General features: G+C 67.6%; 56 protein-coding genes, 2 tRNA genes and 1 other RNA gene (2 of these 59 running past the window's edge). 38 read left to right on the top strand and 21 right to left on the bottom strand.

Annotation, left to right across the window (positions count from 1 at the left end):
* Nucleotides 1–717, top strand: the 3' portion of a protein-coding gene (mtnA, locus tag C8E87_RS17195) for an S-methyl-5-thioribose-1-phosphate isomerase (RefSeq protein ID WP_133874042.1). 246 nt of this gene lie to the left of the window's left edge; only the last 717 of its 963 coding nucleotides appear in the window; its start codon lies off the left edge, out of view; the stop codon is at nt 715–717.
* 308 nt (nt 718–1025) lie between these two features.
* On the opposite strand, the gene C8E87_RS17200 is transcribed toward mtnA, so the two are convergent.
* The 3 genes from C8E87_RS17200 to C8E87_RS17215 all read right to left on the bottom strand — a co-directional run bounded on the left by C8E87_RS17200 (nt 1026) and on the right by C8E87_RS17215 (nt 3807).
* The gene (locus C8E87_RS17200) at nt 1026–1598 is read right to left on the bottom strand and encodes a DinB family protein (RefSeq protein ID WP_133874043.1); all 573 of its coding nucleotides are present in this window, start codon (nt 1596–1598) and stop codon (nt 1026–1028) included.
* Between the two features lie 47 nt (nt 1599–1645).
* On the bottom strand, nt 1646–2599 hold the full coding sequence (locus C8E87_RS17205; protein ID WP_133874044.1) for a prephenate dehydrogenase/arogenate dehydrogenase family protein: 954 nt from the start codon (nt 2597–2599) through the stop codon (nt 1646–1648).
* A gap of 488 nt (nt 2600–3087) precedes the next feature.
* The gene (locus C8E87_RS17215; protein WP_133874045.1) at nt 3088–3807 is read right to left on the bottom strand and encodes a M23 family metallopeptidase; all 720 of its coding nucleotides are present in this window, start codon (nt 3805–3807) and stop codon (nt 3088–3090) included.
* Between the two features lie 140 nt (nt 3808–3947).
* Between C8E87_RS17215 and C8E87_RS17220 the strand changes: the two genes are divergently transcribed.
* From C8E87_RS17220 to C8E87_RS17230, 4 genes are all read left to right on the top strand, one after another.
* Nucleotides 3948–4301 (top strand): hypothetical protein, encoded by a 354-nt coding sequence (locus C8E87_RS17220; RefSeq protein ID WP_133876884.1) that lies wholly within the window; start codon nt 3948–3950, stop codon nt 4299–4301.
* 102 nt (nt 4302–4403) lie between these two features.
* The gene (locus C8E87_RS43730; RefSeq protein WP_166661183.1) at nt 4404–4571 is read left to right on the top strand and encodes a hypothetical protein; all 168 of its coding nucleotides are present in this window, start codon (nt 4404–4406) and stop codon (nt 4569–4571) included.
* An 88-nt stretch (nt 4572–4659) separates the two neighbouring features.
* Nucleotides 4660–5172: a tRNA adenosine deaminase-associated protein gene (locus C8E87_RS17225; protein ID WP_133874046.1), complete on the top strand. Its 513-nt coding sequence runs from the start codon at nt 4660–4662 to the stop codon at nt 5170–5172.
* Between the two features lie 2 nt (nt 5173–5174).
* Complete coding sequence (locus tag C8E87_RS17230) at nt 5175–5621, top strand: nucleoside deaminase (RefSeq protein WP_341771757.1); 447 nt, start codon at nt 5175–5177, stop codon at nt 5619–5621.
* Between the two features lie 103 nt (nt 5622–5724).
* On the opposite strand, the gene deoD is transcribed toward C8E87_RS17230, so the two are convergent.
* A complete protein-coding gene (deoD, locus tag C8E87_RS17235) occupies nt 5725–6441 on the bottom strand; it encodes a purine-nucleoside phosphorylase (protein ID WP_133874047.1) in 717 nt (238 codons plus the stop codon).
* A 126-nt stretch (nt 6442–6567) separates the two neighbouring features.
* Here deoD and C8E87_RS17240 point away from each other — a divergent pair.
* From C8E87_RS17240 to C8E87_RS17250, 3 genes are all read left to right on the top strand, one after another.
* A tRNA-Ser gene (locus C8E87_RS17240) sits at nt 6568–6657 on the top strand.
* Between the two features lie 353 nt (nt 6658–7010).
* A complete protein-coding gene (locus tag C8E87_RS17245; protein ID WP_133874048.1) occupies nt 7011–7220 on the top strand; it encodes a hypothetical protein in 210 nt (69 codons plus the stop codon).
* A 191-nt stretch (nt 7221–7411) separates the two neighbouring features.
* Complete coding sequence (locus C8E87_RS17250; protein ID WP_133874049.1) at nt 7412–7753, top strand: STAS domain-containing protein; 342 nt, start codon at nt 7412–7414, stop codon at nt 7751–7753.
* Here the strand turns inward: C8E87_RS17250 and C8E87_RS45570 are convergent.
* Nucleotides 7699–8649 (bottom strand): transposase, encoded by a 951-nt coding sequence (locus C8E87_RS45570; protein ID WP_239080208.1) that lies wholly within the window; start codon nt 8647–8649, stop codon nt 7699–7701. The two genes, C8E87_RS17250 and C8E87_RS45570, sit on opposite strands and share 55 nt — an antisense overlap.
* A 633-nt stretch (nt 8650–9282) precedes the next feature.
* On the opposite strand from C8E87_RS45570, the gene C8E87_RS17260 reads away from it, so the two are divergent.
* From C8E87_RS17260 to C8E87_RS17275, 4 genes are all read left to right on the top strand, one after another.
* Nucleotides 9283–9747: a hypothetical protein gene (locus C8E87_RS17260; protein WP_133874050.1), complete on the top strand. Its 465-nt coding sequence runs from the start codon at nt 9283–9285 to the stop codon at nt 9745–9747.
* 15 nt (nt 9748–9762) lie between these two features.
* Nucleotides 9763–12495 carry an HD domain-containing protein gene (locus C8E87_RS17265; RefSeq protein WP_133874051.1) on the top strand — a complete coding sequence of 911 codons (2733 nt, stop codon included), beginning with the start codon at nt 9763–9765 and terminating at the stop codon, nt 12493–12495.
* A gap of 155 nt (nt 12496–12650) precedes the next feature.
* Complete coding sequence (locus C8E87_RS17270; RefSeq protein WP_133874052.1) at nt 12651–13145, top strand: nucleoside-diphosphate kinase; 495 nt, start codon at nt 12651–12653, stop codon at nt 13143–13145.
* Entirely contained in the window at nt 13145–13462 is a 318-nt protein-coding gene (locus C8E87_RS17275) for a tetratricopeptide repeat protein (RefSeq protein ID WP_133874053.1), read from the top strand. The genes C8E87_RS17270 and C8E87_RS17275 overlap by 1 nt, the downstream gene beginning before the upstream one ends.
* Before the next feature lie 15 nt (nt 13463–13477).
* Here the strand turns inward: C8E87_RS17275 and C8E87_RS17280 are convergent, their stop codons facing one another.
* From C8E87_RS17280 to C8E87_RS17290, 3 genes are all read right to left on the bottom strand, one after another.
* Nucleotides 13478–13888 (bottom strand): NUDIX hydrolase, encoded by a 411-nt coding sequence (locus C8E87_RS17280; protein WP_133874054.1) that lies wholly within the window; start codon nt 13886–13888, stop codon nt 13478–13480.
* Complete coding sequence (locus C8E87_RS17285; RefSeq protein WP_133874055.1) at nt 13885–14562, bottom strand: NUDIX hydrolase; 678 nt, start codon at nt 14560–14562, stop codon at nt 13885–13887. The genes C8E87_RS17280 and C8E87_RS17285 overlap by 4 nt, the downstream gene beginning before the upstream one ends.
* Nucleotides 14563–14636: 74 nt before the next feature.
* A complete protein-coding gene (locus C8E87_RS17290) occupies nt 14637–14987 on the bottom strand; it encodes a winged helix-turn-helix domain-containing protein (protein ID WP_133874056.1) in 351 nt (116 codons plus the stop codon).
* Nucleotides 14988–15125: 138 nt separating this feature from the next.
* Here C8E87_RS17290 and C8E87_RS17295 point away from each other — a divergent pair, with 138 nt between their 5' ends.
* The 11 genes from C8E87_RS17295 (at nt 15126) to C8E87_RS17350 (ending at nt 24903) form a co-directional block, all read left to right on the top strand.
* On the top strand, nt 15126–15413 hold the full coding sequence (locus tag C8E87_RS17295; protein WP_133874057.1) for a hypothetical protein: 288 nt from the start codon (nt 15126–15128) through the stop codon (nt 15411–15413).
* A gap of 625 nt (nt 15414–16038) precedes the next feature.
* The gene (locus C8E87_RS17300) at nt 16039–16278 is read left to right on the top strand and encodes a DUF6284 family protein (protein ID WP_133874058.1); all 240 of its coding nucleotides are present in this window, start codon (nt 16039–16041) and stop codon (nt 16276–16278) included.
* A 37-nt stretch (nt 16279–16315) separates the two neighbouring features.
* Nucleotides 16316–16540, top strand: a complete 225-nt coding sequence (locus C8E87_RS17305) for a hypothetical protein (protein WP_133874059.1) — start codon at nt 16316–16318, stop codon at nt 16538–16540.
* The gene (locus C8E87_RS17310; RefSeq protein WP_133874060.1) at nt 16537–17163 is read left to right on the top strand and encodes a DUF2637 domain-containing protein; all 627 of its coding nucleotides are present in this window, start codon (nt 16537–16539) and stop codon (nt 17161–17163) included. Before C8E87_RS17305 ends, C8E87_RS17310 begins: the two co-directional genes overlap by 4 nt.
* Nucleotides 17164–17178: 15 nt before the next feature.
* The gene (locus C8E87_RS17315) at nt 17179–17526 is read left to right on the top strand and encodes a hypothetical protein (RefSeq protein WP_133874061.1); all 348 of its coding nucleotides are present in this window, start codon (nt 17179–17181) and stop codon (nt 17524–17526) included.
* A 92-nt stretch (nt 17527–17618) separates the two neighbouring features.
* Complete coding sequence (locus tag C8E87_RS17320; protein ID WP_133874062.1) at nt 17619–19745, top strand: P-loop NTPase family protein; 2127 nt, start codon at nt 17619–17621, stop codon at nt 19743–19745.
* Nucleotides 19746–20132: 387 nt separating this feature from the next.
* Nucleotides 20133–22079, top strand: a complete 1947-nt coding sequence (locus C8E87_RS17330) for a DUF3987 domain-containing protein (protein ID WP_133874063.1) — start codon at nt 20133–20135, stop codon at nt 22077–22079.
* A gap of 170 nt (nt 22080–22249) precedes the next feature.
* Nucleotides 22250–22492 (top strand): helix-turn-helix domain-containing protein, encoded by a 243-nt coding sequence (locus C8E87_RS17335; RefSeq protein WP_133874064.1) that lies wholly within the window; start codon nt 22250–22252, stop codon nt 22490–22492.
* A 10-nt stretch (nt 22493–22502) separates the two neighbouring features.
* On the top strand, nt 22503–23627 hold the full coding sequence (locus C8E87_RS17340; protein WP_133874065.1) for a tyrosine-type recombinase/integrase: 1125 nt from the start codon (nt 22503–22505) through the stop codon (nt 23625–23627).
* 63 nt (nt 23628–23690) lie between these two features.
* Entirely contained in the window at nt 23691–24029 is a 339-nt protein-coding gene (locus C8E87_RS17345) for a transposase family protein (RefSeq protein ID WP_133874066.1), read from the top strand.
* Entirely contained in the window at nt 23920–24903 is a 984-nt protein-coding gene (locus C8E87_RS17350) for an ISAs1 family transposase (protein ID WP_133874067.1), read from the top strand. Before C8E87_RS17345 ends, C8E87_RS17350 begins: the two co-directional genes overlap by 110 nt.
* A 308-nt stretch (nt 24904–25211) precedes the next feature.
* Here the strand turns inward: C8E87_RS17350 and C8E87_RS17355 are convergent, their stop codons facing one another.
* The 3 genes from C8E87_RS17355 to C8E87_RS17365 all read right to left on the bottom strand — a co-directional run bounded on the left by C8E87_RS17355 (nt 25212) and on the right by C8E87_RS17365 (nt 28203).
* Nucleotides 25212–26501 carry a DUF6414 family protein gene (locus tag C8E87_RS17355; RefSeq protein WP_133874068.1) on the bottom strand — a complete coding sequence of 430 codons (1290 nt, stop codon included), beginning with the start codon at nt 26499–26501 and terminating at the stop codon, nt 25212–25214.
* 86 nt (nt 26502–26587) lie between these two features.
* Nucleotides 26588–27814, bottom strand: coding sequence for an ATP-binding protein (locus C8E87_RS17360; RefSeq protein WP_133874069.1), 1227 nt, complete (start codon nt 27812–27814; stop codon nt 26588–26590).
* A gap of 301 nt (nt 27815–28115) precedes the next feature.
* Nucleotides 28116–28203: transfer RNA gene (locus tag C8E87_RS17365), tRNA-Ser, on the bottom strand.
* Nucleotides 28204–28282: 79 nt separating this feature from the next.
* Here C8E87_RS17365 and ffs point away from each other — a divergent pair.
* The 9 genes from ffs (at nt 28283) to C8E87_RS17410 (ending at nt 40282) form a co-directional block, all read left to right on the top strand.
* Nucleotides 28283–28379: signal recognition particle sRNA small type (gene ffs / locus C8E87_RS17370), an RNA gene on the top strand.
* A gap of 85 nt (nt 28380–28464) precedes the next feature.
* On the top strand, nt 28465–32613 hold the full coding sequence (locus C8E87_RS45575) for a DNA polymerase III subunit gamma and tau (RefSeq protein WP_239080540.1): 4149 nt from the start codon (nt 28465–28467) through the stop codon (nt 32611–32613).
* A gap of 284 nt (nt 32614–32897) precedes the next feature.
* Nucleotides 32898–33197 (top strand): YbaB/EbfC family nucleoid-associated protein, encoded by a 300-nt coding sequence (locus C8E87_RS17380; RefSeq protein ID WP_221478302.1) that lies wholly within the window; start codon nt 32898–32900, stop codon nt 33195–33197.
* 4 nt (nt 33198–33201) lie between these two features.
* Nucleotides 33202–33795 (top strand): recombination mediator RecR, encoded by a 594-nt coding sequence (gene recR, locus C8E87_RS17385; RefSeq protein WP_133874071.1) that lies wholly within the window; start codon nt 33202–33204, stop codon nt 33793–33795.
* 407 nt (nt 33796–34202) lie between these two features.
* Nucleotides 34203–35210: an ABC transporter permease gene (locus C8E87_RS17390; protein WP_133874072.1), complete on the top strand. Its 1008-nt coding sequence runs from the start codon at nt 34203–34205 to the stop codon at nt 35208–35210.
* Nucleotides 35211–35279: 69 nt separating this feature from the next.
* The gene (locus C8E87_RS17395) at nt 35280–37055 is read left to right on the top strand and encodes an ABC transporter substrate-binding protein (RefSeq protein WP_133874073.1); all 1776 of its coding nucleotides are present in this window, start codon (nt 35280–35282) and stop codon (nt 37053–37055) included.
* Between the two features lie 118 nt (nt 37056–37173).
* Nucleotides 37174–38175, top strand: coding sequence for an ABC transporter permease (locus tag C8E87_RS17400; protein WP_133874074.1), 1002 nt, complete (start codon nt 37174–37176; stop codon nt 38173–38175).
* Nucleotides 38176–38186: 11 nt separating this feature from the next.
* Nucleotides 38187–39227 carry an ABC transporter ATP-binding protein gene (locus C8E87_RS17405; protein ID WP_133874075.1) on the top strand — a complete coding sequence of 347 codons (1041 nt, stop codon included), beginning with the start codon at nt 38187–38189 and terminating at the stop codon, nt 39225–39227.
* 17 nt (nt 39228–39244) lie between these two features.
* Entirely contained in the window at nt 39245–40282 is a 1038-nt protein-coding gene (locus tag C8E87_RS17410; protein WP_133874076.1) for an ABC transporter ATP-binding protein, read from the top strand.
* Between the two features lie 51 nt (nt 40283–40333).
* Here the strand turns inward: C8E87_RS17410 and C8E87_RS17415 are convergent, their stop codons facing one another.
* From C8E87_RS17415 to C8E87_RS17430, 4 genes are all read right to left on the bottom strand, one after another.
* On the bottom strand, nt 40334–40642 hold the full coding sequence (locus C8E87_RS17415; RefSeq protein ID WP_438866070.1) for a hypothetical protein: 309 nt from the start codon (nt 40640–40642) through the stop codon (nt 40334–40336).
* Nucleotides 40642–41286, bottom strand: a complete 645-nt coding sequence (locus C8E87_RS17420) for an HNH endonuclease family protein (RefSeq protein ID WP_203720879.1) — start codon at nt 41284–41286, stop codon at nt 40642–40644. Before C8E87_RS17420 ends, C8E87_RS17415 begins: the two co-directional genes overlap by 1 nt.
* A gap of 84 nt (nt 41287–41370) precedes the next feature.
* Nucleotides 41371–43095, bottom strand: coding sequence for a 2-isopropylmalate synthase (gene leuA, locus C8E87_RS17425; protein ID WP_133874077.1), 1725 nt, complete (start codon nt 43093–43095; stop codon nt 41371–41373).
* Between the two features lie 184 nt (nt 43096–43279).
* Nucleotides 43280–44077 (bottom strand): hypothetical protein, encoded by a 798-nt coding sequence (locus C8E87_RS17430; protein WP_239080541.1) that lies wholly within the window; start codon nt 44075–44077, stop codon nt 43280–43282.
* Between the two features lie 195 nt (nt 44078–44272).
* Between C8E87_RS17430 and C8E87_RS17435 the strand changes: the two genes are divergently transcribed.
* The 3 genes from C8E87_RS17435 to cutA are packed head-to-tail and all read left to right on the top strand — an operon-like array spanning nt 44273 to nt 46927.
* Entirely contained in the window at nt 44273–45538 is a 1266-nt protein-coding gene (locus tag C8E87_RS17435; RefSeq protein ID WP_133874078.1) for an aspartate kinase, read from the top strand.
* Nucleotides 45539–45545: 7 nt separating this feature from the next.
* A complete protein-coding gene (locus tag C8E87_RS17440) occupies nt 45546–46604 on the top strand; it encodes an aspartate-semialdehyde dehydrogenase (RefSeq protein WP_133874079.1) in 1059 nt (352 codons plus the stop codon).
* Complete coding sequence (gene cutA / locus C8E87_RS17445; RefSeq protein ID WP_133874080.1) at nt 46601–46927, top strand: divalent-cation tolerance protein CutA; 327 nt, start codon at nt 46601–46603, stop codon at nt 46925–46927. Before C8E87_RS17440 ends, cutA begins: the two co-directional genes overlap by 4 nt.
* A 40-nt stretch (nt 46928–46967) precedes the next feature.
* Here cutA and C8E87_RS17450 read toward each other — a convergent pair whose 3' ends face one another.
* From C8E87_RS17450 to C8E87_RS17470, 5 genes are all read right to left on the bottom strand, one after another.
* Entirely contained in the window at nt 46968–48140 is a 1173-nt protein-coding gene (locus tag C8E87_RS17450; RefSeq protein ID WP_133874081.1) for a MarP family serine protease, read from the bottom strand.
* Between the two features lie 70 nt (nt 48141–48210).
* Complete coding sequence (locus tag C8E87_RS17455; RefSeq protein ID WP_133874082.1) at nt 48211–48918, bottom strand: NUDIX hydrolase; 708 nt, start codon at nt 48916–48918, stop codon at nt 48211–48213.
* A complete protein-coding gene (locus C8E87_RS17460) occupies nt 48915–49583 on the bottom strand; it encodes a TlpA family protein disulfide reductase (RefSeq protein ID WP_239080542.1) in 669 nt (222 codons plus the stop codon). The genes C8E87_RS17455 and C8E87_RS17460 overlap by 4 nt, the downstream gene beginning before the upstream one ends.
* The gene (gene nth, locus C8E87_RS17465; RefSeq protein WP_275409131.1) at nt 49580–50380 is read right to left on the bottom strand and encodes an endonuclease III; all 801 of its coding nucleotides are present in this window, start codon (nt 50378–50380) and stop codon (nt 49580–49582) included. Before nth ends, C8E87_RS17460 begins: the two co-directional genes overlap by 4 nt.
* 35 nt (nt 50381–50415) lie before the next feature.
* Nucleotides 50416–51609, bottom strand: a complete 1194-nt coding sequence (locus C8E87_RS17470) for a CapA family protein (RefSeq protein WP_133874083.1) — start codon at nt 51607–51609, stop codon at nt 50416–50418.
* A gap of 205 nt (nt 51610–51814) precedes the next feature.
* Here C8E87_RS17470 and C8E87_RS17475 point away from each other — a divergent pair, with 205 nt between their 5' ends.
* The 3 genes from C8E87_RS17475 (at nt 51815) to C8E87_RS17485 (ending at nt 56031) form a co-directional block, all read left to right on the top strand.
* Nucleotides 51815–52492 carry a Crp/Fnr family transcriptional regulator gene (locus C8E87_RS17475; RefSeq protein WP_020515203.1) on the top strand — a complete coding sequence of 226 codons (678 nt, stop codon included), beginning with the start codon at nt 51815–51817 and terminating at the stop codon, nt 52490–52492.
* Between the two features lie 207 nt (nt 52493–52699).
* Complete coding sequence (locus tag C8E87_RS17480; protein WP_133874084.1) at nt 52700–54028, top strand: carboxyl transferase domain-containing protein; 1329 nt, start codon at nt 52700–52702, stop codon at nt 54026–54028.
* Nucleotides 54025–56031, top strand: a complete 2007-nt coding sequence (locus C8E87_RS17485) for an acetyl/propionyl/methylcrotonyl-CoA carboxylase subunit alpha (protein WP_133874085.1) — start codon at nt 54025–54027, stop codon at nt 56029–56031. The genes C8E87_RS17480 and C8E87_RS17485 overlap by 4 nt, the downstream gene beginning before the upstream one ends.
* 102 nt (nt 56032–56133) lie before the next feature.
* On the opposite strand, the gene C8E87_RS17490 is transcribed toward C8E87_RS17485, so the two are convergent.
* Nucleotides 56134–56797: the 3' portion of a serine/threonine-protein kinase gene (locus tag C8E87_RS17490; RefSeq protein WP_133874086.1), read on the bottom strand. Its footprint extends 299 nt past the window's final position; 664 of the gene's 963 nt are visible here — the last part of the coding sequence; its start codon lies beyond the right edge, outside the window — the gene reads right to left on this strand; the stop codon is at nt 56134–56136.

Genomic DNA, 56797 nt, shown 5'->3' on the forward strand with positions numbered 1-56797 from the left:
CCCACAGCGGTGAATCTGGCCCGCGGCGCCCGTCGTGCCGCCGGACTGTTGCGGCAGGGTCCGCAGGCCGTGCTCGACGAGGCCTTCCGCGTACGCGACGAAGAGATCGCCGCCTCCTCCGCCATGGCGGCCCGGGGAGCCGACCTGATCGTGGAACTCTGCGGCACCCGGCCGCGGCTGCTCACACACTGCAACACGGGCGGGCTCGCCGCGGTGACCGTCGGCACGGCGCTCGGGGTGGTTCACGAGCTCCACCGGAGAGGCACGCTCGCGGGCGTGATCGCAAGCGAGACCCGGCCGCTGCTGCAGGGCGCGCGGCTCACGTCGTGGGAGCTCACGCAGTGGGGCATCGAGCATCGGGTCGCGGTCGACTCGGCCGGCCCTTTCCTCATGGCCCGGGGCGAGGTCGACGCCGTGATCCTGGGCGCCGACCGCATCTGCGCCAACGGCGACGTGATCAACAAGATCGGCTCGTACGCCCACGCCCTCGGCGCCCGCCGCGCCGGTCTGCCGTTCGTGGTGGTCGCCCCCGAGTCCACCGTCGACCTCAGCACCCCCTCGGGCGACGCGGTGCCGATCGAGGACCGCGGCTCGTCCGAGATCACGCCGTGGGCCCCGGCCGCGAACCCGGCCTTCGACGTGACCCCGCACGACCTGGTGACCGCCATCGTGACCGACCGCCGAGTCATCCGCCTGGACCACTCCGAAACCCCGTAGCCCGCCCCTGCCGGCGCTCCCGCCGTCCAAGCCGCTCCCGCCGTTTCCGGTCTCGCTGTCCAAGCCGGTCTCGCCGTCCCCGCTCGCGCCGTCCCCGCTCTCGCGTCCCCAAGCCGCTGCCGCCGTCCAAGCCGCTCTTACCGCTCACACCGTTCTCACCGCCACGGCGTTCTCACCCGCCACACCCGTTCGGCCGCCAGCCGTCGGCTTCACCGTTGGCGCCGAGGGTGCCCTGTGGTCGGTCGGGATCGGCGCAGTGCGCGGCGGCCGGCACGCTCCTGCCGACGGCCGGGCCGCGGCTGTTCCGGCTACGGCTCGGGTTTCCACGGCTTCAACCAGTCGGTCTCGGGCCAGCCCTCGGCGGCGGCCATGAGCGGATAGGCGGTCGCCCCGTCGGTCGACTCGCGGACGATGTCGGCGTGCCCGGTGTGCCGGGCGGTCTCCTCGATCAGGTGCAGCAGGACCCACCGCAGCGTCCAGTGCGACAGGTCCTTGCTGTTCCATGGCACCGAGTGGTCGACCGGGACGGCATGCCCGAGATCGTCGAGCTCGATCACCGTCCTTTCGGTCCGCGCCGCGATCTCGTCGTACCGGGCCAGCACCTCGTCGATGCTCTCGCCGTCGGCCAGCCGGAAGTTGTCGGCGTAGGCGGCGTAGTCGAGCTCCTGCGGCTCGCCCCGCACCTGCGCCATCCACCCGGCCTCTGTCGACGCGCAGTGCTTGATCAGCCCGCCGACGCTGAGCGCGCTGGCCGACGGCGTCGCCCGCAACTGCTCCTCGGTGAGCCCGTACGCCGTCAGCCTCAGCAGATACCGCGCCTGCGCGAGGTAGGCGAGCAGACCGTGCTGTTCGTTCTCGATCGAACCGACCTGACCGGGCATCGCGGACTCCCTACGTTCGGCTGTTCCCCATCCCTGTGACGAGAACGCTAAAAGCCATTCCGGCCACTTTCCGGCCGCATTGTCTCGACCGTCGCCATGTCTTCTGCCACCCGCGTGACCCAGCCGCCGGCCCGCCCCAGATCGAGCAGGCCATCGACCGTGGCCGTCATGTTCGCGGGGTGCCCGGGCGAGGACGGCCAGGCCCGGCGCAACTCCCCGGCGCGGGCAACCGCGGGCGTCAGATCGCGCCCCGGGTCGGTCCCGAGGGCGTGGCGCATCTGTTCGAGGTCGCCGATCAACCGCCCCAGGGCACTGTCGACCTCCGACGCGTTGCCGCCGCACATCGCCACGATCAGCTCGGCCCTGGTGGCCGCCACGCGAGTGCCGTCCCGGAACGAACCGGCGGCCAGCGCCCCCGCGAGCGGGTTGTCCTCCAGTTGCAGTGCGAGCGCTGCGGCGAAGAGGTGCGGCACGTGGCTGACCTCGGCCACGGCCCGGTCGTGCTCGGCCGAGGACGCCGGAACCACCCGCGCGCCCAGCTCGGTGCAGAGCGTCGCGAGGGTCAGCCAATCGGGCAGATCGGTCTCGCTCTCGACGGTCAGAACCCAGGCACACCCGGCGAAGAGCGCCGTGTCCGTGGCCCCGAAGCCCGATGTCTCCTTACCTGCCATCGGATGCCCACCCACGAACCGCCGAACGCCGTGCTTGACGGCCAGGTCGCGAACGGGCGCCTTGACGGACGTCACGTCGGTGATCAGCCCGGCATGACCGGCCAGCTGCTCGAACACGCCGGGCAACGCCGGCAGTGGGACGGCGAGCACGACCAACTCTGCCCGCTCGACCGCCCGAGCGACGTCCGCCGCCACCTCGAACCCGGCGGCACCGGCAAGCCCCCGGGTTCCCGGGTCGGCATCGAAGCCCACGACTTGATGACCCCCCGCCCGTAGCGCACGCAGCAGCGATCCCCCGATGAGCCCCAGGCCGACGATTGCGATGTTCACGCCGGGAACTCTCCCACAATCGGGCCTGCCCACCCCGCGCTTCCGGCTCGCTTGTGGATAACCAACCGGCCTGTGGACAACGCGCTCGGCCCAGGGCGCCGGGTGTAGCGTCGCTCACCACTCCATCGAGGTCGGCCGTTCGGGTAGTCGATCATCGGCCGATCCTGACGTCACATATGTCCGTTTTGAGGCTGCAAGGGAGGAGCCCGCACATCTACGGTGATCTTGTGAGTTAACGAGTCAAACCGCACCGTGACGGTCAACACCAGGCCGACGCGGTCGCGAGCAGACGAGCCCGGCCGACATGCGCGGGCGTGGCTGGGCGCGCGGGCGTGGCTGGGCGGGCAGGCGTGGCTGGGCGGGCAGGCGTGGCTGGGCGCGCGGGCGTGGGCGCCACACCGCCCGTACGGGGAACAAGGTCTTTACTCCCGGCAGCAAGGGGCCGCACCCATCGGGCGAGGGTGCGGCCCCTTGCGTACCCGGAAGATTCAGGCCCTGCAGTTGTGCGAGCGTTTCCAGGCCGCGACCTCGGCGACCGGGCTCTTCTTGCCGCCCTTGCGCCACGACGCGAGATAGGAGTAGGGCCACACCACCCCGCGGCGGACCTTCCAGTCGCCGACCTGGGCGCACGGCGGTGAGATGCCGTAGTGCAGGTGGCAGACGTTGTTCGCGTTCCCGGTTCGGCCGACCTTGCCGAGCTGCTGACCGGCGGCGACCCGGACACCTTTCTTGATGCCGTTCTGCACCCTGCTCAGATGCGAGCCGTAATACCGAACGCCGTCGTCCCCCAGTAGCGACACCGACAGGCCGCCGTTGTTGGGGCCGTCGGGCGCACCTTTGACATACACGTCCTTGAGGCTGACCTCGAGCACAACGCCGCTGGTCGTGGCGACCACGGTCGCACCGCAGTCGGCGAAGATGTCGGTCGCCTTGTATTTCGAGTGGGTGGTGTGCCAGTCAACGTTCGACGCCTTGACCGGGAAGACGTACGCCGTAGTGATCTGCGGCGTGGCGGACGGGCTGCGGCTGGGCGACGCGCTCGGTGACGGCGCGGCTGACGACGGAGCCGGCACCGGTGCTTCCGAGGTGACGGAGGGCTCGACGAACTGCGGGGTCGCGGCGACCGGCCCGTCGGCGGGGTTGCCGCCACAGCCGGTCAGGCAGACGGCCAAGACGGTCAAACCGGAAAGGGTACGGAGCAATCGCACCGAGCCATCCTGGCAGAAGTGACCCGGACCCGCCGACCAGCGCTGGCTAGGCTGGCAGGGGTGAGGGCCGGTCGAGGCGTGCCGGTCGATGCTGGAGGTGGGCTGTGACCGACGGGCGCGAGGCCTGGCAGACGACCGCGATGCCGCCCCCTCCGGGTGTGCCGATGCGGCCGCCGTCGGGGCTGTTCCCCGGTCCGTCGCGGCCGACCTATCGCGAGCCGCACCCGGTCACCGCGGGCCCGCTTCTGGCCGGTCTGGCCGCCGGCGTGACCTGGCTGGCCCTTTTCGGCGCCCTCGCCCGTGACCTGGCCGGATATGCGTGGTGGACGCTGCTGGCGGCGGTCAGCGCCTGGGCCGTCGCGGTCGTGCTGACGCTGATCGGCGACCGTGGCGCGGCCGTCGGTGTCGCCCTCGCGAGCGGCGTCGGCCTCTCGATCGCCATGGCGTTCGTCGGCGCCCGGTGGATCACGACGGAGGACTGGCCGCTGTGGTGATTGTCCGATCTTGACCGGCTTGTCGGCGACCCGATGTGCCGTCCTCGTCGCCGTACGCACTCGGTCTTGACTTAAGGTCTGGATAAGGTTCAACCTCGGGCCATGCCCCCCTCACCGAATCGGCTCGATCCCGATCGTCGCCGGCGCCGGCTGGAGTTGCTGGCCGCACTCGCGAGTGCGAAAACGGCGCGTGAGACGACGCAGCCCCAGCGGCTGCGCAGGGCGCGTCTGCGCGAGCTCATCGCGATGCGTCGTCGCCTGGTGAACTGACTTCCGCCACCGTCAAAGGCGTGGCGCACCGCGCCCGCCGTTCTTCCGGCTACCGTCACTCGCGAAGACACCAGTCGTGGGGGGAAAGTTGTCGACATTCGCTGCTGCCGTTGGCCGGGGCAAGGACGGGTGGACGGCGTCCGAGCTGGACCTGGGTGGGCTGGCCGACATCGAGGAAATCGTCGACGCGATGCGCGACGTGGAGCCGGACGCGGACGTGACGCTGCTCTTCGTCGAGAGCGACGACCAGTATCTGGCCGTTCTGCGGCTCGACGAGGGTGAGGACCTGCGGGTCTTCGGCTCCGACTCGGCGTTCGCCGAGGAGTCGCGGATCGGCGCGGTGCTGCTGGGCGAGATCGAGGCGCCGGCGCTGGAGATCGACGAGCTGACCGACGGTGGTGACGACGACACCGACAAACCCGCCGTCGACCCGGACGCCGATCCGGTGGGCGATGCCGAGCTGCTCAACGACCTCGGCATCAGTGCGCACCGGCTGCTCGCGCTGTGCGGGCTCGAGGGCATGCTGCCGGCCGACGTGACCGCCGAGATCTGCCAGCGCATCGGCTGCGGCGACGAGATGGAAGAGCTGCGGGAGGCGTGAGCCTGGTGGCCCGGCCGCAGCACGTGGCCTGGATGCGGCGGGCGCTCGACGTGGCTGCCGCGACCGGGGACGACGTGCCGGTGGGCGCGGTGCTGCTCGACGCCGAGGGCCGGGAGCTGGCCGCGGCGGGCAACCAGCGGGAGGCGACCGGTGATCCGACCGCCCACGCCGAGATCCTCGTGCTGCGGCGTGCGGCGGAACAGGCCGGCACGTGGCGGCTCGACGGCAGCACGCTTGTCGTCACGTTGGAGCCCTGCACGATGTGCGCGGGGGCGCTGGTGCTGGCGCGGGTGTCGGTGCTGGTGTTCGGGGCCTGGGAGCCGAAGACCGGCGCGGTGGGGTCGCTCTGGGACGTCGTACGGGATCGTCGTCTCAACCATCGGCCCGAGGTGTATGCGGGAGTGCTCGAGGCCGAGTGCGCGAGCCTCCTGCGCGACTTCTTCCGCTGATTCCCGTACGGGATCCAGGCCGCGCCCGGTTTTCGCGAGCGGCTCATACCCGTACGGGGGAAGGGCCGCGACGCCGCACGAAGCCGGCGCCGCGGCACTCGGCTCAGGAAGCGCCAGTGATCGCGGTGTCGAGACCGATCCGGACCATGTCGCCGAAGCCCTGCTCGCGCTGCGCCGAATCCATCCTGGCGCCCGTCTTGATGTGATCGCTGACGGTCAGGACGGTCAGCGCCTTGGCGCCGTAGCGGGCGGCGATGGTGTAGATGGCGGCCGATTCCATCTCGACCGCGAGCACGCCGTAGTCGGCCAGCGAGTCGTAGAGGTCGGGACGGTCGGTGTAGAACGCGTCGGCGGCCAGGATCGGGCCCACGCGGATCGCCGTGCCCTGCCGCTCGGCCACCTCGACCGCCGTACGCAGCAGACCGAAATCGGCCACCGGCGCGTAGTCGATCAGGCCGTCGAAGCGGGACCGGTTCATGTTGGAGTCGGTCGCCGAGCCGATGGCGGCGATCACGTCACCCAGCTGCAGGTCGGGCGCCAGCGCGCCGCACGAGCCGATCCGGATGACCGACTTCACGCCGTACTCGTTGATCAGCTCGTGGGTGTAGATCGACGCCGACGGCATGCCCATGCCGGAGCCCTGCACCGACACCGGGACGCCCTGGTAGGTGCCGGTGAAGCCGAGCATGCCCCGGACCTGGCTGTAGCACTTCGCGTCCTGCAGGAAGGTCTCCGCGATCCATTTCGCCCGCATCGGGTCGCCCGGGAGCAGGACCCGCTCGGCGATGTCGCCCGGCTGTCCGCCGATGTGCACGCTCATCGGCGCGTCTCTTCTCGCTCGTTCATGACCTCGATCCTGCCAGGTCGGACGAGGTCACCCGGGGTCGGCGCGATGATTGGGGAACCCGGCGACGAGCGCTGATCGGCGTCCGGTAACGTACTTACCGGTGGTGTGTCCGAGCGGCCTAAGGAGCACGCCTCGAAAGCGTGTGAGGGTGCAAGCCCTCCAAGGGTTCAAATCCCTTCACCACCGCCAACAGCCGACGGCTCTGTGATGACGGAGCCGTCGGTTTTGTTTGTCGACTCTGGTCACTCTCCGTTTCCCGGAACGGGTCAGCCGAACGTACGGGTGTGGGATCGTCCGATCGGCCCTTCTCCATGATCAGGTATCGTGCGCGTAACGCCGCCGTTTCGATGTCGTCCTGCCGCATCCGCGAGCAGTATCGATGACTCACGGTGATGCTATGGGGACAGCCCTAATAACTCCGGTGTAGCGCAAGTCACGCAGCCCAAAACCACCGGATCAGACAATGCCCTTTAACCGCCTGGTGAAAAAATCTCACAAGATTGCCCTACACCGATGGCTGGGAACTGTCCTAGATTTGACTCGTGAGAGTTGACAGTCACTGGTGGAATGGTGACGTCCGGCTTGCGCGCCGTGACGTCTACGTCCGCACCGACGGCGACCGCTGGGAAGTCGAAGCTCAGATGGGCGGACCAGAGGGAAAGTCGAAGGTGCAGCAGTGTCCAGGACGGGCTTCTGCCATGATCCTGGCCGACGCGTGGCGTGGACCACGCTGGCAGTGGCGCAAGCTGTAGAGGCGCCAGGAGCCCAGGCTGCGCCGCAGGCTTGACTTCATCGGCCAGCCGATCTTTCCAATGAGGGTCAGATCCTGAACGGGATCTGGCCCTCATTGCGTTCCTCTTTCCGGCGGACCGTTTGTCCGATGACAATTGTTTGCGCGGATCTAACCTGAGTCGCCATCAACAGCGCCCAGGAAGCGATTCCCATGCAGGCCACAGTTACCGATCACCGCAGCGACATCGCCGTTCTTCACCTGCGCGGCGAACTGGATGCGGACACCGCCGTCCAGCTCCACAGGACGCTGGCCGGGCTGCTGGAACGCCCCGTTCCCCGGATCGTGGTCGACCTCACCGACCTCAAGTTCTGCGATTCCGTCGGCCTCAGCGCCTTCATCACCAGCAAGCAGGTCATCAACGCCCGCGGTGGCTGGCTCAGCTTCGCCGGCGCCAACCCTTTCCTGACCCAGCTGATGGAGACCGTCGGTCTCAGCCGCTATTTCGCCGTCTTCCCCGAGGTCGACGACGCCATCGCCGCCGCCCAGCTCTGAGGCGGCCGCCGTTGGGTCGACTTTGGAAAGCGACTTCCGGCCTGTTCCGCGACGGCGGAGCCGCTTCTTCGGGCGAAAACCCGGTCGGCCCTCGTACGAGGGATCGGGCCGTGGCTGAGTCGATCAAGAACTCGTCTGACAGCTCGGCCCGCAAAAGCGGAGAGCCGGGCGCAGGGCCCGGCTCTGATCGCTCGATGGCGGAGGATACGAGATTCGAACTCGTGAGGGTGTGAACCCAACACGCTTTCCAAGCCTGCTTGCCCCTGTCCGACGCGGTTCGGCAGCCTACGTGACCAGCTTGAAGTGGCTACGGCGGATCTCGCCGAACCCGCATGGGCATGGTTGAATGAGACGGCGACTGAGACAGCCGTCGCATCCAGGGCCCCGGCAAAGTCGTCAGGTGATGCCAGCAGGGTGAGCGGGCGGGCGTGATGGCGGTTGGCGGCGGCGATGTTGGTGAAGCCGGCGAGGCGTAGGGCGCCGATAGCGGCGTTGCGTAGCGCGGCCATGACTTGTTGTCCGGTTCCGGTGCGGATTTGCGAGCGGTCTTCGTCGTAGGTGACGTCCCGTACCCAGTGGATCTTGTTCTCGATGGACCAGTGTCCGCGGATCCACGCGGCCAGCTGGTGCGGTTTGGCGTGGTGGACGTGTAGGTCGGTGATGGCGTAGACGGTCTCGGTGGTGAAGCGTTTCGGTTCGTCGAGGCGTCGGCGTCGGCGTCGGCGTCGGCGTCGGTTCTGCAGCAGTCGGCGGATCATCGCTTCGGACGGGCGTCGATCAGCGGCGATGCCCAGGGCATCGGCCGTCGCGTCTGGCACATCGGCCACCCATTCCGCGATCGCGGCGTACGAACGGTAACCGGCCACCACGGCGCACACCGCCGCGGTCACCACCACGCTGAGGTGGTGCCGGATACCACGCCGTGCCCGCGGATGACGCATCGCGGCCAGTACGGCGGGCAACCCGGCAGCGGTTTCCGGCAAGGGTCAGAGCCGGTGCATCGGACAGAGACGAGATCAGCGATGATGGCAGTGCTGGCATGACTCACTTCGGATAGATCATCGTGGCGCAGGAACCTTGATGATCTTCTGAACCGGTCATGCCCGTCTTGCTGCCGCCAACCGAGGCGCTTCTACCTTGATCCACCTAAGTCGGACACCGTGACTTTGCCGAGACCCTGCCATCGCATCCTTCGCGGTTGAGCGGTTGAGTGCTGGCGGTACGTATGTAGAGCAGGGCCTGACCTCCCCGTCAGAGTGCTAGAAGTCATAGCCTTGATCCTGTAGCTGGTACCGCGTGACGGTAAGAGTGCTGGACTCGTGCATGTCAAATCAGGGTGTCTTGCGATGAGAACATCCCTATCGCTGGAGCCAATGTCGCCGCTGGCTCAGCTCGTGTGAATTTCTCAGTTGTGAAGTTGCAGCGTAATTAGGTTTGGTGGGCACTAGAATACGCGGCAGCCCACCGAGCCTGAAGAGATTGTCGGAAGATCGCTTGACGTCGCAGTGGACTTAATAGAGGGTTGTCGTATGACGGATCTTCAAGAGCGCATGACAGTGTTTCAATTGGAGCGCTATAAATTCATATTGCAACAGCTCCATGCGACGAACGAGAACGTCCATCGATATTTGGCTATATTTCAAACCATCGCGACCACCATACTTGGCGGTGTGCTTGCCGTATTCTTCGGATACAAGCGTTGGGGCATCGACGCCGAAACTGCCCGAACCGTCATTACGGTCGGCATGTGGCTGGTCACGGCCGTGGCCGCTTTCGCCATTCTTCAAGTGATAGTCGGAATTCTAAGCTGGCTCGACTACCGTCGCGAAGAGTGTGATCTGCTGGATGAACTAGTGAAGCCAGGAGTACGTGCTCGCCCATTATGGAAGAATTTCTACCGATGGTACGAAACATACGTCGTAGTGTTCATCCTTACTTTAATCATCTTGACATGGGTTCTAGCTAACGTCGCCTTTCTGCCTCGCGTGAAGTAGATAGAGGTTATAAGCATGCCATTTGGTTATGAAGGAACCAGGCTCTGGTCGTCTTCTCTCGGCAGAGATGTAGAAGATCATCGAAGCCAGCGGGAGCAACTTCGTGTCGCCTACCATCGGTTTCGAGAAAGGGCAGTGTTGCTCGCCGCCGAGATACCTCAAGACCTGCGCGAGTACACGGTGCATGACGCGGCTCATCTGGATGCTCTATGGGAACTCGCTGATGTCATTGGCGGTGATCTCATCGAGCTTACTCCTACCGAAGCATACGTGCTCGGGGGAGCATTCCTCATTCATGACTTAGGAATGGGATTAGCGGCGTGGCCGGGTGGCATTGATTCTCTTAAGAAGGAGTATGACTGGCGCGATATTGTTGCAGCTTGCACTATGGAGTTGCGTGGCCGCCCTGCGGCCGATGGTGAGCTAGACGCGCCGGCAGCAGATGTTGAGCAAGCGGCGAAGGAAATCGCACTTCGTGAAAAGCACGCTTCCCATGCTGCCGAACTTGCCCTTATCAGCTGGACAAGCACAGCAACCGCAGAGGAATATCACCTTATCGATGACGTAGATCTTAGGACAACCTACGGGCATCTGATCGGCCAGATTGCGGCTAGTCACTGGTGGGATATAGAAAAGATTTCAGCCACATTCCCAGCTCACCCCATCGGCGCGCCTGTGAATTGTCCGAGCGAGTGGACAGTGGACTCTCTAAAACTTGCTTGCCTTCTTCGACTGGCCGATGCCGCCCATTTGGATTCTAGGCGCGCGCCGAAGTTTTTACGCGCAGTCAGGAATCCACGCGGACTATCCGATATTCATTGGTCGTTTCAAGGCCATCTTCAGCAAATCCGGAGACAGGACGACCAACTGCTATTCACCGCAGCTCAACCGTTCGAAGTTTCAGAGATCTCCGCGTGGTGGGCTTGCCATGATGCTCTACATGTCGTGGATAAAGAGCTGCGGTCAGTTGATGCTCTCTTGGTGGAAATGAGCAGACCCCGGATGGCTGCACGTGCAGTTAAGGGCGTTGACTCCCCCAGTCGCCTAAGCACGCTAATTCCGACTCGGGGATGGATCCCGGTAGACGCCAGTATTACTGTCAGTAATGTGCCGTCCTTGGTCAAAAAGCTGGGAGGGGAAAGTCTATACGGTAACCGTCCCGATACTGCGATCCGAGAACTAATCCAGAACGCCGCTGATGCAACAAGGGCCCTCGCGACACTTACTGACGCAGCACCGGCTGCTATAACGGTTGCATACGAGACCGACGAACAGGGGGCCGATTGGATTCGGGTCACTGATTCAGGCGTAGGAATGTCTCGGGCAGTGATGACCGGAGTACTGCTTGACTTTGGTAGAAGTTACTGGGGCTCCCAATTGATGCGCGAGGAATCGCCCGGACTGGCAGCAAGTAAGTTCCGCCCTGCGGGCAGATATGGGATTGGCTTCTACGCCGCCTTTATGATTGGCGATTATGTATCTGTCGTTTCACGACGTTACGATGAAGCATCGTCTGATACTCGAATTCTGGAGTTTCCAGAGGGCTTGGCGGGGCGCCCAATATTGCGTATCGCTACACGGCAAGAAATGCGCCATTCGGGAGGTACAACTGTTTCCATAAAATTGCGCGATCCGGATTCGTATGATCTGTTGATGGATGACAAGCCTCGGGTTTTTGCCGGATTGAATTATGCCAACTTTTTTGACCTTTGCCAGAAGCTTGCGCCTTCGTTGGACGTTCCCCTTCAAGTAATAGATAGAGGCGAGGAGCGGCGCAATTGCATCGAGTCGCACGACTGGAAAACGCTGACTGGTCGGGAGCTAATCTGCCGACTCGGACATGTCGGTAGCCCTATCTGGTCAAGCACGCATGTTTCCCTCGGTTTTGTGAGTGACGCGATGCGACCCATCATGCGCGGGGATCGCATGCTCGCTCACGCAGCCCTTGCACCAGTGCCGCCGGGCGTCATCGGTGATCAGGGCGAAGAGCTTCGAGTTTGGGGCGTTATTACTGGTGGTGGTCTCCGTATAGCGGAGCTTGGCGGCGCCATCGGAATCTTTACGGGTCAGCCGCTCAAGGCAGATCGAACGAAAGCTTCCCTAGACGCGAGTGCGAAGGAGATCGCTGACTGGGCATCGGAGCAGGCCGAGATTTGGCAAGATGAGATCAACTCGCATTCCCCTGAATGGAATATATACGTAGCTCTCCTGAGTCGGCTTGGCGCAGATACCAAAGGTGTACATATTGCTTGCACGGCCGAAGGGTATCTAAGTGCCCACGAGTTGGAAGAATGGGCACGTGACAGGCGTCGTATTGTTATAGCTGACGACTTTGATGTAGAAGTGGACGACAAGTTGGGCGAACAAACCTTCTGGAGTAGGTCCGCTCGAGAGTATGTCCTTCTCGGAGAAGATATAGTACTCGCGCCTTCTTCGAATGCGCAATATGGCGAATGGGATGCTTGGCCAGGGGAAGAGTATACGGGAATCCGTAGAATCCCAGTCCGTTCGGGTATCGTAACTTCACCCGAGGAGTGGTGGAAAGAGTATCGAGGTTCGACTGTCGGCCTCGTCATTCATGCGATCGCTCGCGCTTGGAACTGTGCGCCCGAATCTATCGTGAGGTCGCTCTCAAATATCGACGAGAATGGTCGACGTTTGACGCTTGATATTGGCAAATCAGTTGTTGGTGCTAAACCGGTGTCCTCGTTTGTTGAATTCTTGATCGACCGTGATTTGATACCATGAATATGGCGGCCCAATGTCGCGAATGTTTGCTGATTGGCGATGTGCAATCCCAGTCAGCGAAGTGATAGTGGAGAGTGATCGAGGCTAGTGACTCTAACTAAAGACGTGTGAGGTAGCCTGTTTGCAATTGACGATCCAAGTCGTGGAGAGTGATTGTGGCCACCACTGAACGTACGCTCGTACTTTTGAAGCCCGACGCTGTCGCCCGTGGGCTGATCGGGCGCGTAGTGCAGCGGTTTGAGGATGCTGGCCTGAAGGTCGTCGGAACCAAGATGGTGCAGATGGACGCCGACCTGGCGAAGAAGCACTACTTCGACCTCGAAGAGCGGTTCGGCAAGGACGTCTTCGACCTCACTGCGAACTTTATGCAGATGGGTCCGGTCATCGCGCTGGTGCTCGAAGGCATCGAGGCGGTCGCGAACGTGCGCCGGCTTGTCGGCTCCACCTTCCCGAACGAGTCTGCTCCGGGGACGATCCGCGGGGACTTTGCGCACGTCTCGAAGGCTTTCTCGCAGGCCAACAAGATCGTTGCTGCGAATCTCGTGCACGCGTCGGGCAAGCCGGACGAGGCCAAGTATGAGATCGACCTGTGGTTCGACAGCGCCGAGCTGTTCGACTACCAGACCGTGGCTGAGAAGTACACGTTCTGATGATCGAGGAGAAGGTCTCGTCTCGGCCGCCGATCGACGAGGTCATCGAGCAGTACCGGGCCGAGCTGCCTTGGGGGGATCTGCGGGTGACTGCTGAGTACGCCTACGCGGTTGCCGTGAGGCTTCGTGAGGTTGGCCGGGCAGATGAGGCAGAGCACTACGCGCGGCAGTGTCTCCAGCTCATGGAGGCTCTGCCGGCGAACAGCCTCGACGACGTCGTATCTCAGCGACAGTCTGTCGGCGGGGTGCCGCTGCCGGACCACTTCCATGACGGTGTGGTCCGGTCCCGACTGGCTAACCTGCTCGGTCTGATCTAAATGCCGCTTCGGACGTCAGCGCAGGTTGGCGTCTAGGTGCTCCTGCACGGGGCCGAAGAACGGGTATGGGACGTACGTAGTGAGGGTGGCGCGGTCGGACCACGCCACCTCTGCTAGCTCTTCCTCGTCGGCCACGTACGCCGTACCGTCCACGACTTCGCAGGCGGAGTAGAGCATGGTGCGACCGGTGTTCGGGTGAATTCGCTCGCCTAGATCGGCAACCGCTCGCACGGTCAGGCCGGTTTCCTCCTTGGCCTCCCGGACGGCGGCCTGGTCGCCGGATTCCCCCTGCTCGACCTCGCCGGCGGGGAACTGCCAAGAGAGCTGCCCCTCTTTCGCCCGGCGACGGACGAGCAAGACCTGGCCGTTCTGGACGATCACGGCCGCTGCGATGGCGGGGCGCTCGGTGTTCGTGGACTCGCTCATTGTTCCCCTTCCAGGACGCGCAGGATCGGCGCGTAAATGCGTTGCTTCGGGATGAATCGGGTGACTTCTGCCGTCGGCGCCCAGAGCGCGCTCGTGTTCTCGACGACGTCGCGGTTCTCGACCTCGCCGGCGAGGTAGTCGCAGAGGAAGTAGGTCGCGCTCACGCCGGTCAGCGGATGGACGCGGCTGCCGAGTTCGGCTCTCACCGAGCAGTGGACGCCCGTTTCGGCGAGGGTTTCGCGGATCGCGATCGTCGCGGGGGCGGAGCCTGGCTTGACGATGCCGGCCGGGAACTGCCAGGAGATTCCGCTCGGGTCAGTGTCACGGCGACAGACCAGCAGAACCTTGGCGTCGTCCAGGACCACCGCGATCGCTACGGTCAAGGCGACGGCGTTGCCGGCAGCCGCGACGGCTGCGTCATCGTCGGCCTTGAGCTGACGGGCGAAGCGAAGCTTGGCCGGCTCGTCCGCACGGCTGTACGCGGTATCGAGCGCTCGTTGCAGCTCCGGGCGAATGACGATCTCGGGCCGCTCACTCCACGATGCGATGGTTCGCTTGGCGACACCGATGAGTGCGGCCATCTCGTCCTGCGACATCCGCAGGGCCGCTTGAAGCGCGATCGCATGCCGACCGGTCCATTGGTCGATGACGGTGTGGCGGGCCGGCTGATTCATGAGGCAGCGCGCCCGGCGGCAGAGAGCAGACCCGTCCTCGCCGGTTGGCGAGTGTGCGGCCTGACCTGCATCGATCAGTCGACCGCCGTGGCGATCGTGCCTGCCGGATAGATCTCTGTCTCTCCGCTTGCGCGGGTGATCGTGATCGCGGCCGTCGAGGTTGCCGTGTCGCCTGGCTTGAGTTCGATCCGCTCCGGCATTGCCGCGACGAACGTGCCGTGGCCATGGCGAATGTCGATCAAGCCCTCTGAGCGGAGAACCGCCATCGCGCGGCGCACGGTCTCTCGCGCCAAGCCGAACTCGTCGTGGAGATCTTTCTCTGACGGCATCCGTTGTCCGGGATGTAACTCTCCGCTACGTATGCGGTCGCGCAGGATGCCAGCGAGCTGCCGATAAGCAGCACCTTCGCGATCCGGCGTAATCACCCCCTCACGCTAGGTGTGGACGGGTCGGCATCTAGTGGTGTATGCGTCTAGACGTCTGTATCGTTTTGAAGGTGCCCGTCGCTCTGGCCCCATTGGACTCACTGGGCACTGGGGCCACCCGGAGAAGGAGTCATGGCAATGTCCGTCACGCGTCTTGCTCGACCTCGGAAGCGGTGTCCCCTCTACTGCACGATTGATCACGAACATCAGGGCACTCAGCACTCCCACCTCATTGCCGAGGTCGACGTCGAGTGCGAACAGGCTCTTGTCGCCGTCAACCTGGTTCGGCCCGATGCGAAGGACGAGATCGCGCTGGCGATCGGCAAGGGTTGGGGTGAGCCGACCGTCGCCAACCTGACGGCGAACGAGGCGCGGGAACTCCGGGACGCGCTCAATGTCGCCGTGGCGGTGCTCGACCGGCGGTGACCCGTTCAGTAGCGACCGAGCCCCGGCGGCCATGGAGGCTGCCGGGGCTTCTTCATCGGCACTGCATCGCAGATGCGTCAGGCATGGGTGGTTGCCTCGTCGGCGGCGCATGACTTTCCGGGTTGACTGGGTCTCACCAGGAAAGCAACGCTACTGAAGAGGTGAGGAACGATGTTCGGTCAGGACTCGATCGACCCGCGGCGCGGTCGCGAGGCTTGCCACTCTCGGATTGAGGCCGGCAACCAGGCCGGCGAGCGGCCGAACATCCGATCTGCGGCCGGCGCCTGGCCGCGTGAGACATAAGCCGCCCAAGTGACGCGGCTGATCGGCGCTCCCGCTGACCGCAGGAACGCCAGGACGTCCTCAGTCGTCCACCAGTCCTCGGGTAGTTCGCTGCTCGTCTCGGCCATCACCGGCGAGGTTACGCGATCTCCCAGGGTGATCACCTAACCGTCTGGCCGGCGGCGGCTGGTCAGTCCAGTTCCACCACCTTGAACCGCGATCGACCGTAAGGCGCACGCTTGCTCGAATACAACTTGGCATTGTACGGTCGCGCCATGAACACAACGCGACGTTGTATTCGACTCGTGCCGCCCGCGGTCGTCACAGACCCGGAAGGACATCCGTGTACCGCGACTTTCTCCCCGAAGAGCCCACCCCGGCCCACCTCGCCGCGATCGAGCGCGAACAGCGCCTTCTCGAAGCCGAGATCGCCCTGGTCGACGCCGAGATTCGCTTCCTCACTGCGGAGCCCGCACCGACTCAGCTCGACTGGCGCCGGCTCCGGCGCGCTCAGAACCGCGTGCTCCGCGAGATGGTCACCCTCGTCGAGCGCTACCTCCGCTCGATCGACGAGGTGGCCTGATGCCCGGATTCATCGACCCTGTCGATCGGAGATCCGCATGAGCCTCGGAATCTTCTCCCTCGTCCTCATCGCCGTCCTGGTCATGCTCGCCATCGACCACAAGACGCGCGGCCGGATCGTCTTCGTTGCCGTGTGCGCGCTGATGCTCGGTCTCGTCATCGCCGGGAGCGATGGCGTACTGGCGCAGCCCTCTCGGGCGCTGGTCGACGGCGTACGGTCCGGGCTGACCACTATCGGGCAGTCGCTAGGCGGCGACAAATGACGGACGCTCAGCTCAGCCGGGTGCGATGGGGCGTGCGGGGAGCGCTGCTGCTCGGGGTTGCGACCTCGGTAGCGGCCAACATCCTGCACGCTCTGCCCAACCCGATCAGCCAGGCCATTGCCGCTTGGCCGCCGTTGGCTCTGCTCCTGACCGTCGAGCTGATCTCCCGCATTCCCGTGCATCGTCGGTCGCTGGCCATCGTCCGGATCGCGGCTACGGCCTCGATCGCCGCGATCGCGGCGTGGGTGTCCTACTGGCACATGGCGGGTGTGGTCAGCCGCTATGGCGAGGTCGGCGCGGCGCCCTTCCTCATCCCTCTGTCCGTTGACGGTCTGGTCGTAGTCGCCTCGGTCTGCTTGGTCGAGCTGTCCGGCCGGATGCAGCGCGAGGTCGAGGAAGTGAACGTACGGACGGCCGTGGAAACGGTCGCGGCGCCGGACATAACCGCGGACATCGAGGCGGACGCGGCACCACTCAAAACCCGTACCCCTCGGAAGCGGGACACCGGCAAAGCGGTGGCGAAGCTCCGCGCCCGGCACCCCGATCTGCCCTCCCGAGAGATCGCCCGGCGGCTCGGCGTGACCGACCGCACCGTCCGGCGGCACCTGTCTGCCGCTGCCTGAACCAACGGAGATCCCATGCCTGACAACGCCGAACGTCGGCTCAACAAGATCTTGGATGCGCTCGGCGACAACGCCGAGGACATCGCCCACCTTCTGGAGTTCGGCGGATGGCGCGGCCAGCCGCACGACGTCAACTCCTGCCCGGTCGCGCTTTACCTGCGCACGGTGGTGACCGACGTGACCGACGCGTCGGTCAGTTCCGAGCAAGCGAAGGTCCACACGGCCGACGGCTCGGACATCGCGGTCAACCTGACCCCAGCCGTGGCCGGCTTCGTCCTGGCCTTCGACCTCGGTGTCTATCCCGGTCTCGTCGCCACCGCCACCGACGACAACGGCGACGTGATCGACGAACTCGACCGATAGCTCTGCCCGGGGCGCGGCCGACCGGCCTGCAAACCATCAACCGCGCCCCGGCTCCCCGTTCGGCCAACAGACTTCCCGGAGGAATCTCCATCATGACAACCCCGAACCCGGACAACGAGTTCGATTGGAAAGCCGCCGAGGCGGACGTGGTAGACCTCCGCACCCGCCGGCCTGCGAACTGGTCGGCCGATCTCGACGACGAACGAGACGAGATCGGTGACGCGCCGGTGCCGGTTGATCTGCCTACCTCGCGGCGGACCGCCACTCGTCGGCCGATCATCCCGGCCTGGCTGAGGTCCAAGGCTGAGGCGATTGCCTTCGCTCGGTGGTTCATCGGCCATTACACGTACGTCTTCGCCTATCACCTGACGCGGCTGCCGCTGTACGCCGGACGGCTCCTCGTCCGGGCGCCGCGCGGTGTGGTCCGGTCCATCAGCGGCACGTCGCACTGGGTGTCCGATGCGGAGGGTCGGCCGATCCGGCTGGCCGCCGTGCGGCGTGAGGACGCCGCCGACTATCTCCGACTCTCGCGGCAGCGTGACGACCGCGTACGGCTGCGGACGGTCATTCTGCTTCTCTCAGCGGCGTTCTGCCTCGTCAGCGGGACATTCCTGCTGACTGCGGCGCCCCGAGCGGTTCTGTACGCGTCGCTTGCCGTGCTCATGGGTGTCTTGGGCGTGATTGGTTCGCCGGCCGACAAGCCGCTGGTGGACGTTGCCACGGTCAAGCCGCGGGTGCGCAAGCTGACCGCAGACGTCCTGATGCGCGCCTTCCTCGCTGCCGGGCTGTGCAAGTCAGACGACCCGATCGTCTTCCCGGCGCCGATCATGCGTGATGGCCCTGGGTGGCGTGCGGTCATCGATCTTCCGTACGGCATCAAGGCCGACACGGCGATCAAGAAGCGGAACGACCTGGCCGCCGGCCTCGACCTCGACGAGGTGCAGGTCTGGCCGGAACGGGTGCGCGGTACGGCGGGATCGGCGCGGCGACTCGCGTTGTGGGTCGCGGACGAGGACCCGTACGCGAAGGAATCTGGTCTTTGGCCTTTGATCTCGAAGGGACAGGTCGACGTCTTCGAGTCGTTCCCGTTCGGCGAGGATCAGCGCGGCCGGCTGGTGTGCCTGCAACTCATGTTCACGTCGCTGTTGGTCGGGGCCATTCCGAGGATGGGCAAGACCTTCGCGGCTCGTGTGCCTGCCCTCGCTTGCGCGCTCGATCCGATCGTCGAGCTGCACATTTACGACGGGAAGGGCGGGCAGGACTGGCGGGCGTTCGAGCGCGTCGCGCATCGGATCGGTTTCGGCGTACGCGATGAGGTTGTCCTGGCTTTGGTCGAAGATCTGCGCGCCCTGGTCGCGGAGATGAACCGGCGGTACGACACGATCGCGACCCTGCCGCCGGACATCTGCCCCGAGTCGAAGGTGACCCGGGCGATCGCCGAGCGGCGCTCGCTCAAGCTATGGCCGATCCTCGTCGTGATCGACGAGTTCCAGCGGCATAGCGGCAACCCGATCTATGGCGCCGAGATCGTTTCGCTCCTGACCGAGCTGTGCAAGGTCGGACCATCGGTCGGCATCATGATCGTGCTGGCCACACAGAAGCCGGACGGCAAGGCCGTGCCGACCGACCTGCGCGACAACATCGGCACGCGGTTCGCGCTCAAGACGATGACGTGGCAGTCGTCCGAGGCTGTGCTTGGCGCTGGCTCGTACACCGCCGGGCACGACTCGTCTCGACTCCAGCGTGCGCACAAGGGTGTGGGCATCCTGCTAGGCGCCGACGACTCCGGAGCCGTCGAGGACGCGCTGACCGTTCGAACGCATCGCACGCCGCTCGCGGATATCGATGCCGTGATCGCGCGGGCGCGTGCTCTGCGCGAGGCCGCCGGAACGCTCAGCGGCCAAGCGGCCGGCGAACAGCCTGCCGAGGTCGCGGTGTCGTCTCTCTTGGACGACATCCTGACGGTGGTCCCGCTCGGCGAGCCCAAGGTCTGGTCGGAGGCCGTGGCTGCGCGCCTCGCTGAGCTGCGACCCGAGGTGTACGGCGGGTGGAAGCCGGAACAGGTCGCGGCGGCGCTCAAGCCGTACGGCATCCCGGTCGGTCGGCAGGTATGGGGCACCGATCCCGCGACCGGCGAGAAGGCCAACCGCAAGGGAATCCACCGCGATGACATTGCGGCGGCCGTGGCCGAGCGTAACCAGCGGCGCCGGGCCGCATAGGGATAGCGGGCCGCTAGGTCTAGCCCCGGCAAGAGCTAGATCTAGCGGTGCCGCTAGCCCTCGAATAGTCACCTCACCTGGACGCTAGCGCCCTAGCGCCCCTCCCTTCCTGCGCCCCTGAAACCGCCTGGAGGCCATAGGTGGACGCCGTCCGCATCGTCGCTAGCCTGCTCTGCCCCGTCCTGGTCGTCATCACCCTCTGCTATGCCGCCGTCTGTGCGGTCAAGCCGTTCGGCACCTGCCGCCGCTGCGATGGGCGTGGTCGCCACGGGCGCGGCATGCGGAGCCGACTGTGCCGCCACTGCGATGGCACGGGGATCCGCATCCGGTTCGGGCGCCACCTTTTCAACGAGATCACCCGTCGCTGAGCTGATCGAGGACTCACCTGTGACTCGCACACCACCGCATGACGAGGCTGCCGAGCAGGCCGTGATCGGCTCCGCTCTGCTGTCTCCGCGCCTCGTCGCCGAGCTGGCCGACCTGGTTCAGCCGTCGGACTTCTATCGACCGGCGCACGTAGAGCTTTGGCAGACGGTCGTCGAGCTGCACGCCTCGGGAGCACCTGGGGATCCGATCGCGGTTGCCGCGCACCTGGCGGACCTCGGGTCGCTCGGGCGGCTTGGTGGTGCACCTTACCTGCACACGCTCATCGCATCTGTACCCACGTCGGCGAACGGGCCGCACTACGCGGGGATCGTGGCCGATTACGCGCGCCGCCGCGAGGTTGCCGAGCTCGGCAGTCGGCTGACCCACCTCGCGGGAAGCAACTCAGACACCCGCGACGTGCTCGCGGCCGGGCGGGCGATGCTCGACGCCGCGCCCGCTCCGGCCTGGCCGTCGCCGATGCCGCTGACGGCTCGTCATACGCCGCGCCCTTTCCCGGTCTCAGCGTTGCCGAGCTGGCTGGCCGACATGGTGAGTGCCGTCGCCGAGTTCACTCAGACGCCATCTGACCTAGCTGGCTGTATCGCTCTGGCCGCGCTGTCGACGGCGGCTGGCGGGCGGCTCGAGGTTGAGGTGCGCGGCTCGTGGAGAGAGCCGGCGAATCTCTTTACGGTTGTTGTGTTGCCGCCCGGATCGCGGAAGTCGGCCGTCTTCACGACCCTGATCCGGCCGCTGCTCGACGCCGAGGCCAAGCTGATCGAGCGCACGCGGCCCGCGATCATCGAGGCCGAGTTGGCGTTGCGGGTCGCGGCCAAGGCTGCGGAACGGGCCGCGAATGCTGCGGCGGCTGCTGACGATCGCGGTCGAGACCGGCTCATTGCTGACGCTACGGCGGCCGCCATGACCGCCGAGGCGATCACCGTGCCGCCGCTGCCCCGCCTGATCGCGGACGACATCACCAGTGAGCAGGCTGCTTCTCTGCTCGCCGAGCAGGGCGGCCGGCTTGCCGTGCTTTCGCCGGAAGGCGGCATCTTCGCCACCCTCGCCGGCCGGTACTCCGGTGCACCGAACTTGGAAGTTTTCCTCAAAGGACACGCCGGCGACATGCTCCGCGTCGACCGCCGTTCGCGACCGGCCGAGCACGTCGACCGGCCCGCGCTGACTCTTGGCCTGGCCGTGCAGCCGGAGGTCTTGCGCGACATCGCCCAGATGCCTGGTTTCCGTGGGAAGGGCCTGCTCGCACGCATCCTGTTCGCCGTCCCGGAGAACACGGTCGGGCGCCGGCGCATCGGAGCCGAACCGATCCCAATGGCTGTCTCATCGGCGTACGCGGACAGGTTGCGCGCGTTCGTGCTCGGACTGGCCGACCGCTGTGAGCCTGCCGTCCTGCGCCTGACGCAAGAGGCCAACGAGCGCGTGTTGGCGCTTGAGCACGACATCGAGCCTCGCCTGGCGCCGTCCGGGGGTTGGGCGCATGTCGTCGATTGGGGGAGCAAGTACGTCGGGGCCATCGCACGCATTGCGGGCCTGCTGCACCTTGCCGAGCATCTGCTGGGCGGCTTAACCTCGCCGATCTCGGCGGGCGTTCTTGATCAGGCTGCGGAGATCGGTGCGTATTTCGCCGAGCACGCGCTGAGCGCCTTCGACGACATGGGCGCGGATCCGCTCGTCGACGATGCTCGTCACGTCCTTGGCTGGGTCGAGCGCTCGCAGACTGAGCGGTTCACCAAGCGGGATCTCTTCACGGCGCTATCCCGCGGTCGATTCCGCAAGGCGGCCGACCTCGACCCCGTCCTCAATCTGCTGGTCGGTCACGGCTACCTGCGGGCAGTGCCTTCGGCCGAACGTCGTGGCGCCGGCCGCTCACCGTCGCCGGCCTGGCTCGTGCATCCCGACGTCCTCCGGCCCGCGGGCACGGTGCGGCCGATCAGCGCCGGGCGGGTCTCATGATCCGGCTCGGGGGTCCGCAGAATTCGCGAAATACGCCGAACGGCCTGCCCGGAGGTATTCCGCGGATTACGCGGATTCTGCGGAGCCGCACCGCTGCTGCCCGAGCTCCGCCTTGGCTCGTGGTGCCTGCCTGCTCACCCCCGCCCGCATCTCCCGAAAGGCACCGCAGGATGACAACCGATCTGAGCGGCGACGCCGCCGAGATCCCAGATGCTCAGCCCATCCGCCTGGTCCTCACGATCGAGCAGGCCGCCCGTCGGCTCGGTATCGGTCGGACACTCATGTACTCGCTCGTCATGAGCGGAGAGGTCGAATCCGTGATGATCGGCCGGCTGCGCCGGATCCCGGTCGAATGCCTCGCGGAGTACGTGACGAAGCTCCGCAACACCCAGCAAACCGACAAGGCCGCGTGAGGGGGACACGATGGGGACGCGTAAGCCGAACGGCGCATCGAGCATTTACAAGGGTCGCGACGGCAAATGGCACGGCCGAGTCACTATGGGCGTCCGCGACGACGGCAAGCCCGACCGTCGGCACGTCGAACGGAAGACTGAGGCCGAGGTCACCCGCGAGGTTCGGAAGCTGGAGCGGGAGCGCGACTCTGGCCGGGTGCGGAAGGCCGGCTCCTCGTGGACTGTCGAGAAGTGGTTGACGTACTGGGTTGAGAACATCGCCGCCCCGTCGGTCAAGGCCAACACGACCGCTGGCTATCGCGTCGCGGTGAACGTCCATCTGATTCCTGGCATTGGAGCGCATCGACTGGAGAAGCTAACACCTGAACACATTGAGAAGCTGACCCAGAAGATGCAGAAGAACGGCAGCAAGCCTGCCACAGCTCACCAGGCGTTCCGGACGTTGCGGACCGCGCTGAACGAAGCGATGCGCCGAGGGCATCTCACCCAGAATCCCGCGAGCCTCGCCAAGTCACCTCGGCTCACAGTCATCGAGGTCGAGCCGTATTCGGTGGCCGAGGTGCAACGCATTCTTGAGGCGGCCGGAGATCGCCGGAACAGCGCCCGGTGGGCAATCGCGCTGGCGCTCGGCCTACGCCAGGGCGAAGCGCTCGGCCTGAAGTGGGATCACCTCGACCTCGACAAACAGGCGCTGCGCGTACGCCGGAACCGGCTGCGACCGAAATACGAGCACGGATGCGGCGGCAAGCCGTGCGGCAAGAAGGCCGGTTACTGCTCCCAGCGAAAGCAGACGAACGACGACACGGACGACACGAAATCGGCTGCCGGCCGCCGCGTGATCGGCCTACCTGCGAGCGTCGTGCAGCTCTTGCTGGAGCACAAGGAGGTACAGGGCACTGAACGTCGGCGAGCCGCCCAGCTCTGGCAGGAAGGTGGTTGGGTGTTCGCTTCACCGACCGGCCGCCCGCTCAACCCGAACACCGACTATCACGAATGGAAAAGGCTAATCAAGGACGCGGGTGTCCGGGACGGCCGACTTCACGACGCGCGGCACACGGCTGCAACTGTTCTGATGCTCCTCGGCATTCAGGAACGCGCTGCCATGGATGTGATGGCAGAGCCAAAGCAAAGTTAGTTGATCTTCGTTGTTCCTGGTGATGACGACCCGGTGAACGGACGCGGCCTTCCTCAGTAGACGATGGCGGTTCTCTACGCCAACCGTCGTCTACCAGAAAGGCCGCTCGTGCCAGTCTCGCATGCGGTCGCCGATGTCGTCATGAACAAGGCCAGCCAGGCCGACCTCGGCCGGGTAACCGCGCTGGCCGCGGTGTTCGCGCCGGTCAAAGATCCGCGTAAGCCCAAGGGCGTGCGGCATCCTCTCACCGCGGTACTGACGGTGCTGACCATGGCACTGCTGTGCGGGGCACGTGATTTCCGGCAAGCCGCCGACCGGGTCGCGGAACTCCCGCAACCCCTGCTCGGCGCAGCGGGCGCCCGCACGCACCCCGTCCTGCATCCGGATCCCGCCCGGCCGTGACACCCTGCGCCGGCTGGCCGAGGCCGTCGACGCCGCGGTCTTGGACCGGCTGATCTGCGCCTGGCTGACCACCCTGCTCGAGGTTCGCACCGGTGTCGGGCTGGCCCTGGACGGCAAGACCGTCCGCAACACCCGCCCCGGCACCGGCGTGGACGTGCAACTGTTCTCCGCGATGCGCCACGACACCGCCGTGGTCATCGCCCAGGTCCAGGTCCCGGCCGACACCACCGAAGTCACCCAGATCGCCGCCCTGCTCGACCCGGTCGACATCACCGGCATGACGATCACCGCCGACGCCGCCCATCCCAGCCACGACACCGCCACCTACCTACTCAAGCGCGATGCCGGTTACGCCTTCACCGTCAAAGGCAACCGGCCCGGCCTGCTCACCGCGATCACTGACCGGCTGCCCGCAGCCGTCCCCGCTCTGGCTGCCGCAACGCACACCGAGCACCGAAACGGCCACCGGGTCACCCGCACCATCTGGACCGCACCCGCCGACGGCGTGGACTTCCCCGGCGCGGTCCAGGTCTTCCGGATCCGCCGCGACACCTACGCCCCCGACGGCCAACGCGTCAGCAAACACCTCCTGCACGGCATCACCAGCCTGACCTGCACCGCAACCGAGATCGCCGCTCACGTCCGCAGCCACTGGGGAATCGAAAACAAGATCCACTGGATCCGCGACGTCCTGCTCGGCGAAGACCACCACCACGCCTACCTCGGCACCGTCGCCCACGCCATGGCCGCCCTGCGCAACCTCGCCCTCGCCCTGATCCGCCTCGCCGGGCACACCCGAATCAAACAGCTCATGGAACGGCATCACGCCAACAAGATGCTCATCCCGACGCTACTCAACGCAGCCATCCGATAACCATCCGACTTTGCTTTGGCTCTGGATGTGATGGGTTGGGCTACGACCGGCATGGCCGCTCGATATCAGCACGTCACGGACCCTGTGCGAGCAGAGGTCGCAAAACGTGTTGGTGGTCTTATCTGGGGAGAGTCTGAGCAGCGCTGAGGGGGATCTAGCAAATCGGCTGAGAGACGATCATAAGTTGAAAATTGGCTGCAGCGATCGAACCTTGCGTCTGGAGAGTTCGGGATTAGAATTGCTACAAAGTGTTCCGGTCGCAGGTTTGTTTCTGCGACCGGAACGCGCTTATCGTAGAAGCCCGCGTACTACCAGTAGATGGCGACCATCTCGACATTCATGTGACGCCCGAGGGGCTCGGCTGGCGTTAACGGCTTTGGAGGAGGCGCCTGGAATTGTCCATCGATGGAGAATCCAGCCTGGACCAATGCCGCTGTGCGGAGTTTCGCAGCTTCGCTGGAATCCAGTTCCGTGGCTGTCGCTCGTTGCACCAGATTCCGGATGTCCTCAAAGGCTGAGCGTCGGCTTTCGTGACTTGCGTACGAATCGCCGAGACTGACTGCTTTCGCTGCTATCTCCGCCTCAGCTTCGACAGTCAGTGATGATCCACTAGCCGATACAAGCAGGCTGGAGTATTTCTGCAGCGCTTCTATCATATGCTCGGACTGGAGCTGTTCCTGATTAGTGGCCGCATTGTAAGCGCCGGAGAGGAATCCCGAGGCTAGAAGGCCGAATTCCCTGATCGCGTCTGCGAGATCGGGTGCAACTCCACCCAGAACATCAACCATTTTGACCGGCGTCCAGGATTCTTTGAGTGAATCATCCGTAACTCGACACAGGATATTGAATGTAGAGTTCCCGTATAGGACTTGCCTAATGTCTTTCCAGTATAGCCGCTGTTCTGTTACCCCTACAATATACAAGGGTTGAAACGCGCCGCCACCTCCGGCGATTTGATCAGCGATCTTCCGGTGGATGAGAAGTACCTTGCCGGAATTTTCAATGGCCACATAGTCGAGCGCTCGGGCGCGTACAGGAATGAGATCTACTAGCATGCGCTGAAGCAAGCGGTTAATGGCTAGCGGCTCTTGAAGGTCATCTTCAAGGCCCGGGAACATCTCTGGGCTTTCTTTGACGAGCTCCACGAATGAGTCGAAGGCTGCACTCATTTTGTAAATGGGGTCTGCAGCGAGTTCCACTCGCAACTCTGCCATCGCGCCACGGCTCCAGTCCCCGGGGCTGAATACCCAGCCCTCGAAAGCGGTTCTCCCGGCGCCCTCAATTATTTCTGCAACTGTTCGTACCTTTGGAGGGTCGACGCTAGTCGCCATTGGTTGGATCACAAGCCGAGAACTCTCAAGCTCGTACAGGTCCTTGAAGGTAGCTTGGACAGTTGCTTTTCGAAGAACTTGCGAGCTGTGGGTGACCGTTCCTTCTGTCTTTGACTTAATTTCCCCCTTCGCCACGCCGGCGGTGACGCCGCCGGTGGTCTGGATTTCGCCCTTGAGCGAGTCGGTCTGAGTCTCTGTGAATTGATCTGCGATAGCTCCGACCCTTGATGTGATTAGGCTAAAAACGCTGACGTCGTCGAGATACACGAACTCTCGAAGGTCCGCGTCAGCGCGACGCACCGCTTTGCTCTTACGTCTCCGGCGAAGCCAGCCGCGGAATTTTTCTCTAGCGCTCATTTCGCCTCGCTGTCCGGCGTAGAGTTCTTCCTTTGCCGTCGCTTGGATTCGTTGACGCGTTCAAAACCGCCGATTAAGTCCTCTGCGATAATCGTTTTTCGCCGGTCCGTCACCGCCAACAGCGCAGCCTCACTCCAAATTGCTGCAAGCTCCGCAGCAGACCATTTATCTGATCTACTCGCAATATTAGAATATGGGAGCGGTTCCTCGATGGTGAGCTTTCTTGCAGATGCCCGCAACATTGCATCGCGGTCAGATTCGCTGGGGAGTGGAAATTCCAGCTCCCAATCGAATCGACCCGGTCGACGCAAAGCCGAGTCAATATCCTGCGGGCGGTTTGTAGTTGCGATTACCATGACGTTGGCCTTAGGCGAGAATCCGTCCATTAAGGTGAGCAGTTGAGCGACGATTCGCCGTGAAGCCTCATGCGCGTCCTCGGACCTTTGAGTTGCGACACTGTCTATTTCGTCGAAGAAGATGATGGCCCGGTCTTGCCTGTCGGCATGCTCGAATATCTTTCGTAGCAACTGTTCGCTTTGACCGTACCATTTGCTGACGATCTCAGGACCGCTAATTTGGTAAAAAGTTGCGCCCGCCTTATTGGCGATAATCCGTGCAAGCATGGTCTTACCCGTTCCGGGTGCTCCAGTGAAGAGCACTCCCTTTATCGCTTTGGCGCCAATCTTCTTTAGGGCGTCCCCGTGCTGCAGTGGAACCTCGATCAACTCGCGCGCTCGGCGCATAACTTGCGGCAATCCGCCGAAGTCTTCAAAATCGAGGCCCATGTCGGCGCCTTGAATGAAGGGCTCGACATCATCGTCATTGATGCCCTCATTGTCCAAGAACCTGATTGGGCTGTTGGAAATGACCTGGATGACCCCGCCGAGCGGCGTGAACTCCACGGTATTTCCCACAGCGTACTTGGGATCATTGACCGTTGGTATAAGGCGGTTCGTCCCGGATTGCTCGACAACAGTTTTGTCTGGGTTCTTGATTTTGACGACTCCGACGAGGTGGTCCTCGCGCCAGATCTCTGGAGGTGCCTTCTCGATGTTGTTCTCGAAGATCAGGACCGTGTCGCCCGATTCGAGATCGAACACCCTGTCGCTGGTAGCCCATGCGGTTCCCGTGTTTGTAGCGAAGTACACCGTTTTGCCGTTGTCGGCCAGTTTGACGACGCGGGCGGGAACCCCGTAGGGGCTGAAGTTGATGGAGCCGGTCACGGCAGCATGGTAAGGGCGAGGTACGACAAGTTCGAGTGTGCACACGCGCGCTGGTTGGGACAGGCATGCGCGACCTAGTTTTGAGACAGTGGAGTTTGCGTTTTCAGCCGCCCCCTGGCACGGAGGTGCGAGTGCCGTTCGCGGAGATGTTCGTGCAGCATCTCGGCCCGGCCGGTCGGGGTCGCGGAGGCGCGTCGGTCCCCGGGGTTCCGGAGACCCAAAATGAGACGAAGACTGAGACGTAGATGTACAGCAGGCCGGACCCTCGGGCCCGGCCTGCTGGTGCCTCACCTGGTGAGGGTGGCGGAGGATACGAGATTCGAACTCGTGAGGGGTTTCCCCCAACACGCTTTCCAAGCGTGCGCCCTAGGCCTCTAGGCGAATCCTCCGTCAGCCAGGATACAGATGCGTGCGCCGTGGGACGCATGGGTCCCCGCCTCGGCGCGGCCGGGCACCGGCTACACTCGTCGTAGCCTCTCGTGCGGCGTGTATCTCGTGAACCTCCCCAGGGCCGGAAGGCAGCAAGGATAAGCGGGCTCTGACGGGTGCACGGGAGGTCTTTTCTTTTCCCTCCCCACCCCAGCGGTACCTGGGTTGGTTCTTGTCGTACCCCCGGCGGACAATGGCGCGGTCGTCGAGGAGGGGCACCAGTGGCACTCGCGCTTTACCGCAAGTACCGGCCGCGCACGTTCGCGGAGGTCATCGGACAGGAGCACGTCACCGAGCCGTTGTCGCAGGCTCTGCGCAGCGGCCGGCTGCACCATGCCTATCTCTTCTCCGGCCCGCGCGGCTGCGGCAAGACGTCAAGCGCGCGCATCCTGGCCCGCTCGCTCAACTGCGAGCAGGGCCCCACACCCGAGCCGTGCGGGGTGTGCGCCTCGTGCCGGTCTCTGGCCAACGACGGCGCCGGTTCGATCGACGTCATCGAGATCGACGCGGCCAGCCACGGCGGTGTCGACGACGCCCGCGAGCTACGGGAAAAGGCGTTCTTCGCCCCGGCCAGCAGCCGCTACAAGATCTACGTGATCGACGAGGCGCACATGGTCTCGTCGGCCGGTTTCAACGCGCTGCTCAAGCTCGTGGAGGAACCGCCGGAGTACGTGAAGTTCATCTTCGCGACCACCGAGCCGGAAAAGGTGCTCGGTACCATCCGGTCGCGCACCCACCACTACCCGTTCCGGCTGATCCCGCCGGCCGTGCTGCGGCCCTACCTGCAGCAGCTCACCGAGGCCGAGGGGGTGCAGGTCGAGCCGGCCGTGTTCCCGCTCGTGGTGCGGGCCGGCGGTGGCAGCGCACGCGACACGCTGTCGGTGCTCGACCAGCTGATCGCTGGGGCCGGGCCCGACGGGGTCAGCTACGCGCGGGCGATCGCCCTGCTCGGCGTCACCGACGTCACGCTGATCGACGAGATGTGCGACGCGATCGCGGCCGGCGACGGCGCGGCGGCCTACTCGACGATCGACCGGGTCGCCGAGGCCGGTCATGACCCGCGGCGGTTCGCGTCCGACCTGCTCGAACGTTTCCGCGACCTGATCGTGCTGCAGCAGGTGCCCGACGCGGTGGCCAAGGGCCTGATCGACGGCCCGGCCGACCAGCTTGAGGCGATGGGCGCCCAAGCGGCCCGCCTCGGCCCGGCCACCCTGTCACGCTGCGCCGATATCGTGCACAACGGCCTGGTCGACATGCGCGGCACCACCGCGCCGCGGCTCCTGCTCGAGCTGATCACCGCCCGCATGCTGCTGCCCGGCGCCGAAGACTCGACGGGGGCGTTGCTGCAGCGTCTCGAACGCGTGGAGCGACGGTTCGCGCTGGGCGGGGAGCCGCTGACGTTGCCCGAGGGCGCGCCGGTGTCGGCCGCTCCGTCGTCGGCTGCTTTGGGCCCTTCGAGCGGCGGCGGTGCCCCGGTTGGCAGTGCCCCGGTTAGCGGCGCCCCGGCCGTCGGTACACCAGCGTCCGGCGCGGACGGCAGTGCGGGGCGGTCGGCTGCTCGGGCTGCGGCCATGGCGGCCGCCCGGCGGGCCGGTGGCGGCGGCAGTGGTGGTCGTCCGGCCGCCGGTCAGGCGCAGGCCTCCGCAGTTGGTGCGACGCCTGCCCCAGCCGCTTCTGCCTCCGTCGCGGCTGCTTCCTCCGCGCCCGATTCCTCCGCGCCCGATTCCTCCGCGCCCGTCTCCGCGCCCCAGGCCGGCGCGGCGCCGGGTAGTGCTGCCACCGCTCCTGTCTCGGCGGCTCTGGGCGGAGCGGCGTCGGCTGTGTCCGTTCCCTCGGTTCCGGATGGCGTTGTCCCTGCGCGTGGCGTGTCTGCCGCAGCGGCGTCGGCGGGCTCCGACGGCACGGACTGGAATGACGTGGCCGACGGGGGTGCTGCCGGCGGGAATGGGAACGCCGCCGCAGTCGCCGAGCCGGAGTATGACGAGCCGCCGTGGGACGACGAGCCGGAACCGGACGAGCCGCAGTCCGGCGCAGGGCGGCCGGCATCCGGGCCGACTGTCCAGGGGACACCGCAGCCTGCCGGTTCCCGCCCCGACGAGCCCGGACGACGGCCGGTCGAGGACGCGGCCGCCGGGCCATCCGAGTCGATGGTCGGTCACACCCCGGCACAGCCTGAACCTGCCCCTGAGCCGAGCGAATCCGCGGGGCCGGTTGCCGCAGCTCCGCGACGACGGGAACCGGCTGGTGTCCTGCCAGACGCGCCGGAAGAGCCGGCGGCCGCCGCGATGGAGGCGGCTGTGCCGGGGCCGTTGACGGCGCAGGCTGTGCGGCAGGTGTGGGGTGAGGTGCTCGACGAGGTGAAAAAGCAGCCTCGGGGCGTCGTTCTGCGGGCGATGGTGGCTGACGCGACGGTGCGCGAGGTTGAGGGCCAGACGCTGTTCCTCACCGTGCCCTCGTCGACCCATGCCCAGCGGATCAGCCAGGAGCCGGCGCTGCCGAACGCGCTGTACGAGGTGCTCGGCGGGCGCTGGGAGGTCCGTTGCGAGGTCGCCGGGCCGGGCGGCGGGGGGTCGGCCTCCTCGGGTCCGAGCCGGAGTGGCCCCTCCGGCGGCGGCGCGGCGCGTGGACGGAACCAGAACGCGCCCGGTCAGCGCACCGAGGGCGGCGGCCGGCGGCAGAACAGCCCGACCCCAATTCGATCGGGCGCGGCCGACGCAGCAGGGGACCGACCGGGCGCGGCCGACGCAGCCGGGGGCCGACCGGGCGCGGCTTCCGCGGGCGTGGCTCCTTCAGCTGCGGCTCCCGCGGGGGCAGCTCAGCGGGCGACGCAACCCGCGGCTGCGGGCCGGGCGCCGCACACCCAGCGGCGGCAGGCCGACAGCCCCACGTCAGCAGGCGACGACGACTGGCCGGAGCCGGTACGCCCGGGCGGCCTGTCCGCGACACCCGTCGCCGCGATAGAAGAGGACGACGACGAGGACTGGCCGGAGGTGCGCCCGATCCCGACCAGTCCTCCGCCCCGCGCCTCGGAACCGGAAGCCCCGGGCGCGACCCGGCTCGCCTCCGACGGCGGGATCGGTCGCGTAACCGGTGAGGCGGCGGACAGCGGCGGTTCCGGTGCGGCCGGGACCGCCCCGGCAGCTTCCACGTCCGGGGGATGGAGCGCGGACGGAGGTGGCGAGACCGAAGCGGCGTTCACTGGCGGTCCGGTCGGCGCAGGCGCAAGCCACAGTGCAGACGAGCGAGAGCCTGACGGCGTCGCGGCGGGTGGACTTTCCGTGAATAGCGTTTCCGGGCCTGGCTATGCGGATCAGGGCAGCAACGAGGGGGGCGGTCCGGCGACATCAGGTCGGGTGAACGCTCCTGAGAATGGGATACCGGAAATTTCCGTTATCGACCGATTCGATGCAGGTTCGAACACTGACCGAGGGGCCGAGCCAGACGGCGGCATGCCCGGACCAGCCGGTGATATGCCTGGGCGAGACGGGGGCGGGCCCGGGTCGGGTGGTGGCGCGTCTGGGCGAGGCGGTGACACGCCCGGATCTGGTGGTGGCGTGCCTGGGCGAGACGGGGGCGGCCCCGGGTCGGGTGGTGGCGCGTCTGGGCGAGGCGGTGACACGCCGGGATCTGGTGGTGGCGTGCCTGGGCGAGACGGGGGCGGCCCCGGGTCGGGTGGTGGCGCGCCTGGGCGAGACGCGGGCACGCCCGGACCAGGCGGTGGCATGCCCGGGCGAGACGATGGCAGGCCCGGGTCGGGTGGTGGCGCGCCTGGGCGAGACGGCGGCATGCCCGGGTCAGGGGGCGGCGTGCCTGGGCGAGATGTGGGCGGCGCGACGGCAACGCCTGGTGTGGACGCGTCGACCGGCGGAGCGGCTGGGGGGAGTGCGGCCGTTGCCGCCGCGCGGGCGGCTGCGGCTCGAGCTGCGGCGCGGGCGGCTGCTGCGGGCGGCGGCAGCGCGGCGAGCATGGGCGGTTCAGCAGGCGGCGCCGTCTCCGGCACCGGGTCGGCGAGTGGCAGTGCGGCGTCGAGTGGCGGCCCGGCCGCCGGCCGTGCGGCCGGGGCAGTGCGTGGTGCTGGAGGCGGGCTTGCGGCGGCTCGGGCCGCGGCGGCGGGCGCTCGGGGCGCTGCGGGGGCTCGGCAGAGCGGCAAAGGCGACGCCTGGGCGGACGGTTCGCCGACGGAAGAGGCACCTTACGACCCGGAGTTCGACGGCCCGCCGAAGGCTCGGGGCGGGTATGAGGGCTTCGACCCCGGGGACGAGCCGCTGGACGACGTGATCGACGAGAAGACGGCTCGTGAGAGCAGCGAGCAGCAGGCAATGCGCCTGTTGCAGGAGGCGTTCGGGGCCGAGAAGATCGGGGAGAGCTGACCGGCTCTGAGGGTGACCCGCCGGGCCGCCGAAAGCCGGGGACGGCCTGGGGACGGCAGCTGGCGTTGCCGGCACGCCCGGTTCGCCGGTGGTGCGGTTGAGGGGATGACGTCGCGTACGGGATGAGGGGTTTGGTCCCGAGTGGCGTGCCGTGGCGTGTGCGTAGGGGGCGGCTACGCTGGGCGGCGGTTACGGTGGCGTCCCAGTGGTGATTGATGGGCGTCAGCGTTCAACACGGACTTCGAAGAGGGAGCGGTGCCATGCGGCCCGGTGGACAGCCGAACATGCAGCAGATCATGAAGCAGGCGCAGAAGATGCAGCAGCAGGTTGCGCAGGCTCAGGCTGAGCTGGCCGCGGCCGAGCTGACCGGCACCGCGGGTGGTGGCCTGGTCACGGTGACCGTGACGGGGCTCGGGGAGTACAAGTCGGTGAAGATCGACCCGAAGGCCGTGGACCCGGAGGATGTCGAGACCCTGGAAGACCTGGTGCTCGCGGCGATTCACAACGCGGCCGAGGCGCAGCGGGAGCTCACCGAGGAAAAGATGGGGCCGGCCACCGGTGGTCTGTCCCTGCCCGGGTTCTGATCGCGTGTACGAGGGCGCCATCCAGGATCTGATCGACGAGCTGGGGCGGCTGCCGGGTGTCGGCCCGAAGAGCGCCCAGCGGATCGCTTTCTACGTGTTGTCGGCGGATCCGGCCGACGTCAACCGGTTGTCCACGGCGCTGCGCAAGGTCAAGGAGCTGGTGCGGTTCTGCACGACCTGCTTCAACGTGGCCGAGTCGGAGCAGTGCCGGATCTGCCGCGATCCGCGCCGCACCAACGAGGTGTTGTGTGTGGTCGAGGAGCCCAAGGACGTGGTGGCGATCGAGCGGACCGGCGAGTTCCGGGGCCGCTATCACGTGCTGGGCGGGGCCATCAATCCGCTTGAGGGCATCGGCCCGGACAACCTGCGCATCCGTGAGCTTCTGCAGCGGCTCGGCACGGGCGAGGTCAAGGAGCTGATCCTCGCCACCGATCCGAACACGGAGGGTGAGGCAACCGCCACGTATCTCGCCATCATGGTCAAGCCGATGGGGATCTCCGTCACTCGACTGGCAAGTGGTCTGCCGGTCGGTGGTGACCTTGAGTATGCGGACGAGATCACTCTGGGTCGCGCCTTTGAGGGGCGGCGCGCCGTTTAGTCCGCACATAGCGTGATCGTATGATCACAACGCGATAGCATTTTGGCCCGGAATCGCTGCTTGCAAGCCTTGTACACGGTAGTTTCCGTTTGGTCGGGGCCGCAGGTCACGGTCACATCACGACGGGGACACGGAACCGCTCGTGTGCGGTCGGTGAACTTGACCTGAAGCACCGCAGTAGGTGAGTGTTCCTCCGATGGCGGCACACCCGCCGTCGAGTGCCTTCGTGGCGTCGGTCTGATCTGACCCGCGCGGCGAGGGTCGGCACTCGAGGCATGCGATAACCGATCGGTTGCCGTTCGCTGCGTGGGCCATCGTCATCCGGTCTTGCGGGGGCTCTCCAGCCCTGCGCGCCGGGGGCCGTGGACTCATGCTCGTCCGGCCGCCGGGAGAGGACCGGCGCTTAGATGTCGCTTGGCCCAGAGGCGTCGGTCACCGACGAGAAGACTGCGCCTACCGCCGACGCGGCTGACCGCCCTGGCGAGAAGGCGATCGCCGGACGATCGCTCAAGCAGATCGCGTGGCGTCGCCTGAAGAAGGACAAGGTGGCGATCGCCGGTGGTTGCGTTGTCATCTTCCTCGTCGTCGTGGCGATCCTGGCCCCGCTGCTGATCAAGCTGTTCGGCCACCCGTGGGACGAGTATCACCAAGACGCGCTCGACACCGAACTCGGCACGGGCCTGCCCAAGGGCGCGCTCGGCGGCATGAGCTGGGATTACCTTCTCGGTGTGGAGCCGGTGACCGGCCGCGACATCTTCAGCCGGATCGTCTACGGAGCGCAGACCACGCTGGCTGTCGCGTTCCTGGCGGCCTTCCTGGCCACGTTCCTCGGCACCGTCTTCGGCCTGGCGGCCGGCTTCCTCGGTGGCTGGGTCGACACGGTGATCAGCCGGATCATGGACTTCCTGCTGGCCTTCCCGCAGCTGCTGTTCGCCATCGCGCTGCTGTCGGTGCTGCCGGACGAGTTTTTCGGGCTCGGCCCCCGCTGGTCGCGGGTCGGCGTGCTGATCGGCGTCATCGGCTTCTTCGGCTGGCCGTACATCGGCCGGATCGTGCGCGGCCAGACGCTCTCGTTGCGGGAGCGGGAATTCGTCGAGGCCTCACGCAGCCTGGGCGCTCGTTCGGGCCGGATCCTCTTCCGTGAGCTGCTGCCCAACCTGGCGGCGCCGATCCTCGTCTACACGACGCTGATCATCCCGACGAACATCCTGACCGAGGCCGCGCTGAGCTTCCTCGGCGTCGGCATCCCGCCGCCGAACCCGTCGTGGGGTGGCATGTTGTCGGACGCGGTGCAGTTCTACCGCATCGACCCGATGTACATGATCGTTCCAGGCTCGGTGATCTTCATAACCGTGCTGGCCTTCAACCTCTTCGGTGACGGCCTGCGCGACGCGCTCGACCCCAAGGCTCGCTGAGCCGGCGGGACGAAGAACCACGCAATTTCCGCGGACCGGCCGGGTTCGCTTTCGAGGAGGTAGGAACAGGTGGCACGCAAGACAAGGGTGCTGGCGGCGTCAGGCGTCGCCCTCGCACTCGGGCTGACCACCGCCGCGTGCGGTGGCAGCTCGGATGACGACAACAAGGGCAGTACTGCTTCCAACGGCAAGTCGGAGTTCAACGCCGCGGTCACCAGCGTGGTCAACCCGAGCACGGCCAAGGGTGGCACGCTCAACCTGTGGTCGTCGCAGGACGCAGACAGCTGGGACCCGGCGCGTGGCTACTACGCCTTCGTCTGGAACCTCAACCGTCTCTACACCCGCAAGCTGGTGGACTACGCCGCCACGCCGGGCAAGGACGGCCTCAAGGTCGTGCCCGACCTGGCCGAGGCCGAGCCGACGATCAGTGACGACAAGCTGACCTACACCTTCAAGCTGCGCAGCGGCCTGAAGTGGGACGACGGCGCGCCGATCACGTCGAAGGACGTCAAGTACGGCATCCAGCGCGTCTGGGCGACCGACGTGATCACCGGCGGCCCGTACTACCTGCCGAACGTGCTCGACCAGGGCCAGAACTACAAGGGCCCCTACAAGGACACTGCCCCCGACAAGCTGGGCCTGAAGTCGGTCACCACGCCGGACGACCAGACGATCGTCTTCAAGCTGGCCAAGCCGTACTCGGACTTCCTGTACCTGCTGGCCATGCCCGGCTCGGGCCCGGTGCCGCAGAAGCGGGACACCGGCGCGCAGTACGGCGCGAAGCCCGCGGCCTCCGGCCCGTACATGTTCAAGTCGATCGCGCCCGGCAAGAGCGCCGAGTGGGTCCGGAACCCGAACTGGGACCAGGCCACCGACCCGATCCGCAAGGCGCTGCCCGACGCGATCAAGCTGACGATCACCACCAACGCCGACGACCTGGACAACCGTCTGCTCGCCGGCACGGCGGACCTCGACGTCGGCCAGACCGGCGTGCAGGCTGCGGCCCGCACCAAGCTGCTGACCGACAACACCCTGAAGGCGAACGCCGACGCCCCCAACACGGGCTTCCTCCGCTTCGCCGACATGACGCCGGTCGCGCCGCTCAACAACATCGAGTGCCGCAAGGCGGTCATCTACGCCGCCGACCCGACCTCGATCCAGACCGCGCGTGGTGGCCCGTTCGCGGGTGGCGACATCGGCACCAGCATCCTCCCGCCGAACATCGCCGGCTCGGACGAGAACTACGACCCGTACAACCGCAAGCAGGGCAAGCCGCAGCTGGACAAGGCCAAGGAGGCCCTGACCAAGTGTGGCCAGCCGAACGGCTTCAACGTGACGATCGCCGCCCGTAACAACCGGGCCGCCGAGGTCAAGACCGCCGAGGCGCTGCAGGCGTCGCTCAAGGCGGCCGGCATCACCGCCAAGATCGACCAGTACGACGGCGCGCAGGACTCGGCCATCGGTGGTTCGCCGGAGATCGTGAAGCAGCGCGGTTACGGCATCATCATCACCGGTTGGGGCGCGGACTACCCCAGTGGCGCCGGCTACATGCAGCCGCTGGCCGACAGCCGGTTCATCACGAAGAACGGCAACTTCAACCGTTCGGAGATCAAGGACCCGGCGATCGACAAGCTGTTCGACGACGCCGCCGGCGAGACCGACCCGGCCAAGGCCGCGGAGATCTACAAGCAGATCAACCAGAAGATCATGGAGGGCGCGTACGTGCTCCCGTTCGTGGTCGACAAGGCGCTCAACTACCGCAACCCGCGGCTGACGAACGCGTACGTGCACGAGTCGTTCGGCATGCTGGACTTCCAGGCGCTCGGCGTCAGCGACGGTAAGTGATCTCGCGCTGCCCTTAACGGCATCGGGTATATCGAAGGGTTGGTGAAGGCCGCCCGGATAGGGTGGGCATCGGTTTCCGCGAGGAGGCCGGTGCCCACCCATCCGATGGCCGAACGTCGTGCTGTCATACATCGTCCGTCGCGTGTTCAACGCGATCATCACGCTGCTGGTGGTGACTGCGGTCACGTTCGGCATCTTCTTCGCCATTCCGAAGGCGATCGGCACCGACCCGGCGCTGCTCTACATCGGTAAGCAGTCGGACCCCGCGGCCATCGAGGGCATCCGGCAGAAGATGGGGTTCGACGAACCCATCTACGTGCAGTACGGCAACTTCCTCAAGGGCATCGTGGCCGGACGTGACTACTCGAACGGCGCGGACGTCACCCACTGCCCGGCGCCCTGTCTCGGTTACTCGTTCTCGACCGACCAGGAAGTCACCCCGCTGCTGCTGGAGGACATCCCGGTCACCCTGTCGCTGGCGCTCGGCGCGGCGGTGCTGTGGCTGCTCATCGGCATCTCGGCCGGCGTGCTCTCGGCGTTGCGCAGAGGCTCGTTCGTCGACCGGGCCGCGATGACCACGGCCCTGGCCGGCGTCTCGCTACCGGTCTATTTCACCGGTCTGCTTTCCTCGGCGATCTTCGTGTACGCGCTGGGGTGGCTGCCGGAAAGCAACTACGCACCGCTCACTGAGGACCCTGGGCAATGGTTCACCAGCCTGATCCTGCCCTGGATCACGCTCGCGTTCCTGTTCGCGGCGACCTACGCCCGTCTCACCCGCGCCAACATGCTCGAGACCCTGGGCGAGGACTACGTGCGTACGGCCCGGGCCAAGGGTCTCACCGAGCGGATCGTCATCGGTAAGCACGCCCTGCGCTCCGGCCTGACCCCGATCGTCACGATCTTCGGCCTTGACCTCGGCGCGCTGCTCGGCGGCGCCATTCTCACCGAGAACGTCTTCAACCTGCGCGGCCTGGGCTATCAGGCGCTCAACGCGATCCGGCAGAACGACCTGCCCATCATCCTGGGCGTGACGCTGATCGCCGCGTTCTTCATCGTCTTCGCGAACCTCATCGTCGACCTGGTCTACGGCTGGATCGACCCGCGCGTGCGGCTGGCCTGAGGGAGAGTCACGTGTCCATCGGCGCCACCAACAAACGCCCGTTCCTCGAGATCAAGGACCTCACCGTCCGGTTCGAGACCGACGACGGCATCGTCCAGGCGGTCTCGGGCTCCACGTTCAGCCTCGAGGCCGGCCAGACCCTGGGCATCGTCGGCGAGTCCGGCTCGGGCAAGAGCGTCACGTCGCTCGCCGTCCTCGGCCTGCACCGCACCCGCAGCAACGCCAAGGTCAGCGGCGAGATCTGGCTCGAGGACCAGGAGCTGGTCACCGCCACCGACGAGGAGGTACGTCAGCTCCGCGGCGGCAAGATGGCGATGATCTTCCAGGACCCGCTGAGCGCGATGCACCCGTACTTCACGGTCGGGTCGCAGATCGTCGAGGCGTACCGGGTGCACCACCCCGGCGAGAACAAGAAGGTCGCCCGTGAGCGCGCGATCGACATGCTGGCCCGGGTCGGCATCCCGCAGCCCGAGCGGCGCTTCAACGACTACGCCCACCAGTTCTCGGGCGGCATGCGGCAGCGCGCGATGATCGCGATGGCGCTGGTCAACGACCCGAAGCTGCTGATCGCCGACGAGCCGACCACGGCCCTCGACGTGACAGTGCAGGCGCAGATCCTCGACCTGATCCGCGACCTGCAGGAGGAGTTCCACTCCGCGGTCATCATGATCACGCACGACCTCGGCGTGGTGGCCGAGCTCGCCGACGACGTCCTGGTGATGTACGGCGGCAAGGTGATCGAGAAGGGCGCCGCGCTGGAGGTCTTCCAGAACCCGCAGCACCCGTACACGTGGGGCCTGCTCGGCTCGATGCCGCGGCTCGACCGTGAGGTGCGCGACCGGCTCACCCCCGTCAAGGGCTCGCCGCCCAGCCTGATCAACCTGCCCGACGGCTGTGCTTTCCACCCGCGCTGCCCGTACGCGGGACGCAACGGCAACCGGTCGTTCACCGAGGTGCCCCTGCTGCGCGGCGACGCGCACAAGGTCGCCTGCCACCTGCCCCCGGAGGATCGCACCAGGATCTTCCGGGAGGAAGTGCTCCCGAACCTGTGAGCGGAGAGAAAAAGATCATGAGCGAGAACCTGCTCGAGGTCTCCGGCCTGGAGAAGCACTTCCCGATCACCAAGGGCCTGCTCAAGCGGCAGGTCGGGGCGGTCCGCGCGGTCGACGGCGTCGACCTGCAGGTGCGCTCGGGCGAGACGCTGGGCCTGGTCGGCGAGTCCGGCTGCGGCAAGTCGACGACCGGGCGCCTGTTCACCCGGATCCTGGAACCGACCGGCGGCAAGATCGTTTTTGAGGGCGAGGACATCTCGCACAAGAGCGTCACCCAGCTCCGGCCGCTCCGCCGCGACGTACAGATGATCTTCCAGGACCCGTACTCGTCGCTGAACCCGCGGCACACGGTCGGCTCGATCATCGCGGCGCCGCTGCAGATCCAGAACATCCCGACCCCGCAGGGCACCAAGAAGGCCGTGCAGGAGCTGCTCGAGCTGGTCGGCCTCAACCCGGAGCACTACAACCGCTACCCGCACGAGTTCTCCGGCGGTCAGCGGCAGCGCATCGGCATCGCGCGGGCGCTCGCCCTGCGGCCCAAGCTGATCGTGGCCGACGAGCCGGTCTCCGCGCTCGACGTGTCGATCCAGGCCCAGGTGGTCAACCTGCTGGAGGACCTGCAGAGCGAGTTCGACCTGACCTACGTGTTCATCGCGCACGACCTGTCAGTGGTGCGGCACATCTCGGACCGGGTCGCCGTCATGTACCTGGGCAAGGTCGTGGAGATCGCCGAGCGCGACGACCTCTACAAGAACCCGCGCCACCCGTACACGGTCGCCCTGATGTCGGCCGTGCCGGTGCCCGACCCGGCCCGTCGGGACCGTGCCCAGCGCGACCGGGTGTTGCTCACCGGCGACGTGCCCAGCCCGATCAACCCGCCGTCCGGCTGCCGCTTCCGTACCCGCTGCTGGAAGGCGCAGGACATCTGCGCCACCGAGGAGCCGCCGCTGGTCACCCGGCTCGACGACCCGCAGTCGCACCAGACCGCCTGCCACTTCCCGGTGGTCGACGACGAGACGGTCGCGGGCCGCCGGCCGGCCGCAACACCTGCCTGATCCCGTACGTGCAAAGGCCGTTCCACCTCGTGAGGGGCGGAACGGCCTTTGTCAGTCCTCCGGGCGGTTCAGGATGCCCACCGCGACCGTGTGCACGGCGTCGACGTCGGCGGGGTCGCGGAGAGTCGCCTTGGCGCCGGTCACGGTGTACCACTCGTCGGCGTCCTTGTACTGCACCCGCACCACGACCTCGGATCCGGACAGCTCGGAACGCAGCGTCAGATCGCCGGTCACGACGCCGACCTCGTCGGTCATGACCCCGCCCTGGCCGGCGACTATGTCAGTGGTGGGCGCGGGCGGCGCCTCGGCCGCAGTCTGTGGGGCCGGTGCTGCCTCTTCCGGCGCGTCGGGTGCGGTCATCAGCAGTCTCCCAGCATGTCCTCGAGCGCGACTTTCTCCTTGGTGGTGACCGTCAGCTTCCACTTGGCCTTCACCGCGATCCAGTCTTGCGCATATTCGCACCAGGTGCTGGTGTCGGTCGGCTTCCAGGTCGACGGGTCCTGGTCGCCCTTCGACCGGTTGGAGGAGGCGGACACCGCCAGCAGTTGCGGGTCGTCGAGGTCGTTGGCGAACTCCTCGCGCTGGTCCGTGGTCCATTTCGAGGCGCCCGACCGCCACGCGTTGGCCAGCGGCACGGTGTGGTCGATGTCGACCTTGTCCGGTGAGTTGAGAACCTTGCCGTCGTAGAAGCTGGTCCAGGTGCCGGCGACCACGTTGCAGCCGGAGGTCTTGACGTTGCGGCCGTCCCGCTTGAGCACGGTGTCGCGCACGTCGCAGTTCGAGCCGGTGCTGCGCCAGTGCGGGAACTTGTCGCGGCTGTAACCGCTCATCGAGCCGGCCCGGGTGACCACCTTGAGGCCGTCGAGCTCGGTCTGGGACGTCGAAGGGTCCTTGGCGGCTTGGGTATTACCCGGGACGGGTTCGAGGGAGACGCCTTCACAGCCCGAGAGGGCGAGCAGAACGGCGGCAGCGGCGCTGAAAAGCAAAGATGTACGAGGGGGCACCCCTTCAGCGTAGGGTGACGCCGCCCGGCCGGTCGCGGTGGATCATGCCCGCGCGCCGCCGGGTGACGGCGCGCGGGTGAAAGATCAGCGCGCGCGGTTGACGGCGCTGGTGACGGCCTTGATCGAGGCGCTCACGATGTTCTCGTCGATGCCGACGCCCCACACCGTGCGGTCGCCCACCTCGACCTCGACGTACGCCGCGGCCTGCGCGTCGCCGCCCGAGGTCAGCGCGTGCTCGTTGTAGTCGAGCACCCGCGCCTTGATCCCCAGCGGCTCGATGGCCTGCACGAACGCGTCGATCGGGCCGTTGCCGACACCGACCAGCGGGCGGCGCTGTCCACGGTGGAACACCTCGACGTCGATCTCGACCTTGCCGTCGCGGATCGAGGTCGTGTAGGTCTCGATCGTGAAGGCCTTGGCCGTCTGGTGCTCGACCAGGTACTCGCCGGCGAAGATGTCCCACATCTCCTGCGGGCTGACCTCGCCGCCCTCTTCGTCGGTGTGGTGCTGCACGACGCCGGAGAACTCGATCTGCAGCCGGCGCGGCATGTCGAGCTTGTGCTCCTCCTTCATGATGTACGCCACGCCGCCCTTGCCGGACTGCGAGTTGACCCGGATCACGGCCTCGTAGCTGCGGCCCAGGTCCTTGGGGTCGATCGGCAGATAGGGAACGCCCCAGGTGAAGGTGTCGATGTCGGCCCCGGCCGCGTCGGCGTCGGCCTGCAGGGCGGCGAAGCCCTTCTTGATCGCGTCCTGGTGCGAGCCCGAGAACGCGGTGTAGACCAGGTCGCCGACGTACGGGTGGCGCTCGTGCACGGGCAGCTGGTTGCAGTACTCGACCGCACGCTTGATCTCGTCGATGTCGGAGAAGTCGATCATAGGGTCGATGCCCTGTGAGAACAGGTTGAGGCCCAGCGTCACCAGGTCGACGTTGCCGGTGCGCTCGCCGTTGCCGAACAGGCAGCCCTCGATGCGGTCGGCCCCGGCCAGCAGGCCCAGCTCGGCCGCGGCGACGGCGGTGCCGCGGTCGTTGTGCGGGTGCAGCGACAGCACGATGGACTCACGCCGGGGCAGGTTGCGGTGCATCCACTCGATGGAGTCGGCGTACACGTTGGGCGTGGCCATCTCGACAGTGGCGGGCAGGTTGATGATCAGCGGCCGGTCCGGCGTCGGGTCGATGACGTCGATCACCGCGGAGCAGATCTCCAGCGCGTAGTCGAGCTCGGTGCCCGTGTAGGACTCCGGCGAGTACTCGTAGAAGATCTCGGTGTCCGGGGTGTGGATCTCGGCGTACTTCTGGCAGAGCCGCGCCCCGGTGGTCGCGATGTCGGTGATGCCGTCCTTGTCGAGGCCGAACACCACCCGGCGCTGCAACGTGGACGTCGAGTTGTAGAAGTGCACGATCGCCCGCTTGGCCCCGCGGATCGACTCGAACGTGCGGTCGATCAGGTGCTCGCGGCACTGCACCAGCACCTGGATCGTGACGTCGTCGGGGATCAGGTCCTGCTCGATCAGCTGGCGTACGAAGTCGTAGTCGGTCTGGCTGGCGGCCGGGAAGCCGACCTCGATCTCCTTGTAGCCCATCTGCACCAGCAGCATGAACATGCGCCGTTTGCGCTCGGGCGACATCGGGTCGATCAGGGCCTGGTTGCCGTCGCGCAGGTCGACCGCGCACCAGCGGGGCGCCGCCTCGACGTGCCGGGCCGGCCACTGGCGGTCGGGCAGATCGACGGCGAACTGCTTCTGGTACGGGATGTAGCGCTCGAACGGCATCTTGCTGGGCTTCTGCACCGCGAAAGGACTGGACATGTGGAACGGCTCCAAAGGGAGAGAAGACGAGAAGGCGGCGCGCGTCAGCCCCGCGACGAGGTGCCGGCCTGGGATGGGGCCTCGTCGCGGCAGCGAAGAAGGAGAAACGCCTGCCACATGTCGCAAATGACCCTACGTGATCAACTCCGGCGTTGCCAGCCGTACGCCCGGATCGTGGGAACCCTCAGGCCGAAGGGACGACCCCGGTCGGCTGGACCGGCGGGGGCGGCGGCGCGTCCATGCCCATCGGCGGGCCGGCCGTCTCGGGACCGGGCAGCGTCACGGTGGCCGGCCCGGCGATCTGGTTGGTCACCTTGAGCTCGCCGAACCCCACCCGAGCCGCGGCCAGCACGCCGTCGTCGGCGTAGCAGTAGATGCCGATGTCGACGGGGTCGGCCAGCGACGCCGAGATCGAGTCGATCGAGTAGCAGGTGCCCTCGGCCCCGGCCAGCGGCGGCACCTCGGCGACGGAGAGCGCCGCCTGCCGATCGGTGAAGACGGGCAGCCACTGCCGGAACAGCCGCTCGACCTTGGGGGAATAGTCGGCCGGCACCCGCTTGCCCGCCTTGGCCACCTTGACGCAGGTCGGGTTGATCGGGTTGGACTGTGAACCCAGCGTGCACTGATAGACGCCGTTCGCCGTCGAGACGATGCTCACGTCGGCCGCGCCGCCGAGCGCCCCGCCGGTGACGTCGACCCGCCAGGTGCCGTCCCGGCCGACCGTGGCGACCACGTTGCGGGGCCGGCCCCGGCCGTCGTCGAGCGTGTAGAGAGCCGCGTACGCCGTGTCCATCGCCTGCGCCGCCCGAGCGGCCAGCTCGCTGCGGGCGCGGGACGCGACCTCGGCCGAGGGGGCCTGCGACGCGGACGGGGCGGGCTGCGGGTCGCCATCGGAATCGCCCGAGCACGCCGTCACCCCGGTGAGGAGCAACAGGGCGACGGACGCGGACAAACCGCGTCGGAACATCGAGCGTGGGCGCACCGAGACATTCTCGCCTCCTTCGTCCGTATCGCCCCTCTGCCGGGTTGCTTCGAGCTTCGGCGTGTCGCGCGTGTCGGGCGATGGATCGGCCGGAATCTGGGATCGCCTGTCGGTCTGCGCCGGGGGCGCGGCTACTGTGGTGGCGATTGTCCTGACCGGCGCCGCCGGTACGTACAGCCGGAGGATTGGTTCGCCGTGGCACTGGTGGTGCAGAAATACGGTGGTTCGTCGGTCGCGACGGCGGAGCGCATCAAGCGTGTCGCCGAGCGGATCGTCGCGGCCCGCAAGGCCGGTGACGACGTCGTGGTCGTGGTCTCCGCGATGGGCGACACCACCGACGAGTTGATGGATCTCGCCAACCAGGTCAGCCCGCTGCCGCCCGGCCGCGAGCTCGACATGCTGCTCACCTCGGGCGAACGCATCTCGATGGCGTTGCTGGCGATGGCGATCCACAACCTCGGGTACGAGGCCCGCTCCTACACGGGTTCCCAGGCCGGCGTGCTCACCACCTCGACGCACGGCAAGGCCCGCATCATCGACGTGACCCCGGGCCGGCTGCGCGGCGCGCTCGACGAGGGCGCGATCGCGATCGTCGCCGGCTTCCAGGGCGTCTCGCAGGACACGAAGGACATCACGACCCTCGGGCGGGGCGGTTCCGACACCACGGCCGTGGCGCTCGCCGCGGCCCTGCACGCGGACGTCTGCGAGATCTACACCGACGTCGACGGCGTCTTCACCGCCGACCCGCGGATCGTGCCCGACGCCCAGCACATCAAGCAGATCACGTACGAGGAGATGCTCGAGCTCGCGGCCGGCGGAGCGAAGGTGCTCATGCTGCGATGCGTGGAGTACGCGCGGCGCTTCAAGGTGCCCATCCACGTACGCTCGTCTTACTCGAACAAGCCCGGCACCCTGGTCACTGGATCGATGGAGGACCCTGACGTGGAACAAGCGCTCATCACCGGGGTCGCGCACGACCGGAGCGAAGCCAAGATCACGATCGTCGGGGTGCCCGACGAGCCGGGCGCGGCCGGCCACATCTTCAACACGGTGGCCCAGGCCGAGATCAACATCGACATGATCGTGCAGAACGTGTCGACCGAGGGCACCGGGCGCACCGACATCTCCTTCACCTTGCCGAAGGCCGACGGCCCGACCGCGATGGCCGCGCTCGACAAGATCAAGGAGCAGATCAAGTTCAAGAGCCTGCTCTTCGACGACCACGTGGGCAAGGTGTCGCTGATCGGCGCGGGCATGCGCTCGCACCCGGGAGTCGCGGCGTCCTTCTTCGCGTGCATCGGCGAGGCCGGTGTCAACATCGAGATGATCTCCACGTCCGAGATCCGGGTCTCCGTGGTCTGCCGCGACAGCGACCTCGACACCGCCGTCCGCGCCGTGCACGACCAGTTCGAGCTGGGCGGCAGCGAACAGGCAGTGGTCTACGGCGGAACCGGCCGGTAGCCCGGCCATGGCGCTGCAGCCGACGCTCGCCGTCGTCGGGGCCACCGGTTCCGTCGGGACGGTCATGCTCGAGCTGCTCTCCTCCCGTCGTAACGTCTGGGGCGAGATCCGGCTGATCGCGTCGTCGCGGTCGGCCGGAAAGCAGCTGACCTGCCGCGGCGAGCAGCTCACGGTGGCCGAGCTGACCCCCGAGGCGTTCGACGGGGTCGACGTCGCGATGTTCGACGTGCCCGACGAGGTGTCGCTGCAGTGGGCGCCGATCGTCGCGGCCCGTGGCGTCATCGTGGTCGACAACTCGGCCGCGTTCCGGATGGACCCCGAGGTGCCGCTCGTGGTGCCCGAGGTCAACCGTGAGGCGGTGCAGTACCGCCCCCGCAACATCATCGCCAACGCGAACTGCACCGTGATGGCGATGATCATGGCGATCGCGCCGCTGCACCACGAGTACGGGCTGCGTGAGCTGGTCCTGGCGTCCTACCAGGCGGCCTCGGGCGCGGGCCAGTTCGGCGTCGACACCCTGCACGACCAGCTCAGCAAGGTGGCGGGCGACCGCATGCTGGGTTCCCGCCCGGGCAACGTGCGGCAGGCGGTCGGCGACGACCTCGGCCCCTTCCCGGCCCCGCTCGCCCTCAACGTGGTGCCCTGGTCGGGTGCGCTCGAACCGCTCGGCTGGTCGTCCGAGGAGTTGAAGCTCCGCAGCGAGTCCCGCAAGATCCTCGCGCTGCCGGCCCTCAAGGTCTCGGCCACCTGCGTACGGGTTCCGGTCGTGACCGGCCATTCGATCGCCGTGCACGCCGTCTTCGGCTCCGAGGTCGACGCCGAGGGCGCGCGTCAGGTGCTGCGCAACGCGCCCGGCGTGATCCTGGTCGACGACCCCGAGTCCGGGGAGTTCCCGATGCCCATCGACGCGGTCGGCACCGACCCGTCCTGGGTGGGCCGTATCCGCCGCGCGATGGACGACCCGCGCGCCCTCGACCTCTTCGTCACCGGCGACAACAGGCGCAAGGGCGCGGCGCTCAACACCGTGCAGATCGCCGAGCTGGTCGCGGCCGAACTCGCCCGATGACCGACGTTGTCGAGGTGGTCATCACCGCCGCCGACCCCGAGTGGCTGGCCGCCTTCACCCGCCGCCTGGTCGACGACCGTCTCGCCGCCTGCGGTCACCAGATCGCCGCGATCCGCTCGATCTATCGCTGGGCGGGCGAGGTGCACGACGACCCCGAGGCCCGGATCGCCCTGCACACCCGCGCCGACCTGGTCGACAGCATCGTGGAAAGGGCCAACACCGAGCACCCGTACGACGTTCCGTGCGTTCTGGCGCTGCCCGTGCTCGCCGGCAATCCGGCCTACCTCGACTGGGTGAGGCAGGAGACCACGCCTCCGCGGTAGTGGTGATCCCGTGTCCGCCGCCTCCTCCAGGGAGCGGGGGTCAGGCGCACTCGCCGGTGCGGACTCCGCGGGTGCGGGACAGGCCGGCCTGGGCCACCGGGGCCGCCTCGTTGGCAGTGAGGGCGAAACCGGTGTTCTTGTCGTCGGCTGCGGCGGCGAAGATCACGCCCAGCACCTGACCGTTCGGGCTGATCAGCGGGCCGCCCGAGTTGCCGCTGCGGACCAGCGAGCGAATCGTGTAGATCTCGCGGGTCACGTCGCGTGCGTCGTAGATGTCGGGGCCGGTGATGCGCCCCACATCCCGTACGCGGGCGGATTGGGCGTCATAAGGGCCGTCCTGCGGGTAGCCCAGCACGATCGCGCTCGTGCCCGTCTTGGCCTGGCTGCGGACGAACGGCATCACCGGCGCGGTCAGGCCCGGCACGTGGAGGACGGCCAGGTCACGGGCCGGGTCGTAGACGACCACGGTCGCCGGGAGGCGGCGGCCGTTCACCTCGACCTCGGTCTCGCGGGTGCCCGCGACCACATGGGCGTTGGTCATGACCCGCTCGGCGGCGTACACGAAACCGGAGCCCTCGATGCGCCGCGAGCAGCTCGGCGCCGTGCCCAGCACCTTGATGACCGAACGCTTCGACTTCTGGACGATCTGGGAGCCCTTGAGCGCCGGGTCGGGCGCGGCCACCTCTTTGGCCTGGGTCGGGGTGAGGCCGCCGAAGACGTCGGGGAAGCCGCTGGTGTCGAGGGTGTCGCGCAGCGCCGCCGACAGGGCCTGGGCCTGATCGGGCATCAGGCTGTTGATGCCGCCGAGGATGGCGCTGTTGCGGACCTCTTTGTTGAGGGCCGGGAACGGGGTCGAGCCCAGCGGCACCGCGATCAGCCAGGCCACCAGCAGCACGGCCACCAGCGAGATGGCCGCGCCACCGGCGTCGTCGGCCCGTTGCAGCGGGCGGCTCTGGATCGCGCGGCGCAGGTGGGTGCCGAGCCAGCCCGCCAGGGTCTGGCCCAGCACGGCCAGCGCGAAGATGGTGACCAGCGAGACGACCAGCCGCGCCGACGGGTCGGAGAAGCGGTCGGCGATCAGCGGACCGACCTGGAGGCCGATCAGCACCCCGCTGAAGAAGCCGCCGAACGAGAGCGCGCCGATGACGAAGCCCTGGCGATAGCCGCTGATCGCGAAGATCAGCATGAGCAGGATCAGGATGCCATCGACCACGGACCCTCACCCAGCGTAGAAATCGACGACGGACACGACCTCAGCGTAGAGGCGCTCGGCCAGGGGTGGCTCACGGCAGAACCTCGTCGGGCGCCCCGCCCCGGGCCGCGGGCACCGGCGCACTGGCGTCGGGCAGCTCGACCAGGGCACCCGGCGCCCAGGGCCGGGCCCAGCCCGCCATGTCGAGCAATGTCGAGATCACCCCTGCCGTGAAGCCCCAGACGAGAAGACCCCGGACCTGGAACGCGGGACCGATCCAGCCACTGGGGTGTCGTACCCGGATACGGTTCTGCGGGTCCACCAGTTCACTGATCGGCAACCGGGCCACGTGGGCGACCTCGGCCGGCTGCCGCGGGCTGACCGGATGCGGGCGCCGCCACCAGGCCAGCACCGGCGTGACGACAAACGAGCTGACCGGGATGTAGAGGTCGGGCAGCAGCGCCAGCACCTCGGCCCCGGCCGGGTCGAGGCCGACCTCCTCGTTGGCCTCGCGCAGGGCGGTGGCCACGGCGTCGGCGTCCTCCCGATCGGTGGCGCCGCCGGGGAAGGCGGGCTGGCCGGCATGGTTGCGCATGGTCGCGGCGCGCTGCAGCACGAGCAGGTCGGGGCCGGAATCGCCCTCGCCGATCAGCACGAGCACGGCGCTGGGCCGTCCGCCGCCCGCCGGGGGACGCAGGGTGGTGAAGTCCTCGGTACGGCACGTCGCGACCCGGGCCAGCAGCGGGTCGAACCACCCGGGCAGGCCGTCGGGGCGGCCCAGCACCTGCCCCCGGCTCACGGGGTCACCGTCACGCCGGTGTGCGTGCGGACCAGCTCGGCCAGCTCGGGGGCCTCCAAGGGCAGCAGATGCGCGTACGCCCGGCCGGCCGGGTCGAGGAAGACGGTGATCGGCAGGCTGATGCGGCCCAGGTTGTTCAGCAGCGTGCTCTTCTCGTCGAAGAGGGTCGGCATGCGCACGCCGGCGTCGGTGGCGAACGAGGCTCCCTTGTCACGCTGGTCGCCGGTGTCGACGCCGAGCACGGTGAGCCGGCCGGTCGTCCGGTCGGCGAGGCTCTGCATCACGGGCAGCTCGGCCCGGCACGGTCCGCACCACGACGCCCACAGGTTGATCACGGCCGGTCCGCGCAGCTCGCGCAGCGACACCTCGTCGTCGCCGTCGAAGCACGGCAGCGTCAAATCGGGCAGGCTTGCGAGCGCCAAGCCTCCAGCTGAGGCGGCCGGCTGCGGGGCTGAAGGCGGGGCGGCGGACGGTGGTGGTGCGATCAGCGTGTCGCAGCCGGCGAACGGCGAAGCGACCGCCGGTTCGTCGCTGGTGCAGGCGGCGGTTGCCGCAACGACCAGCAGCACAAGCGGCAGAGCGAGCAGCCGCCGTCCCCGTGACATTGCAGCCGGCGGGCCGGGTGGGCGGTGGAACAGGGCCTCGGTGGGCCGCTGGGGGCTCACGGAACGTCAGGCGCGGCGACCGCCGCGGCCGGGACGAGCTCGGGGTCGACCCCGGCGGCGACCGCCAGCTCGCGGGCGCGCGGGCCCTTGAGCAGCTTGGCCGCGGCGGCCGCCTCGGTGGGGCCGGTGCCGTAGGACGGGCACATCGACGCCAGCGTGCAGGCGCCGCAGGCGGGCTTGCGCGCGTGGCAGACCCGGCGGCCGTGGAAGATCACCCGGTGCGACAGCATTGTCCAGTCGCGTTTTTCGATCAGGTCGGCCACCAGAAACTCGATCTTGACCGGGTCGTCCTCGGAGACCCAGCCGAAACGGTTGGTCAGGCGGCGGAAGTGGGTGTCGACAGTGATGCCGGGGACGCCGAACGCGTTGCCGAGGATGACGTTGGCCGTCTTGCGGCCGATGCCGGGCAGTGCCACCAGCTCGGCCAGCGTGGCCGGCAGCTCGCCGTCGTGCCGCTCGATCAGCGCCTGACCCAGCTTGATCAGCGAGTCGGTCTTGGCCCGGAAGAAGCCCGTCGGCCTGAGCAGGGTCTCGAGCTCGGTGCGGTCGGCCGCGGCGTAGTCGGCGGCCGTCTGATAGCGCTTGAACAGCTCGGGGGTGACCTGATTGACCCGTACGTCGGTGGTCTGTGCCGACAGGATCGTGGCCACGGCCAGCTCGAGCGGGGTGGTGAAATCGAGCTCGCAATGCGCGTCGGGATGCGTCTCGGCCAGGACACGGGCCATCTTGCGGGCCCGCCGCTTGCGCCCGATGGGCGTTTCCGCCGCGAACCGTTTTGCCGCTGCCACCGGAGTCACCGCTAAAGAGTACGTCGCCCCTGCGACAAGAAACGTCACGCGGACGGCGTGATCGAACCGTCCGCGGCGATCGTGGCGCCGGTGTCGGGGAAGTCGGCCGCGGTGAGCTGGGCGACCAGCTTGCGGCCCTGCTCCTTCGACTCGTCACGGGTGGGCAGCCCGTTGGAGTTCATGTACGTCGAGAGCAGTTTGCCGCCCGCGTACGACCCGTCCTTGCCCAGCGTCACCCGCAGGATCCCGCCGTACTTGAGGACGCCGCTGCGCGACAGGGTGCGTCCGCCGCCCGCGAAGTTGCCCAGGCTGTACGCGATCAGTTTGCCCTTGTAGAACTCCATGCCCCGCAGCACGTGGGGCCCGTGCCCGACCACCAGGTCGGCACCCGCGTCGACGACTGCGTGACTGAACTTGATCGGGTCGCCCCTGTTCTCGCCGTGGAACGTCTCGGTGCCCGGCCGCACGTGCTGCATCGTGGCGCCCTCGGCGCCCATGTGCACCTGCACGACGACGAGGTCGGCCCGCTCCTTGGCCTGGCCGACGACCGACCGGGCCTGGTCGAGGTCGAGCAGGCTGTTGGCCCCCGCGTACGACGAGAAGCCGACGACCGCGACCTTGACCCCCTTGACCTCCGCCACGGTGATCTCGTCGGTGTTGCCGGTGGCCTTGATGCCGGCCTGGTCGAGCGCTGCCCGGGTGTTGCGCGCGCCCTGGACGCCGAAGTCACGGGCGTGGTTGTTGGCCGTGTTGACCAGGTCGAACCCGCCGTCGACGAGGTGTTTCACGTACGACGGCGGGGACCGGAACGCGAAGCAGTTGGGCGACGGCGGGGACCCGCACTTGGAGGCGCTGGTGTTCTCGGTGAGCGGCTGCTCGAGGTTGCCCATCACGAGGTCGGACTCGAGGCCCGGCTTGACCGAGTCGAAGAACCCCTTGCCGTCGGCCGGCGGCATCCGGCTGGGCGCGTTGCTCATCATGATGTCGCCGGTGGCCGACAGTGTGACGGTGCCCTCATCGGCCGCGGCCGCCTCGGTCGGCGGCAGGCTGGGCGCGGACGAGGACCGCGCCACGGTTTCGGGCGCTCGCCACTGGGCCGTGGAGCCACCCCCCGAGTCGCGGTTCGCGAAAGCGACACTTCCGACGCCGACGGCGGCCAAAACCGCCAGGACAATCGCGACAGTAAGGACAGGGCGCCCGAAAATGCCCGGCCTTCGATGTGGGGGGTGGGAATTCATCGATCGCGACGATACCTTCAGGTGGCGTCGCGGACGAACCGTCGAAAGGCTTGTCGTTGCCTCCACCCGGCGACGAAAGATACTGCCCGTCACGGCGGGACCGGTTACCCTGCGGTATCTAGATCAAGGGGTGCCCGCCCGATTCCCGCCCGCGTGCGCCTAGACTGATCGAGCGCAGGCGTTGCGCGTGTTCGGAGGTGCGGCGATGGATGAGGTACTGGCGCGCAGCGGGATCTTCCAGGGCGTGGACCCGGAGGCCGCCGAGGCGCTCGCCAAAGAGATGGACACGGTCGAAGTCCGCAAGGGCGACGTCCTGTTCAACGAGGGCGAGGCCGGTGACAGCCTGTACATCGTGCTGTCCGGCAAGATCAAGCTCGGACGGCGAGCGGCCGACGGCCGGCAGAACCTGGTTTCGATCATGGGCCCGTCCGACATGGTCGGCGAGCTCTCGCTCTTCGACCCCGGTCCCCGCACGGCCACCGCGACCGCGGTGACCGACGCGCGGCTGGCCCGGCTCAAGAAGACGTCGCTGCGTCCGTGGCTCAACAACCGGCCCGAGATCGCCGAGCAGCTGCTGCGGGTGCTCGCCCGCCGCCTGCGCCGTACCAACGACGCGCTGGCCGACCTGATCTTCACCGACGTGCCCGGCCGGGTCGCGAAAAACCTGCTGCAGATGGCGGGCCGGTTCGGCACCCGCGACGGTGGTGTGCTCCGCGTCACGCACGATCTCACCCAGGAGGAGCTGGCCCAGCTCGTCGGGGCGTCCCGCGAGACGGTGAACAAGGCTCTCGCCGATTTCGCCTCGCGGGCCTGGCTCCGGCTGGACGGCAAGAGCGTGATCATCCTGGACCCCGAGCGCCTCGCGCGGCGCGCCCGCGTCTGACCCGTATCGCCGGGCCGGGGCTGTCCCTTCGGGGCGGCCCCTACAAGCCGTGCATTACCCCCTGAAAAGGGTACAAACCAGCAGCTTTCGCATCCGTGTCGCACCCGCTTGACCACTCGTTGTGGAGGTGGTCGAGAGGCACCGGCGGATACGAGAGGGCGCGGCTTTGAACATGGTGGGGGGCGTACAGCGCATCGGGGTACCGACGTGACAGTGCTCGGCACCGCCGTCGACCCGCGCACCCCCGGCTATCCGGAGGCCCGTAACGCCACCCTCGACCGGCTCGACCGGCTGGAGGCGGCGCTGGAGGAGGCCCGCGCGGGCGGCGGCGAGCGGGCGGTCACCCGGCATCACGCCCGTGGCAAACTGCTGCCCCGGGAACGCATCGAGATGCTGCTCGACCAGGACGGCCCGTTCCTGGAGCTGTCGCCGGTCTCGGGCTGGGGCACCGAGTTCCCCGTGGGCGCGGGCGTGGTCACCGGCATCGGCGTGGTCGAGGCCGTCGAGTGCATGATCATCGCGACCGACCCCACCGTCGAGGGCACGGCCGCCAACCCGTACGCGGTGGAGAAGATCCGCCGGGCCGCCCGTATCGCCGCGGCCGACCGGTTGCCGCTGGTGAACCTGGTCGAGTCGGCCGCCGAGACCCCGGGGGCCGGTCCACCGCCGGGCGGCAGCATCGCGCGCGACCTGAGCCGGCTGTCCACCCGGCGGGTGCCCGCCGTCTGTGTCGTCTTCGGGCCGACCAGCGGGGACACCGCGTACCTGCCCGCCCTCGCCGACTACACGATCATGGTGCGCGGACATGCCAAGAGGCTGACCCATTCCCGTCCCCGGGCCGGCGCCAACGGTTCCGACGTCCGCGCTCCCGCCGATCAGCTGGCCGAGGACGAACGCGACGCGCTGCGCCTGGCCCGTCAGTGCGTACGCCGTCTGAACTGGCGCAAGTGCGGCCCCCCACCCCGCACGTTCCCGCCCGCCGAGCCCAAGTACGACGCCGAGGACCTGCTCGCGCTGGCCGGGCCGTCCACCCTGTTCGACCCGCGCGAGGTGCTGGCCAGGCTGCTCGACGGCAGCGAGTTCGACGAGTTCAAGCCCGCCGTCGGGGCCGCCGTGCTGGCGGGCTGGGGCGAGCTGCACGGCTACCCGGTCGGGGTCCTGGCCGCCGCCGACGTCCCACCGACCGCCGCCGACACCCAGAAGGCGGTGCATTTCATCCAGCTCGCCAACGCCACCGACACGTCCCTGCTGCTCCTGCAGCGCGACGACGCCGGCATCCTCGGCTCCGGGACGGTGGACGCGCTCGCGCACTCCACCGTCCCGCTGCTCGCTCTCAACACCGGACGCACCGGCGACCCCCGCTTCGCCTTCAGCTGGCCTGCCGACGGCCCGGCGGCCGGCGGGGACGACGACGGCGTCATCGACCCCCGCGACACGCGCACCGTGCTCGGCCTCTGCCTCTCCGCCGTGCACAGTGCGGTCGTCGAGGGCGCCGGGCACGTCGGCACGTTCCGACCCGGAAAGGTGGACCAGTGATCCGACGTCTTCTGGTGGCCGACCGTGGCGAGACCGCCCGCCGGGTGTTCGCCACCTGCCGCCTGGTCGGCGTCGAGACGGTCGCCGTCTATTCCGGCGCCGATTCCGACGCCCCCCACGTCGGCGAGGCCGATTACGCCGTACGCCTCGACGGCGGCACGCCCCGCTCGTCGTACCTGCGAGGCGACCTGATCATCACCGCGGCCCAGCGTTCCGGCGCCAACGCGATCCACCCCGGCATCGGCGAGCTGGCCGAGGACCCCGACTTCGCCTCGGCCGTGGCCGACGCCGGGATGATCTGGGTCGGCGCCCCGGCCAAGACGCTCGGCGTGCTGCGCAGCAAGCGCGAGACCAAGGCGCTGGTCGCGGAGGCCCGGGTGCCGGTGCTGCCCAGCTTCACCGACCCGTCCGAGGTGCCCGGCTTCCCGGTGCTGATCAAGCCGGACACCGGCGCGGGCGGCGCTGGGCTGCGGGTCGTGCGGGACGCGGCCACCCTGCTCGAGGCGCTCGCCTCGACCAGGCGCGAGGTGGGCGGCGAGGTCTACTGCGAGCCGTACGTCGAGGATGTGCGCCACATCGAGGTGCCGATCATCGCCGACGAGCACGGCGCGGTGATCCCGTTCGGCGAGCGCGAGTGCTCGATCCAGCGCCGCTACCAGAAGATCGTCGAGGAGACGCCGTCCCCGGCCGTCGACCCGGGGCTGCGCGAGGAGCTGTGCCGCGCGGCCATTGTCACGGTCCGGGCGCTCGGCTATGTGGGCGCGGGGGCGGTCGAGTTCCTGCTCGACACGAACGGCGACTTCTGGTTCCTCGAGCTCACCCCGACCCTGCAGGCCGAGCACGCGGTCACCGAGTGTGTGTCCGGCTACGACCTCGTACGGCTGCAGTTGCTCGTCTCGGAGGGCGGGAGCCTGCCGATGCCGGGCCCGCCGCCGATCCGGGGGCACGCGATCGAGGTGCGGCTCTGCGCCGAGGACCCGGCGTACGCGTGGCTGCCCGCGACCGGCACGCTGCACCGGTTCGCCGTGCCCGACGTGGCCGGCCGGTTCCGCCCCCTGCCCGCCCCCGGCCTGCGGCTCGACGCGGGCGTGCGGGACGGCTCGGTGATCGGCGTGCACCACGACTCCACGCTGGCCAAGCTGATCGCCTGGGCGCCGACCCGGCAGGAGGCGGCCCGGATGCTGGCCTCCGCACTGACCCGGGCCCAGATCCACGGCGTGGCCACCAACCGCGACCTGCTGGTGCGGGCCCTGCGCCACCACGCGTTCCGCACCGGCGACGTGGACACCGGCTTCCTCGACCGGCGGCCCGAGGTGTTCGCCCCGCTGCTGTCGGCGGTCGATGCCGTACGCCTGTCGTGCCTGGCCGCCGCGCTGGCCGGCGCCGCCGCCCGCCGGGCCTCGGCGACCGTGCTCGGTTCGATGCCGTCGGGCTGGCGCAACGTGCCGTCGGGCTCGCAGACGGCGGTGTACGACGGCCCGACCGGCCCGGTCGAGGTCGGCTACCGGATGAATCGTCACGGCGAGCTGGCCGGCTGGTGGGTGCGTACGGTCGACCCGGAGGAGCTCGACCTGGCCGGGCTGGGGCAGGCGCCGGTGGCCGGTGACTACCCCGAGACGGTGGTCGTGCAGGCCGGCGACGAGCGGGTGGTGCTGGACGTCAACGGCATCCGGCTGACCTTCAACGTGCACCGGGTGGGTGAGGTCTCGTACGTGGACAGCCCGGAGGGCTCGGTGGCGCTGCGCGGCCTGTCCCGGTTCCCGTTGCCAGCCCCCGACGCGGTCGAAGGCTCGCTGATCGCGCCGCTGCCCGGGGCCGTCCGCCGGGTCCTCGTCGTGCCCGGTCAGCGGGTGCGGGCGGGGGAGTTGCTGCTCACGCTGGAGGCCATGAAGCTGGAGCACCCGGTGCACGCGCCGAGCGCCGGGGTGGTCGCCTCGCTGCCGGTGCACCCGGGCACCGAGGTCGACACGGGCGAGCTGCTGGCAGTCCTGGCCCCCGAGTAGCCGGCGGGCGGCGAGCTGCTGGCGGTCCTGGCTCCCGAGTTGACCGCGGGCGGCGAACTGCCCGCGGTCCCGGCTCCGGGGTAGCCCGCGTACGTCGAACTCTCAGCGGTCCTGGCTTCCGAGCAGCCCGCCGAAGGGCCACTTCTTTTTCGGGGTCTTGGCCGACCGAGGATTGCGGACGGTCGGCGTGTCGTCGCCCGGGGAGAGCCGGGGCGGCGGCACGTAGTTGTTGATCGGCGGGTTGAGCTGCACGTTGATCAGCAACTCGCGCAGCTGCTGTGCGGTCGGCCGCCGCGCCGGGTCGTTGGCCATGCCCCAGCGCAGCACGTGCGTGAGCGCGGGCGGCACCCCGGGCAGGTCGGGGATGGGCTGGTGAAACAGGTCCATGAGGGTGAGCAGGCTGGGGCTGCGCTCGCCGTCCCAGCGCGGCGGGCGGCCCCGCATCACCGCGTAGAGCGTGGCGCAGAGCGCGTAGACGTCGACCGCGCCGGTCGGCTCGTCGTGGCGGAACATCTCGGGCGGGGCGTAGGCCGGGGTGAGCACTTCGAGGGTGACGGAGGAGTCGCGCATCTCGCCCAGCACGGCCAGCCCGAAGTCGGCCAGCACGGCCGTGTTGAACTCCGAGTACAGGATGTTGGCCGGTTTCACGTCGCGGTGCAGCACCCCGTTGGCATGCGAGTGCACGAGCGCGTCGGCGATCTTGACGCCGAGGTCGCGGGCCTCGGCCGCGCCGAGCGGGGAGCGGCGCATGCGATCGAGATACGAC

It is taken from the genome of Paractinoplanes brasiliensis (genome assembly GCF_004362215.1).
GTDB lineage: Bacteria > Actinomycetota > Actinomycetes > Mycobacteriales > Micromonosporaceae > Actinoplanes > Actinoplanes brasiliensis.

What these genes read in the sequence shown, in the direction of transcription:
- C8E87_RS17345 (WP_133874066.1), top strand. Translation starts at nt 23,691, where the DNA reads ATGGCGGTTCTCTACGCCAACCGTCGTCTACCAGAAAGGCCGCTCGTG.
- C8E87_RS17380 (WP_221478302.1), top strand. Translation starts at nt 32,898, where the DNA reads ATGCAGCAGATCATGAAGCAGGCGCAGAAGATGCAGCAGCAGGTTGCG.
- C8E87_RS17475 (WP_020515203.1), top strand. Translation starts at nt 51,815, where the DNA reads ATGGATGAGGTACTGGCGCGCAGCGGGATCTTCCAGGGCGTGGACCCG.
- cutA (WP_133874080.1), top strand. Translation starts at nt 46,601, where the DNA reads ATGACCGACGTTGTCGAGGTGGTCATCACCGCCGCCGACCCCGAGTGG.
- C8E87_RS17285 (WP_133874055.1), bottom strand. Translation starts at nt 14,562, where the DNA reads ATGAATCAGCCGGCCCGCCACACCGTCATCGACCAATGGACCGGTCGG.
- C8E87_RS17280 (WP_133874054.1), bottom strand. Translation starts at nt 13,888, where the DNA reads ATGAGCGAGTCCACGAACACCGAGCGCCCCGCCATCGCAGCGGCCGTG.
- C8E87_RS17305 (WP_133874059.1), top strand. Translation starts at nt 16,316, where the DNA reads ATGAGCCTCGGAATCTTCTCCCTCGTCCTCATCGCCGTCCTGGTCATG.
- C8E87_RS17310 (WP_133874060.1), top strand. Translation starts at nt 16,537, where the DNA reads ATGACGGACGCTCAGCTCAGCCGGGTGCGATGGGGCGTGCGGGGAGCG.
- C8E87_RS17250 (WP_133874049.1), top strand. Translation starts at nt 7,412, where the DNA reads ATGCAGGCCACAGTTACCGATCACCGCAGCGACATCGCCGTTCTTCAC.
- C8E87_RS17470 (WP_133874083.1), bottom strand. Translation starts at nt 51,609, where the DNA reads ATGAATTCCCACCCCCCACATCGAAGGCCGGGCATTTTCGGGCGCCCT.
- deoD (WP_133874047.1), bottom strand. Translation starts at nt 6,441, where the DNA reads ATGAGCGTGCACATCGGCGGACAGCCGGGCGACATCGCCGAGCGGGTC.
- C8E87_RS17335 (WP_133874064.1), top strand. Translation starts at nt 22,250, where the DNA reads ATGACAACCGATCTGAGCGGCGACGCCGCCGAGATCCCAGATGCTCAG.
- C8E87_RS17260 (WP_133874050.1), top strand. Translation starts at nt 9,283, where the DNA reads ATGACGGATCTTCAAGAGCGCATGACAGTGTTTCAATTGGAGCGCTAT.
- C8E87_RS17390 (WP_133874072.1), top strand. Translation starts at nt 34,203, where the DNA reads ATGTCGCTTGGCCCAGAGGCGTCGGTCACCGACGAGAAGACTGCGCCT.
- C8E87_RS17220 (WP_133876884.1), top strand. Translation starts at nt 3,948, where the DNA reads ATGCCGCCCCCTCCGGGTGTGCCGATGCGGCCGCCGTCGGGGCTGTTC.
- C8E87_RS17315 (WP_133874061.1), top strand. Translation starts at nt 17,179, where the DNA reads ATGCCTGACAACGCCGAACGTCGGCTCAACAAGATCTTGGATGCGCTC.
- C8E87_RS17320 (WP_133874062.1), top strand. Translation starts at nt 17,619, where the DNA reads ATGACAACCCCGAACCCGGACAACGAGTTCGATTGGAAAGCCGCCGAG.
- C8E87_RS17410 (WP_133874076.1), top strand. Translation starts at nt 39,245, where the DNA reads ATGAGCGAGAACCTGCTCGAGGTCTCCGGCCTGGAGAAGCACTTCCCG.
- C8E87_RS17275 (WP_133874053.1), top strand. Translation starts at nt 13,145, where the DNA reads ATGATCGAGGAGAAGGTCTCGTCTCGGCCGCCGATCGACGAGGTCATC.
- C8E87_RS17200 (WP_133874043.1), bottom strand. Translation starts at nt 1,598, where the DNA reads ATGCCCGGTCAGGTCGGTTCGATCGAGAACGAACAGCACGGTCTGCTC.
- C8E87_RS17415 (WP_438866070.1), bottom strand. Translation starts at nt 40,642, where the DNA reads ATGACCGCACCCGACGCGCCGGAAGAGGCAGCACCGGCCCCACAGACT.
- leuA (WP_133874077.1), bottom strand. Translation starts at nt 43,095, where the DNA reads ATGTCCAGTCCTTTCGCGGTGCAGAAGCCCAGCAAGATGCCGTTCGAG.
- C8E87_RS17340 (WP_133874065.1), top strand. Translation starts at nt 22,503, where the DNA reads ATGGGGACGCGTAAGCCGAACGGCGCATCGAGCATTTACAAGGGTCGC.
- C8E87_RS17295 (WP_133874057.1), top strand. Translation starts at nt 15,126, where the DNA reads ATGTCCGTCACGCGTCTTGCTCGACCTCGGAAGCGGTGTCCCCTCTAC.
- C8E87_RS43730 (WP_166661183.1), top strand. Translation starts at nt 4,404, where the DNA reads ATGCCCCCCTCACCGAATCGGCTCGATCCCGATCGTCGCCGGCGCCGG.
- C8E87_RS17265 (WP_133874051.1), top strand. Translation starts at nt 9,763, where the DNA reads ATGCCATTTGGTTATGAAGGAACCAGGCTCTGGTCGTCTTCTCTCGGC.
- C8E87_RS17440 (WP_133874079.1), top strand. Translation starts at nt 45,546, where the DNA reads ATGGCGCTGCAGCCGACGCTCGCCGTCGTCGGGGCCACCGGTTCCGTC.